Origin of the sequence: Corynebacterium antarcticum (assembly GCF_016595285.2) — a bacterium.
GTDB classification, from domain to species: Bacteria; Actinomycetota; Actinomycetes; order Mycobacteriales; family Mycobacteriaceae; genus Corynebacterium; species Corynebacterium antarcticum.
In genome coordinates this window covers 1-57,671 of sequence record NZ_JAENIP020000001.1, presented here as the reverse complement: position 1 = coordinate 57,671, position 57,671 = coordinate 1, and the positions used below count along the sequence as shown (strand labels likewise).

Genomic DNA, 57,671 nt, shown 5'->3' with positions numbered 1-57,671 from the left:
CCGACCATCCCGGGAAAGCTGCCGCACGCCGCTCCGCGGACGATGCCCGCCACGCAGCGGGAAGGGGCCAGTGCCGTCTACTTCCCCGCCTGCATCAACCGCATCTTCGGTCGCCCCCACGGCGCGCCGGCCGACCAGCTGGAGCTTCCCCGGGCAATCGTCGAACTCGGACGCAGGTCGGGCCGGCCGGTCTGGATCCCCGGGGATGTCGAGGGGAACTGCTGCGGCACGCCCTGGTCGTCCAAGGGCTACACCCGTGGCTTCGAGGACCGCGCCCGGGCCATCGCCGCCGACCTGTGGCGGTGGACCGACGGGGGTGCACTGCCGGTGGTCGTCGACGCCGCGAGCTGCACACACGGCCTCCTGGAGCAGGTGCCCGGCGCCCTGGACGGTGACCTCGCGGAGAACTTCTCCCGGATCCGGATACTCGATGTAGTCGACTGGTTGAGGGATGAGGTCGTCGACGGACTCACGTTCACCGATTCGGCGGGCAGGGTTGCGGTCCACCCGACCTGCTCGACCACCCACATGGGCATCAACGACGACCTCGTGGCCCTCGTGCGGAGGGTTGCCGATGAGGTCGTCGTCCCGGACAAGGCGACCTGTTGCGGAACGGCCGGTGACCGCGGTCTGCTGCACCCCGAGCTGGTCGAGTCCGCGACCCGGGAGGAGCGGGCGGGACTCACCGGGCACTTCGATGCGTTCGTCTCCGACAACCGGACATGCGAGATGGGACTCGAGATGATCGCGGGCAAGCCCTACCAGAGCGTGGCATCCCTCCTGGAGAAGGCGTCCCGTCCCGTGGTGACCCCGTGACACCGTGACACCGGTATTCCCGTGGGAAGCAGGCCCTCTGAGCGCTTTCGCCCGGTTCCGACCACCGGTCGCGGATGGTCCGTGGCGACCCCGGCCGTCACCACGGACCCCACGGAGAAGGCAGGTGGACTCGCCCCCGACGAATGGAGTGCGCCGACGGCCGTTTCCCATGGATTGGAATTCGGGTTCTGTACCGTGAAAAGAAAGGTGTATGATACTACCTGCTTTTGGTGTGGTGACACATCACCGCACCGGTCCCCACCACATCGTTGACTCCACAGGTCAGGGACACCAATCACCGATACACCTCTCCGCACGAAGGAACCCCCACTCCCATGACCGGAACCACCACCCCGGTATCCACCACCCGACCGCGCTTCGATCGACGTACGCGACGCCGGATCGTCATCGCCTCGCTGGTGGGGACAACCGTCGAATTCTACGATTTCTACGCCTACGCGAGTGCAGCCGTCGCGGTCTTCCCGTACCTGTTCTTCCCCGCGAACGAGGACCACACCGTGGCTCTCCTCGCCTCTTTCGCGACCTTCGGGCTCGCATTCCTCGGCCGCCCCCTCGGTTCGGTCGTGTTCGGACATTTCGGTGACAGAATCGGCAGAAAGGCCACTCTCGTGGCGTCGTTGCTCACCATGGGTATCGCGACCTTCCTCATCGGTGTGCTACCGACCTACGCGATGGCGGGGGTCCTCGCGCCCGCACTGCTGGCGCTCATGCGCTTCTGCCAGGGACTCGGTCTGGGCGGGGAGTGGTCCGGCGCGGCACTGCTCGCCACGGAGACAGCCGAAAAAGGCAAGCGCGCCTGGGCGGCGATGTGGCCGCAGCTCGGAGCGCCTTTCGGGTTCCTCGCCGCCAACGGACTCTTCCTGATCCTCGTGAGCACACTCGGGCACACCAACGGTGACACCACCGGAGCCTTCATGACATGGGGCTGGCGTATCCCGTTCCTGCTTTCGGCGGTCATGGTCGTCATCGGGCTCTACGTCCGTTTCAAACTGGAGGAGACCCCGGTGTTCACCAGTGCGGTCCAGAGCGGCAAGAAGGTGAATGCCCCGGTCGCCGAGGTATTCCGCACATCCTTCCGTCCGCTGGTGCTCGGAACATTCATAATGGTCAGCTGCTACACGTTGTTCTATCTGGTCACCACATGGGTCCTCTCCTACGGGATCGGCCCACGGGAGAAGGGGCTCGGACTGGGGATCAACTACACCGATTTCCTGAAGATCCAGCTGATCTCCATCTTCGCCTTCATCCTCGGTATCCTCCTCTCCGGACGGCTCGCTGATTCCCGGGGGCGCCGCCGGACGCTGAGCATCGTCTCACTGATGATGATCGGCTTCGGCCTGGTGTTCCCGCTGTTCCTCAGCCCCGACACCGCCACCACCGGAAGCACTCTCGCGTTCCTGACCATCGGCATGTTCATCATGGGGCTGATCTTCGGCCCCATGTCCGCGGTGCTACCGGAGCTCTTCCCCACCAACGTCCGGTACACCGGCTCCGGAATCGCCTACAACCTGGCCTCAATCCTCGGCGCGGCGATCGCACCCTTCGTCGCCACCGCACTGGTCGCCGCCTTCGGTGTGGCATCCGTGGGTTTCTATCTGGCCGCGGTCTCGGTGATCTCCCTCATCGCGATCCGCTGCATGCACGAGACCCGCTACGTGGACATGACGGAGATCTAGTACCCAGCGCCGGCACACGTCACCGGAACCCGGGACGGGTGTACCCACGACCACGACGGCTCGGTCACTCCGAACCACCGGTCGGCACACGCCCACCCGGGGTCAACGGACTCCACAGGTAACCGCCCGACGCCCCGTGTCGTATCATCGGGAGGCAAGCCACCTGAGAGGTGGATCGATTCCGTAGCGACCCGCGAACGGAACATTCAGATGGAGAGCAGGTGGCCGCCGTTGTTCGACGTGGACACACTAGTCAACTCGTTCGGTCTGTTCGGGATACTCGCCATCGTATTCATGGAGACCGGCCTGCTCATCGGATTCGTCTTCCCCGGAGACACGCTGCTCTTCACGGCGGGCATCATGGCCCACGCGGAGAATCCATTCGCGCCACTGTGGGTCCTCCTCATCGGCATCCCACTCGCCGCGATACTCGGCGATCAACTCGGATTCCTCATCGGCAGACGCTACGGGCCCAGGGCGCTGGATTCGCAGGCGATGCAGTGGATCGGCCCCGAGGCCGTCGAACGCACGAACCACTTCTTCGACCGGTTCGGGCCCGCGACGGTCACCCTGGCCAGATTCGTGGCCGTCGTCCGTACCGTGACGCCCGTTGTCGCCGGGTTCTCGTCCATGCCGCACCGGACATTCACCTTCTATTCGGTGATCGGCAGCGTGCTGTGGGGCGCGGGCATCACCTCGGCCGGCTATCTTCTCGGGGAGGTTCCCGTCGTACAGGAGTACATGCACTGGGTCATCGTCATCGGCGTCTCCCTCGTCCTGTTCCCGATGCTCATCAAGGTGACGACCCTGATCCGGCATTCACGGCGACAGGTCGGAACGGAAGTCCGCGAAACCGACACGCCCGGTACCCGGACACCGGGACGATGACCCCGCACACAGACACACACGAGGAGGAGACAATGACCGGCCGACTGATTCTGGTCCGACACGGAGAAACGACAGCGAACATCCGGCATTCACTGGACACACGTCCACCGGGAGCCCCGTTGACGGAACTCGGTCGAAACCAGGCCGTCGAGGTGGGCCGGCGACTCGCCGAGATGCTCGGAGCGGCGAACGGTGACCCCGGTCGACTCACGGGCGTGCACACCTCCGAGGCTCTCCGCGCGAGGTCCACCGGTGCGCTCCTCGTCGAATCCCTCGAGAAACACGCCGGGCTCGCTTCCGGCACCGTGCCACTGACAACCCGTCCGGGGCTGCACGAATTCTCGGCCGGGGACCTCGAGGACCTGACCGACATCACCTCGCTGGAGACCTTCCGGGCCGCCCATCTCGCGGCACTGAACGGGGACACCACCGGGATGGCCCCCGGAGGTGAGAACATCACCACGTTCCTGGGGCGTTACCGACCGGTACTGGAGGACATCGTACTGCGGGAGATGGCCCGGCGTCCGGACGGCGACGCGGTCGTCGTTGTCCACGCCTCGGCGATGAGGCTGTTCGCGCGCCACGCCACCGGAATCGCCGTTGAGGAGGCTCACCCGATCCCGAACACGGGGCTCGTCATCATGGAACCCGGAGACGCCCCCTTCGGCCGTTGGCGGCTCATCTCCTGGGACCACTGACGGTCTCAGCGGTGCAGCGGACGCCGGGAGGTCGCTGTAACCTGCACCGCGTCCAACCAGCCCAACCGGAACATCGCCTCCATCAGAGCGAGCTGGTAGTCCCACAGCCGCCGGAACACGACGTCGAAACCGTCCGCGGCGGCTCTGCGCTCATTGGCCCTGAAAAGCTCCCGCTGCAGGCGCAGGGTGGATTCGTAGTGGGGCGCGAAATGCACCTCCGCGACTATCCGCAGTTCAGTCGTCCTGTCCACGGCACGGTGCAGATCCTCCATGGTGATGTGCTCGAGGGCGGGCCATATGTAGGCGCGCGCGACCGCGAGGGCGTCACGTCCCGCACGACGCATCCCGTCGGTGGCCACGACGCTCTGGAGGGCCGCATATCCACCGGGGACGAGCATCTGCTCCAGGGCACGGAGATAGGTCGACCTGCCGGAGGCGCCGAGAACCTCCAGCTTCTCCACACTCACGAGCGCGTCGTACGTCCCCATCCATTCCAGACGTGTCGGGATCGGGTTCTCCGTCACGGTCACGTGCACGCGGCCACCGTCCGCATCGCGGTCGAGGAGCTCCCGGACCGTTCCGGCCAGATCCGGATCGGCCGTCAGACAATCGACGGTGGCGCCCCGTCTGGCCGCCGCGAGGGCCACAGTCCCGCCACCGCAGGGGAACTCGACGAGATCCGTCCCCCTGCGCACCCGGGCAGCATCGAGCAGTGCCTCGGCGGCGCGCTGCTGCGCCTGACCGAGATCCGCCCGTTCCACCGCCACCGGAGGTGCGAGAGTCGTGATGTCGACGAAATGGCTGGACGGTTCGCTCCCCCGTCCCGCACCACGGACGAAGCTCGGTACCGAGGTCCGGACCGTCGTCGGCACTCCGGAGGAGAACCGGGCACCGAACGCCGACATACCGTCGCCGGAGAAGTTCCGGACCAGGTCCCCGGGAAGCTCACCGCCGACGTATCCTCCCGCCGTGACCCCCCTCGGCGAGCCCGACCGGAACCTTCCCCGGGGCGCGAATCCGCAGTCCAGCAGGCCGACCAGGCTCGCCACCAGGTCCCGGCTCCGCCACTCCCCGGCCATGTACCCCTCCGCCAGTCCCAGCCAACCGCTGTCGGCCAGCCGCAGGAACAGCTCCTCGTTCTCCACGGTCAGATCGGAACCGCCCGGAGCCTCCGGGTCCAGGACGATGCCCGCGTTGGCGCAGGCTTCCGCGAACCGGGATTCCGCGGCAGCAGCCCGGTGCCGCAGAATCCGGTTGTCCGGCACGATCGCGACACCGGGCCACCTGGAAGCGTCGACGTGGACGAGATGAGCGGGGGTGTATCCCCCGAATGCGGGGCCGGGCATGGGTCTGAATACTTCCGTTTTCGTTGCGTTGGGCTGGTGGATGGTAGACGCCGGGTGGGGCGCGGAGAACGCGTGCGTCGATGTTATCCCGCCGCTGCCTGCGATCCCCGCAGACATCGCTCTGTGAGCCGGGGTGATGTGATTTATCCGACAACGTACTACGATGAAGCACCGTACCGCCGCAGCCCGCTCCTGCGGCTCCAGATCCTTATCCAGGAGACAACACCTACATGACTGACAAGCCTTTCCGTCCCGAGGGCGGCCGCCACCACGTCGTCGTCATCGGCTCGGGCTTCGGTGGCCTGTTCGCCGTCCAGAAACTCGCGGACGCCGACGTCGACGTCACCCTGATCGACCGCACCAACCACCACCTCTTCCAGCCACTGCTCTACCAGGTGGCGACCGGCATCCTCTCCTCCGGCGAGATTGCCCCCTCCACCCGGCAGATCCTCAAGGACCAGGACAACGTCCATGTCGTCAAGGGGGAGGTCACGGACATCGACGTCGACGGGAAGCTGGTCACCGCCCGACTGGGCGACTTCGAGCGTGCCTACGCCTACGATTCCCTGATCGTCGCCGCCGGGTCGAGCCAGTCCTACTTCGGCAACGATCACTTCGCCGAGTACGCCCCCGGCATGAAATCCATCGACGACGCACTCGAGCTCCGCGCCCGGATCATCGGCGCCTTCGAGCGGGCGGAGATCTGCACCGACCCGGTCGAGCGCGAACGCCTGCTCACCTTCGTCATCGTCGGCGCCGGTCCGACGGGTGTCGAGCTCGCCGGCCAGTTGGCGGAGATGGCGCACCGCACGCTCAGCGGCGAGTACTCGAACATCACCACGGAGAGCGCCAAAATCGTTCTCCTCGACGGCGCGCCCCAGGTACTGCCGCCCTTCGGGAAGCGTCTCGGCCGGAACGCGCAGCGCCAGCTGGAGAAGCTCGGCGTCACCGTGAAACTCAACGCCATGGTCACGGATGTCGATGAGAATGCGGTCACCTACAAGTCGATGGTCGACGACTCCGTCGAGACGATCCCCGCCTTCTGCAAGATCTGGTCCGCCGGCGTGCAGGCCTCACCACTGGGTAAGCTCATCGCCGACCAGTGCGGTGTCGAGGCCGACCGCGCCGGTCGCGTACCCGTGAATCCCGACTGCACGGTCGGCGAACACGACGACGTCTTCATCGTGGGCGACATGATGTCCCTCAACAAGCTCCCCGGCGTCGCGCAGGTCGCGATCCAGGCGGGCGAGTACTCGGCTGAACAGATCATCCGCACCGCCGAGGGCGCCCAGGCGTCAGAGCGTGAGCCCTTCGAGTACCACGACAAGGGTTCCATGGCGACGGTCTCCCGCTTCTCCGCCGTGGTGAAGATCGGGAAGGTGGAGTTGACCGGTTTCTTCGCGTGGATCCTGTGGCTCGCCGTGCACCTGATGTTCCTCGTGGGCTTCCGCAACCGTTTCGTCGCCGCCGTGGCCTGGGGTCTGAACGTGCTCTCGCGGAACCGCTGGCAGCTGGCCACCACCCGCCAGCAGATGCACGCCCGGACCGCACTCGCGAAGCTGCGGGATCTCGCGGGCGAGGAAGACGACCTCATCGAGGTCAAGGACACGGACCGGTTCAACGGCAGGACCTCGAAAGCCTGATCCGAGACCACCACCGCTCCCGGGTACCGGGACAGTGACGTCCGACGGCCGGTCGCGCCGGACTCATCCCCGTGCGACCGGCCTTGACGCGTTTCCCCGGGCCAGTCATACCATCGGCCCCCACCGGATGTCCCCGGTGAGCAGGGGAGAGCGTCGCCAGCGCCCCATCGCCTGCATCCCATGAAGGAACGGCCGCCCGGACCGTCGCTAGCTGCTCCGGTGCACGAGTACGGCGACCATGAAATCGGAATCCGCGGTGAGCGGGTCGATTTCCCATGTCCCCCACCGGTGCTGGGGTTCCAGGCCGGCTTCAGCGGCATCGACGATGAACTCGTCGAATCCGTAGCCGCGGCCGGCACCGAACCCGATCACCATCCGGCCGTCGGCCGCCAGAACGCCGGTCAACGCCCGGAGAGCGGCGACCCGGCCGTCCGCGGGCAGGAAGGTCATGACGTTTCCGGCGGAGACGATCAGGTCGTACTCTCCGTCGGGGACTTCGCCGGCGGTGAGATCGCCGACCTCCCACCGGCTTCCGGGGAAGTCCCTCTCGGCGTAGCCGATGAGCACCGGGTCCAGATCCACCCCCGTCACCTCGTGCCCCCGCGCCGCGAGCACACCACCGACCCTCCCGGTGCCACAGCCCGCATCCAGGATCCGGGAGCCCCGGTTCCGGGCGAGGGCATCCACCAGGCGGGCCTCACCGTCGAGGTCGCGCCCCTGTGCGGCGAACGTACGCCACCTGGCCGCGTACTGCTCGGAGTGGTCGGGATTGGCTGCTATGACTTCTTTCCACGTGGGCATGGAGTCCACGCTACCGACCCGAAGCCGAGCCGACCGCACTTCGCCTCAAAACGGCCGAAGAGGGTGTCCTAACCCACACGCGTGGTGACATGTTATCCTCGGCGAAACCGTCCCCGACCCGAACGGCCGGCCAGCGTCCCAGCTGTGCCCCGATCACGAGGAGTTGCGCAGTGACCGCTCTCGCCGAGATCCACTGGGGCCTCTATCTGGCCGTCGATCCGTCGGCCCTGGTCTCCACCGACCGGACCGGGGAAGTGATCACCGGATCCGTCAGAGGTGGAGTCAGCGTGATCCAGCTGCGGGACCGGACCGCGAGCGACGCGGTCTTCGCGGAACAGGCGTTGAGGATCCGGGGCGCGGTGTCCCGGACCATCGCCGATCCCGGTCCGCACACACCGTTCCATGTTCCGGTCTTCGTCCACGATCGTTTCCGCGTCGCCCTCCGGCACGGCTTCCACCTGCATCTCGATCACGCCGACATCGCCTACCCCGAGGCCCGCCGACGGATGCCGGGTCAGCTGATGATCGGTGTGTCCGTCGACGGCACCGAGGAGCTCAGGGCCCTCCTCATCGACTGCGACGATTCCGGTGTCCGCGTTCCCGACGTGATCGGGATCGGCCCCGTCTGGGCGGCCGACACACGCCGCCGCCAGTCACCACTGCTGGGGACGGATGTCGTCGACGATGTCGCGGCGATCGCCGCCGGTGCGGGTGTGATGACGATCGCCTTCGGAGGAATCACCCCCGACAACGTGGATAAGCTTGGCGCCACCGGCGTCGACGGGGTTTGCGTCCCCGCCGCGCTGATGTCCACCGACGACCCGTACACGACCGCGCGCACGCTGCTCAACAGGTTCCGCCCCTCAGAAGTCCACCGCAGCTGACCGACCAGGAGAATTCGACGTGTCCCCAGCTCTACCCCGAGTCCTTTCAATCGCAGGCACCGACCCCAGCGGCGGGGCCGGAATCCACGCGGATCTGAAGTCGATCGCCGCCGCCGGTGGCTACGGCATGGCGGTGACGACATCACTGGTCGCGCAGAACACCCGGGGAGTCCGCGAGGTCCACACACCGCCGCTGGAATTCCTCTCCGCCCAGTTGGACGCGGTCTTCGATGACGTTGACGTCGACGCGGTCAAGATCGGAATGCTCGGAGACGCCGCCACCGTCGATCTGGTCCGCGGATATCTCCTCGACCACCGTCCCCGGTGGATCGTCCTCGATCCGGTGATGGTCGCCACCTCCGGGAACAGGCTGCTGGACGAGGCCGCGGAAGGTGCGCTCCGCGAGTTCGTGCGGGACGTGGACGTGGTGACACCGAACATTCCCGAGCTCGCTGTCCTGTGCGACGCGACTCCGGCCACCGACTTCACCGGGGCGATCGCGCAGGCCCGGGTACTCGCCGCCGAGACCGGCACCTCCGTGGTGGTCAAGGCCGGACACCTGACCACCGACGAGGCGGGGAACGCCCTCGTCGTCCCAGACGGGGACGTGCGCACCGTATCCGCACCACGACACGACACATCCTGCACACACGGGACCGGATGCTCACTGTCCTCCGCGTTGGCCACCCGACTGGCGGCCACCGAAGACCCGGAGGGTGCACTGGACTGGACGACCGGCTGGCTCAATGAATCCATCGAACACGCACACCGGCTCGAGGTCGGCCACGGCCACGGCCCGGTCGATCACGGCCACCGGGCGCGCCGTCTCGCCCGGGCCGCGGACACCACCCCCTGGCGGCACCTGGTCTCCCCCATGCCCTCCGGAGAGACACCCGGGTCGCTGGTGATCGCCGCCGGACGCACCGCCCCCGAACCACGGGTCTCCCCTGCCGGCCCCTGGACCGCCGCACTCTGGGAGGCGACCGGTGACGTCTGGGCGGAGATCATGGATCTCCGCCTGATCAGGGGACTTAGGGCGGGGACACTCCGTGAGGACGCATTCACGTTCTACCTGGACCAGGACGCCCACTACCTCGAGGAGTACGCCCGGGCCCTGGCCGCACTGGCTGTCAGGGCCCGGGACACCGCGGACCGGATCGCCTGGGCCCGGAACGCCGTCGGCTGCATACTCGGCGAGGCCGAGCTGCACCGGGCCTGGCTCGCCGACCGTGAGCGGATCGGCGGCCCCTCCCCGATCACCAACGCCTACACCGATTTCCTCCGTGCGAGCACGATGGGCGAGGACTACGTCGTCGGGGCGGCGGCGGTCCTCCCCTGCTTCTGGCTGTACGTCGAGATCGGCCTCGCGCTGGAGGAACACAACCACCCGGAGCATCCGTACCACGCCTGGCTGACCGGGTACGCGGCCGAGGAGTTCGTCACGGAGACCCGGGCCGCCCTGGAACGGGTCGAGCGGGCGCTGGCCGCAGCGTCCCCGGACCAGCGGGCCCGGGCGGCCCGGGCATACCTCAGCGCCTGCATCCACGAACGGGAGTTCTTCGACCAGGCCGACCGCTTCGGGATGTGACACGGTCCGGATTCCCTATCCGTGCCCTGCGGCTCATGGACGCGAGCCGTTGATACCCAGGGGCGTACGGGGTGTGCTCCGGCGACTGTGACAGTTACGGCCGGCCCCGTGAATCCCGAGGGGGCGCGGCCAGGGGTCGCCGACACCGCCACTGGCCGCCGGATCCGGAGCGACATCGACTCCCACCGGCGGAGCGGCGGTGAGCCCACGAGGAAGCCGCACTCGATCGACCGAGAGAACGAGTGCGAGGACCGCGGTGGGGACGGGTTCGGGAACGACCCGGGGCAGCCCGAGAGTCGAAACGGTCGCCTCCACCCGGACCGGCCGGACCGATCCGCACAAGCGGTGTGGCGCCGAGCGACACCACCGCCTCGCGCTGATCGGCGGGCTCCCACGCGCCGTCGACCCCGTGTCCGGGGTTACCGGCTGATCAGTGAGCACCGGGAGAAGCCCTGTCCGATCTGTCGGACAGGGCTTTGTTCAGGTAGCGGCATGACCCACCGGCCCCTTCCGGTGGCCGGGCGAAGATCAGCTCCGGAGCGACAGGGTGCGGAGTCGACTCCTCGCCGCCACCTGGCCGTTGTTCTTCATCGTGATCTCGATCAGCTGGGTGGTCCCGCCGACGTGGACGGGGACGGCTTCGACCTCGATCACTCCCGAGGTCACCGACTTGATGAAGTCCGTGTTGTTGTTCACGCCGACGGCGACCGCCTTCGCCGCGATGATCGCCATGATCGATCCGGCTGATTCGGCGAGGAGCGCGAGCACACCGCCGTTGACGAGCCCGAAGGGCTGCAGATGCTCGGGACCAACCTTGAGCCGGGCCCGGACACCCTTCGGGCCGATCCGCGTGTAGCGGATGCCCATGTGCGGATCGACCCCGGGGTTGCTGCGGTTGACCTCGGCGATCTCCTCGGTGGTGAGATCACGCTCGGTCGCGTGCATGAGCAGTTCTGTCAGTGTCGGGTCTGCTGGATTCATGCCGCCCAGCATAGTTCGCACCCGACCACGTGGGAATGCCCTCGGGCGCTCCGACCGGTACGGGTCAGTGCGCGGTCGGGATCGCACGCACCGAACGCTGCGTGCTCCGGAGGATGAGATCCCCGCGGTTGGTGACGCTGACGTCGACGAGGGCGACCGAGTCACCGTCGTTGACGAATGTTCCGGTGATCTCGATCACCCCGGCCGCGATGTTGCGGCAGAATTCTCCCGTCACGTGCGCCACGTTGATCCGCTCCCCCCGCGCAGCGACGCCCGCGGTGACGCTGCCGACCGATTCGGCGACGGCGAGGCAAACCGCACGGGAGACGTTGCTCCCACCGCAGTCGAGGTGGTCGGAGGTGATGTGCATCTCCGCCCGGACACCGTCGGGCGTGATCTCCAGGTACCGGAGACCGAGGAGACGGTCGATTCCGTCGTTCAGATCGCCGAAACGGGCGAGTTCACGCATGTGCAGCGGGCGGTCGGCGGCGAGTGCGAGAAGCTGGTTCAGAGTGAGGTTGCTGGCATCCATAGCCACCAACCATAAACCCGTCGGGCTCCACCGGGTGAACCGCGACCGATCACGGGAAGCGTGAGACGCCACAACCCGGGCCCGGTGCCCGCTAAGGGACCCTCGGGTATCCGGTCGGACACAGTGAGCGGGTACGATGTGGAGACATGACTGACCAGAAGCACCTCGCCCAGATCGGCGTTGTCGGACTCGCTGTGATGGGGTCGAACATCGCCCGGAACTTCGCCCACCACGGACACACGGTCGCGGTGTACAACCGCAGCCCCGAACGCACCGACGCCCTCATCGCCGACCACGGTGACGAGGGCGCATTCATCCCCTCGAAGACGATCGAGGAATTCGTCTCCTCGCTTCAGCGTCCCCGCCGCGCCCTCATCATGGTCCAGGCCGGCCGAGCCACCGACGCGGTCATCGGCCAGCTCGCCGATGCGATGGAGGAGGGCGACATCATCATCGACGGCGGCAACAGTCTCTACACGGACACGATCCGTCGTGAAGCGGAGATGCGGGCCCGGGGCCTGCACTTCGTCGGCGCGGGCATCTCCGGTGGTGAGGAAGGCGCCCTCAACGGCCCCGCGATCATGCCCGGCGGTCCCGCGGAATCCTACGAGTCCCTCGGCCCGCTGCTCGAATCCATCGCGGCCGAGGTCGACGGCACCCCCTGCTGCACGCACATCGGCCCCGACGGCGCCGGGCACTTCGTCAAGATGGTGCACAACGGCATCGAGTACGCCGACATGCAGGTCATCGGCGAGGCCTACCACCTGCTCCGCTACGCGGTGGGCATGGAGCCCAAGGAGATCGCCGGGGTGTTCCGCGAATGGAACACCGGTGACCTCAACTCCTACCTGGTGGAGATCACCGCCGAGGTCCTCGACCAGGTCGACGCCGAGACCGGCCGACCGCTGATCGACGTCATCGTCGATGCCGCGGGACAGAAGGGAACGGGCCGGTGGACGGTGAAGGCCGCACTCGATCTCGGGGTCCCCGTGACCGCGATCGGAGAAGCCGTGTTCGCCCGGGCGCTCTCGGGTGCCCGCTCACAGCGTTCCGCGACGGCGGGTGTGCTGCCCTCCGGTACCGTCGCCGGACCGGTGTCCGCCGATGAGCGCGAACGTTTCGTCGAGGACGTGCGCCGTGCGCTCTACGCCTCGAAGCTCGTCGCCTACGCGCAGGGATTCGACGAGATCCGGGCCGGCTCCGAGGAACACGGCTGGCACGTCGACCCCCGGGACCTCGCGACGATCTGGCGCGGCGGCTGCATCATCCGCGCCACCTTCCTGAACCGCATCCGCGACGCGTACGACGCGGATCCCGACATCGAGTCCCTTCTGCTCGACTCCTACTTCACCGGTGAAATGGTCGATCTGGTCGATTCCTGGCGCCGGGTCGTCATCAACGCAACGCGCCAGGGCCTGCCGGTCCCGGTGTTCGCGTCATCACTGTCCTACTATGACAGTCTCCGTGCAGAACGGCTCCCCGCCGCTCTGATCCAGGGGCAACGAGACTACTTCGGTGCCCACACCTATGAAAGAACTGACCGTCCCGGCCACTTCCACACGGAATGGACCGGGGACAGGTCTGAGGTCCAAGCCTAAATGACATCCTTTTCCGATCTCGGTCTGCCCACTCCCGTCGTCCATGAATTGAAACGACAGGGCATCACCGAACCCTTCCCCATCCAGTCCGCCGCCATCCCCGATGCGCTCAGCGGCCGTGACGTGCTGGGCCGCGGCCCCACCGGCTCGGGCAAGACCTTCACCTTCGGTCTCCCCATGCTGACCCGGCTCGCGAAGTCCGGCGCCTCCAAGCCGGGGCGTCCCCGCGGACTGGTCCTCGTTCCCACCCGGGAACTCGCGGCACAGGTCAAGGAGCGCCTGGACGCTCCCGCGCAGGCCCTCGGCCTCCGGGTGCTCGAGGTCGTCGGCGGCGTGAACATCAAGCGCAACATCAGCGCACTCGCCCGACCCGTCGACCTCCTCGTCGCGACCCCGGGTCGCGCCCAGGATCTGGTCAACCAGAAGATCCTGTCCTTCAGTGACATCGAGATCACCGCCCTCGATGAGGCTGACCAGATGGCCGACATGGGTTTCCTCCCGCAGGTGCGCAAGCTGATGGACCTCACCCCGGCGAGCGGCCAACGGCTGCTCTTCTCCGCGACACTGGACGGGGACGTGACCAAACTGGTCAACCGCTACCTCCACGATCCGGTGACCCACTCCACCGCCCCCGTCGGGGCATCGGTGGACACCATGTCCCATCACCGGCTGCTCGTCGGTGACCGCGACAACCGTGGCGAGGTCGCCGCGGAGATCGCAGCCCGTGCCGGCCGGACGATCATGTTCATGCGCACCAAGCACGGCGTGGACAGGCAGGTCAAGAAGTTCCGCCGGGTCGGCATCAACGCCGTCGGACTCCACGGCGACAAGGGACAGAACACCCGCGCCAACGCGCTGGCCGGTTTCTCCGACGGATCGATCCCGGTTCTCGTCGCCACCGACATCGCCGCCCGCGGCATCGACATCAACGACGTCTCTCTCGTCGTCCACATCGATCCGCCGGCGGAGCACAAGGCCTACCTCCACCGCGCCGGGCGTACCGCCCGTGCCGGCGAGAAGGGGACCGTGGTCACACTCGTCACCGACGAGCAGGTCGCCGAGGTCCGTACCCTGTTCAAGAAGGCGGGCGTCACCGCCGATGAGATCAGGGTGACCCCCTCATCCCCCGAGCTCGCGACGATCACCGGCGCCCGGCCACCGTCCGGCGAGCCGCTGACCAACCCCGGGGCGAAACAGCAGCAGTCCCACGGTCAGGGCCGTGGCGGAGCCCGGGGCGTCCCCCCGAAGCGCCGCCGTTCCGCCAGATCCGCGGGTGATCCTGCGACTAGGGGAAACGGACAGGGGCGCGGTAAGGTCTCCCCCAGCGCTGAACGATCCGCCGACCGGAAGCCCCGGCCGGAGCCCGGTTCAGACGGCACCCCGCGTCGTCGCCGCCGACGCCGCTGACCGCGACGTTCCTCCACTCCCACGATTGGTACATGGACATACTCCTCAGCATCCTCGCCCTGGTCGGGTTCATAGCTCTGACCGTCGGGACCGGTTTCTTCGTCGCCATCGAGTTCGCCCTCACCGGTCTGGAACGCTCCAGCATCGAGAACCATGTGGCGAACAGGGGCGACACCCGGGCCCGGAACATCCAGAAGGCGCACAACGATCTCTCCTTCGAGTTGTCGGGTGCGCAGCTCGGTATCACGATCACGACTCTCGCCACGGGTTACCTCGCGGAACCCGTGCTCGCGCGGTTCTTCGACCCGGTGCTCGAACTGCTCGGCCTGAGCGAAGCGGCCGCGCGCCCCATCGCACTGATTCTCGCGATGGTCGCCGCGACGCTGCTCTCCATGGTCTACGGTGAACTCGTCCCGAAGAACATGGCGATAACCGATCCCCTCACCGCGGCACGCATCACCGTCGGTCCCGTCCGCATCTTCAACAAGATCTTCAAGTGGTTCATCAAATCCCTGAACTCGACCGCCAACTGGTTGGTCCGGAAGATGGGCATCGAGCCCGCGGACGAACTCGCCTCGGCTCGCAGCGCCCAGGAACTCGGTGCGCTGGTCCGCAACTCCGCCAAGCACGGTGGTCTCGACCAGTCGAAGGCCGTCATGCTCGATCGGAGTCTCAAGTTCGGTGAAGCCACCGCCGAGGAATTCATGACACCGCGATCCACGATCGAGGACCTCGACGTCGACGACACCGTCGAGGATCTGCTCAACCTCGCGCTGGCGACCGGTCACTCCCGGTTCCCGGTGACCGACGGTGACCTCGACGCGACGGTCGGGGTGGTCCACGTCAAGGAGGCGTTCGCCGTACCCAGGGAGAATCGTGCGAAAACCAGTCTGCGGACCCTCGCCCGCCCGATCCCGGTGGTTCCCGCCAGCCTCGACGGCGACGCGGTGCTCAACGCCGTCCGCTCAGCGGGATCGCAGGTCGTTCTCGTCGCCGACGAGTACGGCGGCACCGCGGGAATAGTGACCATCGAGGACGTCGTCGAGGAGATCCTCGGCGAGGTCTACGACGAGCACGACGACGCCGATGCGGAGCGCGACTACGTGCAGAACGGCGCGAACTGGGACGTCTCCGGCCTCGTCCGCGTCGACGACCTCCCGGAGAAGACCGGATACTTCGCCCCGGACGGCCCCTACGAGACCCTCGGTGGCCTCATCATGGCCACCCTGGGCCGCATTCCCCGTGCCGGCGACATCGTCCTGCTGCCGCAGACCGAGCGTGATTCGATGGACGAGTTCGAGTCCGGCATCACCGGCCGTTGGCTGGCGCGGATCACCGTCATGGATGAGCGCCGCGTCGACAGGGTCTATCTCACCCCCATCTCCGACGAGGAAGCGGGTCAGTACGCATGAGCGACTATTCAGCGGTGCTGTTCGCCGTCCTCCTCCTGTTGATCAACGCCTTCTTCGTCGGCGCCGAGTTCTCGCTGATCTCGTCCCGCCGGGATCGCCTCGATTCCCTCATCGCGCAGGGCAAAAGCCGTGCCCGGAGCGTGCTCCGGGCGTCCGAGCATCTGTCGATGATGCTCGCCGGCGCACAGTTCGGCATCACGATCGCCTCCCTGCTTCTGGGTAAGGTCGCGGAACCCGCGATCGCGCACATCATCGAGGGCCCCGCCCACGCCCTCGGGCTGCCGGACCATCTCCTCCATCCGGTCGCCTTCGCGGTCGCCCTCGGCATCGTCACCTACCTGCACATCGTGCTCGGTGAGATGGTCCCGAAGAACATCGCACTCGCCGGCCCGGAGACCGTGGCGATGATCCTCGTGCCCCCGCACATGCTGTTCGTCAAGCTCACCCGGCCCATCATCGTCGCGATGAACTGGTTCGCCGGCGTCACCCTCCGGATGTTCGGAATCGAGCAACGGGAGGAGATGGACACCTCCGTCGGACCGCAGCAGCTCGCGACGATGATCACCGAATCCCGTTCCGAGGGCCTGCTCGACGCGGAGGAGCACGCCCGCCTCAACAAGGCTCTCCGTTCCGACAACCGGACCATCCGGGAGGTCCTGATCGCCTGCCCGGATGTGCGGACACTCGAATTCGGGGCCAAGGGCCCGACACTGGGAGCGGTGGAGCACGCCGTCAGCGAAACCGGGTACTCCCGTTTCCCGGTGACCGGTGTCGCCGGCAACTATGTCGGGTACATCCACGTCAAGGACATCCTGGACCGGATGGTGTGCCCGGACGCGACGCTCAACGACGTCGTCAAGCAGTCCGAACTCCGCCCACTCATCACGGTCGAGGCCGCCGGGACGCTCGATGACACGATGAGGCTCATGCGCCGCCGGTCGGCCCACATGGCGCAGGTCCGTGACGAGCGCGGCGAACTCATCGGCATCGTCACCCTCGAGGATCTCATCGAGGAGTTCGTCGGTACCGTGCGGGACTGGACCCACGAGGAGGCCTGATCCTTCGTGCGTGTACTGTCCCCGGAGCAGTGGGAACCGCTCGCCGCCGCCCACGCGGCACGGGCCCACGGATTCACCGCGGAACACCTCGACCGACGCAGCCGCGGGGAGAAGCACCCCGTCTGGGACTTCCTCTTCGACTACTACCCGGTCACCCCGGCGCAGCTCGCCCGGTGGCACCCGGGCCCTGACATCAGGCTCCGCGGGGACTGTCCCCACGCCGGATGGAGGTTCTACGACACCGACCCCACGGGCACCACGGGCGTCAACCTCGGAAAGCTGTGGGACACGCGGGGAGAGTCGTTCCGCTACATCAGGAACCTCCTCGAATCCACGGCCACCAACCCCGCCCACTTCGACTGTCTCGGACTCCACGAATGGGCGATGGTCTACCGCACCGACGATCCCCGCCACGATCTGCCGCTCCGGCTGGGGCGCGACGGCACCGACGCCGTGGTGGAGGGACACCAGATCCGGTGCACCCACTACGACGCCTTCCGGTTCTTCACCACTCCCGCGAGGCCGCTGAACATCACGCCGTTGACCCGCGACGACCAGCCGGCGAACGAGCAGCGTGGTTGTGTGCACGCGACGATGGACCTGTACAAGTGGGCCAGCAAACTGGGCCCGCTGGTACCCGGTGACCTCTTCCTGGACTGCTTCGAGCTGGCCAGGGCGGCGCGCGTGCTGGACATGGAGGCGTCCCCGTACGACGTCCGACCGCTGGGGTTCGGGGTCGTTCCCGTCGAGACCACCGGAGGCAAGCGGATGTACGTCAACCGGCAACGGGATCTCGCCGGACGTGCGACACCGCTGCGCCGCAGGTTGATCACGTTGATCGATGAAACAAGTAGAGTTGCACTGTAGGTATTCCGGCCAACGTGCCTGCCGTGTGATCCGGTGACATGGATGGATGTGCGGGCACGAGGAGACAAGGGCAGGTGAATGACGTGGGACGACACGCAGACGGGTACAACAACTGGCGACTGTCCAGGGAGCTGACCATCGGGCTGATCGCCGCCGTCGTGGTCGTCGGTGTCGTCGTCTGGTGGATGACGGCCAGGGATGAGACGAACCGCACCCACGCGACGGCCTCGCCGTGCATCAACGGAACCCTGGCTCTCCCCATCCAGGCGACCGACTCCCCGCAGCTCCGGGATCTGCTCGCCGACTACCGCGGCTCCGACCCGGTTGTCAGGGATTACTGCGTCGAACCACAGCTCGTCTCCTCGGGTGCCGACGCCGCGCTGATGCTGGCGTCCGGCCCCAGGGAAATCACCCGGGCTGCCCTCGGTGCGGTGGACCGGACCCCCGCGTCGGACAACTGGCCCGTCATCTTCACCACCCCCGTGGGAATCGCGCACACCGCCGACACCGAGGTCTCGGGAGCTGACTGGCCCGAGCTCGCGAACCGGGGTGTCGTGATCCCCGCCGGCGGGAACATCTACGCCAGGGCGGTCGCCGCCTCCGCCCTGTCCGACGCGGACGCCGACCGGGGTGTCGATCTCCTCCGTGCCGACCGCACGGTCACCGTCGAGGACGCCGTCGCCGACGGTTCGAAACTCCTCGCGGTGACCGAGGACTCCACACCGGACGGTTACGCGTTCTACTCCCCGGATGACCTCGCGGTGAACACCGTCGCGATCCCACTGACAGCGACGGACCGCGTCAGCGAGGAGCAGACCAGGGCCGCGGCTGATCTCGCCCGCTACGTCTCCGACCACGTCGCGCAGAAGGAACCCGATGATGCTCAACGTCAGGTCCTGAGCACCGCGGACATCATCAGCGAACGCTTCGCCGCCGTCCCGGAGCAGTCGAAGGGCTCGGTGGACGCCGGGACCGACACGCTCGTTCTGCTCGACACGTCGACGAACATGGACACCCTCGTCGACGGCCACCGCATCGCCGGTCATGTCGCGAGGTTGCTCGATCCCCTGATGCTCTCGGTCGGGCGCGCCGGTGGCCGAGTCGCACTCTGGAACTACTCCTCGCCCCTGTCGCCCGGGGTGACCAGGGCCTGGCGTGACAATGTCACGTTCCTCGATAATTCCGCCGGCCGGAATGCGGCGGAAGTCGTGAAGGGATTCGGCACCGGCGGCGATCCGTTGACCCGCTCCGCCGTGCCCGCTGCGCTCGGCGCCGCGTCACAGCATTCCGCTGAAACAGGTCGCCCGGTCCGGCTCGTCATCATTACCTCGGGCACCGCAGATTCCATCGACGACCGTGCATTCAGGAACGCTCTCGACAGCAGTGATTCAGAGCAGATCGTTCCGCAGATCGTGCACGTCGGAACAGCCCCGGTGGATCCGGTGCTCGCGGACTGGGCGACGAGCAAGGGTGGTACCGCTTTCACCGCCGACATGACAGTGCCCTCAATGGCGGACTCCCTGCAGAAAGCCTTCGGAGTGGCACGACCCTAGGTTCCCGGCCCCCGCACCGCCGCATGCACCGGGCAGGACGGGAACGTCAGGAGCCGAGACTCCCTCACGGGGTGTACTGGGCCGGCCAGTCCCCGGACAACGGCCCACCAAGTCGACGCGCTTCCGAAGAAGGCCCGGACACGGGGAACCCGCCCGGGCGGAGAGCGGACCGGGCGGGTTCAGGTGGGGTCGGGAAAACGGACGCTCAGGAGATGTTGCGGCGTCGACGACGTGCGGCGAGTTCGTCCGTTCCCACGATCGTCGCGTTCTCCTCGTCGACCCGCTCGTGCGGGAACGCGGAGATCGTGCCGGTGAGTTCCTTCATGATGCCGGGTACTGCGATGCCGAAGACCCCCTGTCCCCCGCCGAGCAGGTCGATGACCTCCTCGTTGGAGCGGCACTCGTAGACCGTCGTGCCGTCGGAGACCAGGGTGATCGTCGCGAGATCGTCGACGCCGAGGTCGCGGAGCTTCTCCACCGCCTGGCGGATGTTCTGGAGTGAGATTCCCGTGTCGAGCAGTCCCTTGACGATCTTCAGGACGAGGATGTCCTTGAAGGAGTAGAGGCGCTGGGATCCGGACCCTCGCGCGGATCGGATCGAGGGTACGACGAGTTTCGTCCGGGCCCAGTAGTCGAGCTGACGGTAGGTGATGTTGGCGACCTGACAGGCGGTCGGGACCCGGTATCCGACCTCCTCATCGGGGCCCAGGTCGAACAGTGACTCCTGGACGGGACGGTCTGTGTCGCTCATAAATCTCTCCTGTGTGATCTAGCTTCCTGCAGCTCATTCTTCGGTAAGACTAGTTCAACGTCAAGGAGTCGACGGGCGACACGCCCGAAACCTAAACCTCAACTTGAGGTACAGACAGCTCAATTCCCATCATTCACATCGGTAACATCGCCATCACCAGTCACATCGTTGTCATTTTCCCCGGATGGCCCCACGGCTCCCTCTGGCTCCGCCGACTCATCCCCCCGTCCGGAAACACCCCCGTTTCCACCCCCGGAGGTGGTGTCGTCCGGTGTGGCGGTGGACTCCGCGGACCCGAGAAGATCGGCCTCCGAAACGCCAAGAGACTGCATCAGCTGCTCGAAATCCGCGTCGGCCTCGGCATCCCCGGACGCCGAGACCACCTCACGGATCGGCAGCTGCTGCTGCGTCGCCGTCGAATCGAGGGACCCGTCGAACAGGGACTCGACCGGAGCGTCACCCAGATATACCGACTGGGCGACCAGCACGGACCGGTTCACGTAGATCGGGTACCTGGCGGTGAGTGCGAGAAGGACCCCGTCGGATGCACGCGCGTCGATCATCGCGTATTCCCCGTCCTGACCGTCCAGTCCCGTGTGGATCTCGGCGTTGAACACCCCCTGCCAGCAGCTGCTGATGTGGACCGACGGATCACTCCCTCCGAAGCCGGTCAGCAGCGACTCGATGACCTCGTGACTGCCCGGGCGGCGCTGACCTGTTCCGTCCGCCAATGAATTCAGGGCCACGGCCTGCGCGGCGTCGATCCAGACGGGAAGGACCCGACCGGTACCCGGCCAGTCCAGCACCATGCAGGTGAACCCCTCCGGGGCTGCGACGTAGACGCCTCGGTACGTGACCTCCACCGGCTCATCTTCGTTCATCGGTCTACCCGTGTACCTTTCTGCGGTGTGCGGTGCCGCTGACGCCCCGGGGAACCTCGGACACCGTGTGTGCCGCGATATCAGCCCAGTTCGTCGCGCAGCGCGTTCTTGACGAGCGAAGCGTGGAGCGAAACGACGAGCGCGGTCATCTGCTGGGACAGTTCCTCGGCCCGCTGGCGTGCACCGTCACCCTTCGATCTGGCGACGGGGGTCGCGACCTGACCGATGAGGCCGGCCTGGCGGTTCGCCGTCGTACGGAGGCTCTTCAGGTGCCGGATATCGAACCCGAACTCACCGAGCGCACTCGCGGTGTGAACGATCCGGACATCATCAGCGGTGAAGAACCCGGACTCGTCCGTCCGGATCAGAGCGGCCTCCGTGAGCTGTCCGACGAACTCCTCCTCCACGCCCGCCTGGGAGGCCACATCGGCGGCCGTGAGACGCGTGAGCACCGGCGCCCGGAAGTTCTCCGGACTGATCAACGGGGCGGCTTCCGCCGTGGTCAGTATGGCCGCGACGGCACCGGAGTCCATCGCCTCCAGCTGCTCGCGGATGACCTTGAGCGGCAGGTAGTTGTCCCGCTGGGTCACCAGGATGTAGCGGAGCCGCTCGACGTCACTCTCGGTGAAGCGACGGTACCCGGAGGCCGTGCGCTGCGGGGAGATCAGCCCCTCCGACTCGAGGAACCGGATCTTGGACACCGTCACATCGGGAAACTCTGAACGCAGGCGGTCCAGGACGACACCGATGGACATGGTCTTGGCGGGCTTGGTGGCCCGGGTTCCCGTGGCCGGTGCGTTGTCGCCTGCGGTCTTTCTTAGCGCTGTCACGTGCGTGTCTACTCGGATTCGTCGGATGGTCGTAGGTGGGGCTCTTGACTGGCTCCTCGCTCAGTGCCGGCGGGGCGGGGACCCGGCGGCGGTCTGGGGAGCTACTTCGTGGGTCCGGCGAGGAACACGAGACGGAACTTGCCGATCTGTACCTCGTCGCCGCTCGAGAGAACCTCGGCGTTCTTCGGCTCGCGGTTGACGTACGTGCCGTTCAGGCTGCCGACGTCGACAACCTCGAACTGGCCGTCGGACAACCGGAATTCGGCGTGCCGTCGGGACACGGTGACGTCGTCGAGGAAGATGTCGCTCTCGGGGTGCCTTCCCACGGTCGTGGTGGGCTGGTCGAGCAGGAACCTGGACCCCGCGTTGGGACCCCTCTTCACGACGAGCAGTGCCGCACCCGCGGGCAGGTTCTCGGTGCCGGTCGTCCCGGTGGTGTTCGCGGGAGTTCCGGCAGCAGCTCCCGACTCCATCTCTTTGAGCAGGTCAGCGCGGAATACCGAGGTGGTTTCGGCCTGTGCCTCGGAAAAGCCGGTGTTGTCGCTCATGTTAAACCTCCGGATCGACGTTAAACCACAAAATACTGGTGTTCCTTCACATCATAGCGGTTCCCGGCCGGATCCCGTGGTCGCGGCCGACTCCGCCGACCCCAAACCCCCTCTGGGGTGGGACAATCGGATGAACTGCGGCTGGGGGTGGAATCCGCCGGGCGGTGTCGCGCACCACACGACGTCAGAAATCCCGGTTCCCACCCGCCGGAGCCCCGCCCCGGCGGACGCGCGGCGGGACTCAGCGGAACATCGAGGTGATGGATCCGATGACCGAGTTACCCGAACCGGATAGCGGATTGTCGTTGACCATGTAGGTCCACGTGGTCGACGGTCGTGCGAGCCCCTGATCGTCGAGATGCGCACCGTCCCCGTCGATCCGCACCGTGCGGAACGTGTCCACCGACTCCGTCATCGCCCTCTGCGCGAGTTCCCTGAACTCCGCGACGGCGATCCGGTGGAACTCGTCGATGGGGGTCTCCCTGGCGATCGCCCGGAGATGGATCGACTCGCGGACGTCGTCGAGCAGTGCCAGGTGATCGGACCAGGCATTGTCCAGGTGGTAGAGCATGATCTCGCGGGCAGCCACGTCCAGCACCTCCCGCGCCAGCTTCCCCGAGAGTTCCGCGGCGCGGTCCGGTGCGCGCTGCGCGAGCGACTCCCAGGCCGCCGGGGTGTCGAGGATCTCGGCACGTCGGCCGTCGATGATCTCGCGTTGATCGGCGATCAACTTGTTGTACTTCCACGTCTGGGAGTGGATCTCCAGCAGCTGCCCCTCGGTGACCCGCTGGCAGTGCTCGATGAAGTCCCTGACCCGCCTGGAGTCGATCTCCCCGCCCGGGCCGGGGGTCACGGTCACCTCCTCGCCGGAGCCGCCGGCAGTGACGACGTCGTCCTCCAGGGACACGAAGAAGAGACTGAAGCCGGGATCCCCCTGTCGGCCGCCACGGCCGCGGAGCTGGTTGTCCAGGCGGGCGGTGCGGTGCCGGGAGGTCCCGATCACGGCGAGCCCGCCGAGTTCCACGACCCGGTCCCGGTCATCCTCGTCGTTCCCGCCGAGCCGGATGTCGGTACCGCGGCCCGCCATCTGCGTGGACACCGTCACGCGTCCAAGGTCGCCGGCCTCGGCGATGATGCGGGCCTCCTCCGCGTCGTTCTTCGCGTTCAGGACCGACACCTCGATGTCGTACTCCCGGAGCCGTTCCGCCAGCTCCTCCGACTCCGCCACGTCCTGGGTGCCTACGAGCACCGGTTGACCGGTCGCGTGGATCGCCCTGATCTCCTCGACGATGGCGGCGTTCTTCTCCTCGAGGGTGGCGAACACGCGGTCCGCCTGATCGAAGCGCTTCAACTCCCGGTTCCGGTCGATCACCGACACCCGCAGATCGTAGAACTGCCGCAGCTGGTCCGTCGCCTCCACGGCGGTACCGGTCATACCGCAGACCGTGGGATACCGTCCCATCAGCGCCTGGAGGGTGATCGTGTCGAGGATGCGGCCGCCCTCGGTGACGACGAGCCCCTCCTTCGCCTCGACCGCGGCCTGGATCCCGTCGGGCCACCGCTGCAGGTCGGCAACCCGCCCCCGGGAGGCGTCGATCAGCGCGACCCTGCCGTCGCGGACGATGTAGTGCACGTCCCGGATGAGCAGCTCCCGGGCGTGCAGGGCGAGGTTGACCTGCACGAGCGTGGTGCCCACGTGTTCGTCGTCGTAGAGCGATCCGATCCCCAGGGCATGCTCCACCTTCGCCGCGCCCTCGTCGGTGAGGAACACATTGCGGCGTTCATCGTCGGGGCGGTAGTCGGTGCCCGGGTCCAGGGTCCGGACGACCTCGGTGATCCGCCCCCTCGGGGCGCGACCCGGTTCACTGCCGGCGAGGACGAGCGGAACGAGAGCCTCATCGACGAGAACCGAATCCGCCTCATCCACGATGGCCACATCGGCCCCGTGCTGCACGGCCTGTGCCCGGTCGGTGATCAGCTGGTCGCGCAGGACATCGAAGCCGATCTCGTTGACCGGCCCGTAGACGATGTCGCACGCGTAGATCCCGCGCCGCTCCTCCGGGGTCAGCTTCTCCGTGATCGCCCCCGCGGTCAGCCCGAAGAACTCGACCAGGGGCGTCATCCACCCGGCGTCCCGCGTGGCCAGGTAATCGTTGACGGTGATGCAGTGGACGTTCTTGCCCGTCAGAGCGAAACCGGTGGCGGCCATGGCGCCGACCAGCGTCTTTCCCTCACCCGTCGCCATGTGGACGACGTCGCCCTCGAGCAGGCGCAGCGTGGCCTGGGACTGCACGTCGAAGGGCGTCATCCCCAGGGTCCTCTCGGCCGCGACGCCGAGAACCGCGAGCAGTTCCGCCGGGTCACTCACGGACCCTCCGGAGGTGAGGTCCCGGGCACGGTCCGCCAGCTGGGCGTCGTCGAGCGCCTCGAGCTCCCGGTTGATCGTCCTCGCCCTGTCGACGATCGCGCGGCTCCGCTTCTGATTGCGGCCCTGCTGACCGCCCATCGCCTTCCAGAACCAGTTGAATCCGGCCACGTGGGACTTCCTTTGACTCGTCGGTTGGTGCAGAACCCCGCATCCGCAGGGTCACGCTCTGACTGATCTGACATGTCTGTCGCTACAACGACCTTAACCAACGCGCGGTACCCCAGGGCACCGCGCACCTCTGAGCGGGCGACCCGACACTGGCATAGAGTGGCCGTGATGACGGACAGCGGCGGTACCGACCGTCCCCGTCCCAGCGAACCAAGAAGCGAAAGTGAGTGAGGCTCCCGTGCACTCCGTCAGTGTGAAGCTCCCCGGCAGTTCCGGACAGATGATGGCCGGAACCCTCGACATCCCCGATTCCCCGCCGGTCGCGTGGGCGATGTTCTCCCACTGCTTCACCGGCTCCCGATTCACCCCCGCTGCGGCGCGGGTGTGCAAGACGCTGGCTGAACAGGGCATCGCCTGCCTCCGGTTCGACTTTCCCGGGCTCGGGCAGTCGGAGGGCAATTTCGCGGAGACGTCATTCTCCTCGAACGTGGCGGACCTGGTCGCGGCCTACCGGTGGCTCGAGGACAACCACTCGGCGCCGCAGCTGCTCATCGGCCATTCCCTCGGGGGCGCCGCCGCGCTGAAGGCCGGGGCGCAGATGCCGAAGCTGCGTGCCGTCGCGACGATCGGTGCCCCCTTCGATCCGGCGCACTCCGTGCTCCACTTCGCGGACCGGATCAGCGAGGTCGACGCCAACGGTGCGGTCACCCTCACCCTGGGTGGACGGGAGCTGACGATCTCCCGGGACTACCTGGAGGATCTCGCCGAGATCAACCCCGAGGCCTACCTGGGCGGACTCCGCCGCCCGCTCCTCCTCCTGCACGCTCCGACGGATCAGACCGTCGGCATCGACAACGCCCAGAAGATCTTCCAGCTCTCCCGCTACCCGAAATCACTCATCGCGCTCGACAAGGCCGATCATCTCTGCACCCGCCCGGGAGTCGCACAGCGCGCGGCGAACCTCATCCGGACCTGGGTCGAGCCCTACCTCTCCGACGAATCCGGCGCCGATGACACCGACGTGATGCCGGAGGGGGTGGCCGAGGCGCGGTCGATCCCGGCGGGAAAGTTCACGGACCTGGTGCGCATCGAGAGAGAGACGATCACCACCGACCGGGAGCGGTCCCTCGGCGGACGGAACCTCGGGCTCTCCCCCACCTCGCTGCTCATCGCAGCCCTGGCCTCCGCGACCTCACAGAGCATCAGGATCGCGGCGAAGGAGGCCCGCATCCGTGGGCTCGACGACGTGAAGGTGACGGTGTCCCGGGTCGTCGGCTCCGACGACGAGGCCACCGTGCTCCGACGCCGGATCGAGCTGATCGGCGACCTCGACGAGGACGAGCGCTCGGAGCTCCTCGCCGCCGCCGGTACGAGTGTGATCGAGAGGATCATCACCACGTCCTCGACCCTCATCGACGGGGACAGCTGACGTGGCCGGGACCATCAGCGACGCGGACAGGTGTCCCTGCGGTAGCGGCGACCGCTACGGGACATGCTGCGGGCCCGTCCTGGCCGGCACCAGGCGGGCACCGACCGCGGAAGCTCTCATGCGCTCGCGTTACACGGCGTTCTGTGTCGGCGACGTGAACCATCTCCGGGTGTCCTGGCACTCGGACACGAGACCGGACGAACTCACCGTCGATCCCGACATCAGGTTCCTCCGCCTGGTCGTGCACGATACTTCGGGAGGCGGGCCGTTCGACGCCTCCGGACAGGTCGACTTCACCGCCCACTACCGGACGGAATCGGGACACCGCGGCGAGCAGCGGGAGAATTCCTCCTTCACGCGCCTCGACGGACGCTGGGTGTACGTGGCTGCACTGTGACTCCACCGCCCCCCTTTTGACCCGATGGCCTGCGGATTGGCGCAACCGCCCGACACTGTTGTAATCTGTGGCAGTTGCTCCGGTGGAACCGGGCCGACGACGGACTGTGGCGCAGCTTGGTAGCGCACTTGACTGGGGGTCAAGGGGTCGCAGGTTCAAATCCTGTCAGTCCGACCAGAAGAACCCCGGTGGAGATCATCTCCACCGGGTTTTTTGCCGTGCCGTTACAAGGAGATCGGCTTCGGAACACCCCGGTAACAACGTTCTCCCGGTGGAAGAGTCAGACGCACCGGGCACAATGAGGGTTCACCCCATGGAACAGAGACCGCTAAACCTGGGTCGATGATGAGCCCCGCCGATACGTGACCTTAGTATTGTCCACATGAACTCTGTACTGATAGCGGTCATGCTGGTGCTCCTGCTGGCCGTGCTCCGCGTCCACGTCGTCCTCGCCCTCCTCATCGGTGCCGTCGTCGGTGGTGTGATCAGTGGGCTGGGCTTCACCGACACCATGGTCACGTTCCAGGAGGGGCTGGGCGGTGGCGCCACGATCGCGTTGTCGTACGCACTCCTCGGCGCCTTCGCTATGGCGGTCGCCAGCGCCGGACTCCCGAAGCTGCTGGCGGACTGGATGGTGAGGAGGATCGCGGGCGGCAGTACCGCCGCCGGTCTGGACGGTGAGCTGACCCGGGCCCAGAAACGCGCGGCGACGGTCACCGAATACGGTCTGATCGCCGGAATCCTGGTCATGGCGGTGATGAGCCAGAACCTCATCCCTGTCCACATCGCCTTCATCCCGCTCCTCATCCCGCCGCTGCTCCGCGTCATGAACACCCTCCGGATGGACCGCCGTCTGGTCGCCTGTGTCCTGACCTTCGGCCTCGTCACGACCTACATGTTCCTGCCGATCGGGTTCGGCCGCATCTACCTCGAGTCGATCCTGATGGGGAACATCAGCACCGCCGGCCTCGACACCACGGGCATCAACGTCATGAGTGCCATGTGGATCCCCGCCCTCGGCATGGTCGCCGGGCTTCTGACCGCGGTCTTCATCTCATACCGCAGGCCGAGGGTCTACGAGGACATCCCGATCGCCGACGAGGTCCGCGACTCGTCCTCCCGGGACTCGTCGGATGGATCGGGTTCCGGTGAGATCTCCCGGTACAAGATCATCGTGTCGGTCATCGCGATACTGGCCTGCTTCATCATCCAGTTGGTCATCAACGCCATGGAGGTGGACGCGGATTCCCTGCTCACCGGCGCGCTGGTGGGACTGGCCATCTTCATGGCGTCCGGCGCAGTGAAATGGAATGAGGCGGACGACGTCTTCACCGCGGGCATGCGCATGATGGCCCTGATCGGTTTCATCATGATCACCGCGCAGGGCTTCGCCGCCGTCATGACCGAGACCGGCGACATTCCGGCTCTGGTCGAATCCGCCGCGAACCTCTTCGGCGGCAACCGGCCCGCTGCGGCCCTCGCGATCCTCGTCGTCGGGCTGGTGGTGACGATGGGCATCGGTTCGTCGTTCTCCACCCTGCCGATCATCACGGCGATCTACGTCCCGTTGTGCATGTCGATGGGATTCTCCCCTCTGGCGACCATCTCGATCATCGGCACCGCCGGCGCCCTCGGTGACGCCGGTTCCCCCGCCTCGGACTCCACCCTCGGGCCGACTTCCGGCCTGAACGCCGACGGTCAGCACGACCACATCCGGGACACCGTCATCCCGACCTTCATCCACTACAACCTGCCACTCCTCGCGGCCGGATGGATCGCCGCGATGGTCCTCTAGACGTCCCCCACGGTCCGCGACCTCCTTCCCGTCCGCGACAACGCGAAGCCCCTCAGGCGATATCCGCCTGAGGGGCTCTACTGCACGAAGGGGGCCTAGACCGCCACGCACTCGTCCCAGTGGTCCTCGTGGCGGTGGTGACGGTGCCCGTCGTGAATGTAGTCGACGTGGTCGTCGTGCTTGACGGCGTCGTGTCCGCAGTTCTCGCCGTGCTCGTGCTCGTGGTTCTCGTGGATGGTGTGGCTCATGGTGACTCCCTGGTGTCCGGTTGCGGCCTTATTGAAAACAGCGGGCCTGTTCGATTCTGCCATCATCTACCTTAGTTGAAAACGTAGCGAACATTCAAACCGTCAACCTTGAATTATGCTGACAGTTATTGAAAACCCACCTTTCTTCTTCTCCGCGAGGGTGGAACGTTACTGAAAATTTGAGCCGCAGAATCGGAAGAGGACCCGCCCGAACGGGCAGGTCCTCCCACACTCAGGTACGTCTACTTGCGCTTACGCTTCTCCCGGACGCGCACCGCGATACGGACCGGCGAGCCCTCGAATCCGCCGAACGCCTCCCGGAACTTCCGCTCCAGGTAACGGCGGTATCCGGCCTCCAGGAATCCGGTCGTGAACAGCACGATCACCGGCGGGCGGGTCGACGCCTGGGTGGCGAACAGGACCCGCGGGAGACGACCGCCGCGCATCGGCGGCGGATTCTGCGCGATGACAGCACGCAGCCACGTGTTGAGCTGGCCGGTGGACACGCGGGTGTCCCAGGACTCCAGCGCCTCGAGCATCGCGGGCTCCAGCCGCTGCAGGGCACGGCCCGTCTTGGCGGAGATGTTCACGCGCCGGGCCCACGGGATGTGGGCCAGCTGCAGGTCTATCTCACGCTCGAGGAGCGGGCGGCGGTCCTCGTCCATCAGGTCCCACTTGTTGTAGGCGATGACGACTGCCTTGCCGGCGTCCATGATCATCCCCAGGACGCGCTGGTCCTGTTCGGAGATCGGCTCGGACGCGTCGATGAGGAAGATGCAGACCTCGGCGGCCTCAATGGCGCTCTTGGTCCGAAGCGAGGCGTAAAACTCGTGTCCCTGGGCGTTCTTCACCTTGCGGCGCAGGCCGGCCGTGTCGACGAACTTCCACAGCTTCTGGTCCAGCTGCACCAGGGAGTCGACGGGATCGACGGTGGTGCCGGCGACGTTGTCGACGACGCTCCGTTCCTCACCGGTGATCTTGTTGAGCAGCGAGGATTTGCCCACGTTGGGCCGTCCGACGAGTGCGACCCGACGCGGACCCTCGACGATGGACTTCTGCCGCGGCTCATCGGGAAAGGACGCGACGACCTTGTCGAGGACGTCGGCACCGCCGCGACCGTGCTGGGCCGAGACCGGGTACGGATCGCCCAGGCCGAGGGACCAGAACTCGGCCACATCCCCGTACTGGGAGTCCGAGTCGAACTTGTTGGCCACGAGGATGACCGGAACCTCGGCGCGCTGGAGTTTGCGGGCCATGACCGCGTCGGTCTCGGTGACGCCGACCTTGGTGTCGACGACGAGGACGATGACGTCAGCGGTGGCCATGGCCACATCGGCCTGTCGGGCGATGGCACCGTGTATGCCCTTGGCGTCCGGGTCCCAGCCACCGGTGTCCTGGACCCAGAAACGGCGCCCGTTCCAGTCCCCCAGGTAGCTGATGCGGTCACGCGTGACGCCGGGGAAGTCCTCGACGACCGCTTCGCGGCGACCGATGAACCGGTTCACCAGTGTCGACTTGCCGACGTTCGGGCGTCCGACGATCGCCACGGTGCACAGTGACTCCTCGACGTGCTCGGGACGCTCGACGCCGAAGGCCTCCTCCATGCGTTCCCAGTCCTCGTCACCGAAGTCCTCGCCGAAGTCGGCGTCGGCGAACTCCGAGTCGTCGAACTCGGGATCGAGGATGTCTCCGTCCTCGTCGATGTTGCGTTCCCCGAACTCGGCGGGATCGAATTCCTTGGCGGCGTGTCCACCGTGCGGTGCCGCGACGTCCTCGTCGGCGAATACGCCGACGGCGTCCATCTCACCACCCTGGGTGTGGTAGACGAACATCGTCTCCGGTTCGTCGTCGGGGGAGGAATGCTGTCTGTCGCTCATGAGCGCGTCCTTTCTGCGCTGTCCGCGGTGAGCTGGACGAGGCGGTCGATGACCTGCTCCAGCGTCATGTCGGAGGTGTCTACGACCACGGAGTCCGCGGCCGGGGTGAGCGGCGACGCCGCTCGGGTGGAGTCGAGTTCGTCGCGGCGGATCACGTCCGCGAGGACGGTGTCGTAGTCGGTCTCACGTCCCGCTGCGGTGTCCTGGTCGAAGCGTCGCTGCGCCCGCACCTCCGGGGAGGCCGTGAGGAACGCCTTGACGGGCGCGTCGACGAGCACCGCGGTGCCGATGTCACGGCCCTCCACGACGCACCGGTGCGCCCGACGAGCGAGGCTGCGCTGCAGTTCGACGAGGTTGACGCGGACCTCGGGGACCGCGGAGACGGCCGATACGTTCCGGGTGACCTCAGCTCCGCGGATGATCCCGGACACGTCCTCCCCGGCGAGCAGGACCGCGTCCGACGTCGGATCGTCGCTGACCTCGAGGGGGAGGTCGGAGGTCACCCGGATGACCGCATCCGTGTCGGTGGGGTCGATCCCCTGCCGGAGCACGTGCAGCGTTGCGACGCGGTACATCGCACCGGTGTCGAGGTACCGGGCGCCCAGTCGCGAGGCGAGCGCACGGCACGCCGTGGACTTCCCGGTTCCGCTCGGGCCGTCGACGGCGACGATCAGTCCGCCGTCGGGCATGTTCGACAGGTCGGCCGTCACATTCCCACCGCCTTGTACAGGCTGCCGAGTTCCGCACTGTTGAGGGCTCGGATCGCGCCCGGGGTCTGCTCTCCGAGGGACACGGTGTGGATCTTGGTGCGTACGAGCCTCTCCACCGGATAACCGGCGGTCTTGAACATGCGGCGGACGATGTGCTTTCGCCCCTCGTGGATGTCGATGCGGACGATGGACTTGCCCTGGTGGACGTCGACGATCTGGACGTAGTCCGCGCGCGCGACACCGTCGTCCAGCTCGATACCCTCCTTGAGCTCCTTGATGAGTTTGCGGTCGGCTTCGCCGACGAGTGTGGCCATGTAGGTCTTGGACACCTCGTACTTGGGGTGCATGAGGCGGTTCGCCAGCTCGCCGTCGTTGGTGAGCAGCAGCAGGCCCTCGGTGGCGGCGTCGAGGCGCCCGACGTGGAAGAGGCGCTGGCCGGCGTCGAGCTTCTCTCCGACGATGTCGCCGACACACGGCCGACCCATGTCGTCGCTCATCGTGGACTGCACTCCACGTGGCTTGTTCAGCACGAAGTAGACCATGTCCTCGTTGACGCGGATCCTCGCGCCGTCGACGCGGACGATGGCGGTGTTGGGGTTGATGCGCATGCCCTGGGTGGTGACTATGCGGCCGTCGACCTCGACGCGACCTGCGTCGATGAGTTTCTCGGCCATCCGGCGGGAGGCCACGCCCGCCTGAGCGAGGACCTTCTGGAGGCGGACGCCCTCTCCGGCGGCGTCGCCGACGGTGTCGGCGCGGTGGCCGTGATCGGATCGGACATGCTGGTGGCGGGCCGGCTTGGCTTTGGAGACGTAGATGTCGGCGGCGCGCTTCTTCTCCGGTGTGCCGTCTCGGCGAGCGGGTTGGTTCACGGTGATCGTGTCCTTTTCTATGTGGTTGTGCAACGGGGCAACTCTAGCCCGGTCGACGCCCCGGCGCCATTTTCACCTCGAGAAAGGTCCCGCGTCGAGGTTCTCCGCGACGCGCGCGAACTCCTCCGGGGCGAGATTTCCGGATCCCTGCGGGATCCACCCGAGCAGCGGGACACCGGTGACCTCGGGCAGTTCACGGAGGTTCAGACGGGTCGCGAGGTCCGGGTCACGAGGCAGGCACCCGCCGATGAGGCCGGTGACCCCGATGCCCCGGCGCCGCGCGGCCTCGACCGTGAGCTCAGCGGAGTTCAGCGAGCCCAGACCGAGGGAGGTGACCACGGTGACGGGTGCGGCGAGCTCCACGGCGAGATCCGCGATGGTCCAGTCGTCGGCGATCCGAACGAGAAGCCCTCCGGCCCCCTCCACGAGCACGGTGCGGTCCGTGGAGTCGAGTTCCCGGATCTTCGCCGCTGTGTCCGCGAGATCGAGCTGGCGGAGACCGGCGCGCCGGGCGGAGAGATTCGGTGCGAGTGGTTCGGGGTAGCGGGCGAACCCGACGGTCGTCACGGTGTCCCCGACCAGGCGGCGGACCGTGGTCAGGTCACCCTGCCCCTCGGGTTCGCCGGTTTGCGCGGGCTTGACGACGGTGACGGGCCGGCCGACCGAGTGCAGTCGTGCGGCGAGTCCGGCGGTGGCGATGGTTTTTCCGACGTCCGTGTTCGTTCCGGTGATGATGTGCACGGTCATTGCGACACACCCGTTTCCGCGGCGGCGGCCATCGCCGTGCAGATGGCCGCGACGTCCTGCGTCGTGGCGGTGAACGGGGGCATCGTGTAGATCAGCCGTCCGAACGGTCTGAGCCAGACGCCCGCGGCCACAGCTGCGTCCGTGGCGGCACGCATGTCCACCGGGCGTTCCATCTCCACGACTCCGATCGCGCCGAGCACCCGGACATCGGCGACGCCCGGGAGCTCCCGGACCGGTTCGAGCCCGCGGGTGAGTTCCCCTTCGATACGGGGCACGGTCTCACGCCAGTATCCGCCCTCCACCAGGTCGAGGGACGCGGAACCGACCGCGCACGCCAGCGGGTTGGCCATGAAGGTCGGGCCGTGCATGAGGGCCCCGCCCCCCTCCGGCTTCTGGATCACCGCGGCGACCTCATCCGTAGCGAGCACGGCCGCGAGCGACATGAATCCGCCGGTCAGTGCCTTCCCCAGACACAGGATGTCCGCGTGCACCCCCGCCGCCCGGGTCGCCAGCAGGTCGCCGGTTCGGCCGAATCCGGTGGCGATCTCGTCGGCGATGAACAGGATCCCGTGCCGGTCGCACAGCTCCCTGACACCCGCGACGAGTTCATGGTCGTGGAACCTCATTCCACCGGCCCCCTGCACGACGGGCTCGATGATCATGGCCGCGACCGACTCGTCGATGAGTTCCCCGACCCGCCGCAGGTATTCGGCGCGCTCCGGTTCCGACGAGCCCCTGACGGGTGGCGCGGGCGCGAAGATCTGCTCGGTCAGTGTCCCGGTCCACAGGGAGTGCATCCCGCCGTCCGGGTCGCACACGCTCATCGGACCGAAGGTGTCGCCGTGGTAGCCGGAGCGCCAGGTGATCAGGCGGTTTCTCTCAGGGTGACCGTTCCCCCGCTGGTACTGCAGCGCCATCTTGATCGCCACCTCGACGGAGACCGAACCCGAGTCACAGAAGAACACCCGGTTCAGTGGTTCCCCCGCGATCCGGAGCAGGCGTTCAGCAAGGTCGACAGCCGGACGGTGGGTGAGGCCACCGAACATGACGTGGCTCATCGTGTCGATCTGGCGGTGTGCGGCGGCCACCAGTGCCGGGTGGCCGTGTCCGTGGCACGCGGCCCACCAGGAGCTCATTCCGTCGATCAGCGTCCGTCCGTCCTCCAGGGTGATACGCACTCCCGAGGTTGACTCGACCGGCAGCGGATCCATCGCCACCGGGGTGGGACTGTACGGGTGCCAGATGTGCTGCTGGTCGAAGGTGACGGTGTCGGTCATCGCGTCCTCGCGTCAGGGTTGAACGTTGTTCACTGGACACCTGAAACTCTATCCCGTCACTCCGGTCGTGCAGACCTCAGGCCCGGGAGAACGGTGCCGGCGGGACCACCGGTCCGGTGTCGCCTGCCGCCAGGCACCCCCGGGAGCTGCACAGGCCCCGGGCCCCGGAAAACGGGAATTGCCGTGGTTGCACCGCCTGCGGTCTCCGACGACGATCACTTCCTCCCCCGATCGCGCCGGACCCGGATGCTCATGCGACCGCGCGATCCGGTGCACACCGGGAACTCTCCCCGGGGGCGGTGGCGCTCAGCGTCACCGCCCCCGGGCCCACGCTGCCCAGAGATCCGCGTAAGCTCCGCCCTGCTCCACCAGTTCCCGGTGTGTCCCGCGCTCCACGATCCGCCCGGACTCCATGAGCCAGACCTCGTCGGCACGCACCGCCTGGTCGAGGCGGTGCGCGATGATCACCGCGGTCCGCCCCCGGACCACACTCCACGCAGCCTCTTCCAGCGCGGTCGATCCCCCGGCTCCGGCCTCCGCGGTCGCCTCGTCGAGAATCACCACCGGGGGATCGACGAGAAGAACCCGGGCCAGCGCCACCTGCTGCGCCTCAACCGGCCCGAGCACCTGCCCCCGTTCCCCGACGACGGTGTCCAACCCGTCGGGTAGAGCGGCCACCCAGTCGTCGGCACCGACCCGCCGGAGGGCGTCGACCAGCGCCGTGTCATCCGCGTCCGGGCGGGCCAGCAGCAGATCCTCCCTCAGGGTCCCGGCGAAGACGTGTGCCCCCTGCGTGACCAGGCACACCGCCCGGGCACGCTGGCCGGGAGTGAGGGTCGACGCATCAGTCGCGCCGATGAGCACCCGTCCCGAGGACACCGGTCGACACCCCGCGATCAGGGCACCGAGCGTCGATTTCCCGGCCCCGGAGGCCCCGACGAGTGCGGTGACGGAGCCGGGTGCGACCTCGGAGGTGATGTCGTCGAGTACCGTCCGGCCACCCGGGTAGCTGAAGGTGAGGTGCTCCAGACGCAGCCCCGGGGCGGTGCCGGGCGGGATCCCGGGGGCGTCAGCCACCTCCACGGGGCGACTGTCCGGTTCGACGATCACTCCGACCACCCGCCGCAGTGACGCGGCGGCGGAAGCCAGGGGATCGATGAGTACGACGAGCATCCCGATGGGTTGGAACAGCCTGAGGAAGTAGAGCGCCGCCGTGGTGACCACGCCGACGGTGACTTCGCCGCGGTCGACCAGGAACCAGCCGATCACCAGGACACCGGACATGCCGATGTACTCGGCCAGGTTGACCCCGCCGAACAACCGGTTGATCAGGATCCGGATCCACACACCCAGTTCGACCGCACGCCAGGAGTGGTCGCCGATCTCGGACCGGCGGGACGGCTGCAGGTTGAATGCGCGCACCGTACGCAGTCCCCGGAGGCTGGCGAGGATGCCGGAGGCCCGTTGCGCCATCTCCATGCGCTGGCACAGGTACGCGTCCGGGGCGTGCGTCCGGTACCGGTGGACGAACAGCGCGTAGATGGGTAGCAGAAGTACCGCCACACCGAGGAACCGGAGGTCCAGGAGGGCCATTCCGACGACGGTGACGGCAACGGCGAAGCCACCGATCGCGAGCGACGCCAGGGACTGGTTGACGGCCCGGGTCATCTCCGCGACGTCATCGGTCGTCCGGGAAACGAGATCTCCGACCCCGACCTCCTCGATGCGTTCGGCGGGCATTCCGATTCCACCGGCGATGACCCGCTCCCGCAGGGAGGCGATGACGCGTTCCACGGTCCCGGCCATGAGCACGTAGCCGAACCCCGTCAACACCGCCATCACCCCGACCGACGTCGCCATGGCACCCGCCGCGTACCAGACGGCCGTCGTCCCCGTCCGGCCCAGCAGCGGGTGGCCGTCGCGCACCAGATCGACCAACCCGCCCATGAGTCGGGGTGTCACGAGTCCCAGTGCGGATCCAGCGATGAGCAGGACGAGCGACGCACAGAACCGATGGAGATGCGGTCGGAGCTCTGTGTCGAGCACGCGGCGGACCTGAGCCCCGGTGGCGACGTGCAGCGCACCGCCCGCCCCGGAGACGTCCGGCCTCCGCCCTCGGACCCCCGGGGACACTGCGCCCGACCGCATCACGGTGCCACTCCCTTCCCTGCCGGCACCTGTCCGACGACCTCATCGGCCGCGGCCCGCCATGCCGGGGAACCCGTGAACACGACCGTCGTGCGCCCGGAGCGGAGGATGCGGGTGCGCTCGACGATCCTGGCCTCGGTGACCGAGTCGACCGCGGACGTCGGATTGTCCAGGACGAGGATGCCTGCGTCGGCCGCCAGCGCCCGCGCCAGTGCCACACGCTGGCACTGGCCTCCGGAGAGCCTGTCGCCGCAGTCACCGGTCACGGTGTCGAGTCCCTCCGGAGAGGAGATGATGTCATCCAGCCCGGCGGCGAGTGCGGCCGAGTCGACGGACACCACCGGCGCCGCGGCAGCGGCACCTCGGCCGATTCCCTCGGCGATGTTGCGCCCGACGGTTCCGTCGAACACCTGCGCCCGGTGTGGCGCGACGAGCACCCGGGAGCGCACGGCATCGACGTCCAGGTCCGCGAGGTCGGTTCCCCCGACCCGGATGCGCCCGGGTTCCGCGGGCACCGTCATCGCGAGCAGGTCGGTGGTCCGGGCCACCTCGGGGGCGGGCAGATCGAGGACGGTCAGCGCGCCGGGCGCGATCGCCAGTGTGTCACCCTGCACGGAAAGTTCGAGGTCCGTCGCCCTGCCCGGGCGTGACTCCGGACCGGAGTCGGTGTCCGGGAACACCCTGGGAGCCTGGAGTATCCCGAGAACGCGGGCGGCGCTGCCCTTTCCGGTTGCCCAGAGCACCGCCCCGAAGTCACCGACGAAGTTCAGCGGCTCCGTGACAAGCTGGGCGAGGCCGATGACGGTGATCATCTGGCCGAGGGTGATCCGCCCGGTGACCGCGAGCAGCGCACCGGCCACGGCGATCGCGGCGATGAGCAGCCCCCCGGTTATCCTCATCGACCCGGTGAGGATCGCGTTCGAGTCGACGGACCGCAGTGTCGCGGACAGCGCCCGCCGCGACAGCCCGCGGTAGCGTGCCCCGGCGGCCCTGTCGGCGCCGAGTCCCTTGATCACCCGGACCCCCTGCATCATGTCCGCGGCTGTTCCGGCGGCCTCCGCGGCGGCCTGTTGCTGCGCCCGGAACCGTGTCGCCAGGGGTCCCCCGACCTTTTCGGCGACGAACAACACAATGAGCGCCCCGAGAATCGTCGCCACTCCGAGTGGCCAGTGGATGCGCAGCAGGATCACGGCACCGAAGATGAGTCCGACCATCTGCCCCACCGGATAGAGCAGGGCCTGCGTGCTCATGGCGACCTGGCGTACATCGGTCGCGGCGATGGCGAGCAGCTCGCCGGGGAGTCTGCGGTCGCCTCCGAGTCCGCGCGGGTCCAGCATCCGGTCCGTGAGGCGCATGCGGAGCCCGTGTTCGACGTAGTTCATGGAGATCCAGCCGAGCCGCGACGCGAACCTGTAGGCGGTGGACAGCACGAGGAAGTCGAGGGCCAGCAGAACGAGCAGCAGGATGAAGGTCCGGCCGTCCCCTGCGGCGATGCCGTGGTCGATGGCCAGGCCGACGATGACCGGTACGCCCATCTCCCCGATCTGGTGTGTGGCGGACAGCAGCAGCGCCGGAACCATGAGACGCGGATGCGCCGTCATCGAGCGCCACAGAAGCTGCCTGGGGGTCGTCCCGGCATCGACCCGTGGGGCATCCGGTGCCTCCGCGCGGGTTCTGTCGGTGATCCCGCGCGGAATGCCGCCTGTCGCTGTCATGCGTCCTCCTCAGCGGGAACGTGGTCTCAACTGCCCCAGAGTAAGGCGCGGCTCACCTTCCCGTCACATCGGGGTCCACGGCCAGCCCCCGCGCGGGACCTGCGTGCCGGCCGGTCAGGGTCAGATCCCGCTCATGCGTACACGAACTGCGGGGGTACCCGATCGCAGCGGTTTCGTTTGCCCGGACCGAGCGGATCAACTGATAATCCTTCTCATGACGACTTTTGAACAGCGTTCAACGGCGCCTTCGGCGTCGGCCTCGCTCCCCGGTCGGGGGCGGATACTGATCTCCGTGGCCGGGGTGGAGATGTGGGAGCGGTTCTCCTTCTACGGCATGCAGGCGATCATGCTGTACTACCTCTACCACTCGGCCACCGACGGAGGCCTCGGGATCGACCGCGCGGACGCCACCGCCCTGATGGGGGCGTACGGCTCTCTGGTCTACCTCTGCACCCTGGGCGGTGGCTGGGTCGCGGACCGGCTGACCGGAGCGGAGAAGACCCTCCTCGGCGGTGCCCTCATCCTCGTCGCGGGACATCTGATCCTCGCCCTGGTGCCCGGCGCACCGGGCGTCACCGCCGGTCTCCTCGCCGTCGCCGTCGGCTCCGGTGCGTTGAAGGCCTCCGCGATCACCGTCCTCGGCATCGCGTTCGCCGGTGACGAGGGCCGGCGCGACGCCAGTTTCCAGATCTTCTACCTGGGGATCAACATCGGCGCGCTCCTGGGTCCGCTGCTCACCGGTTGGCTGCAGACCTCCCGCGGTTTCCACTACGGGTTCGGCGCCGCCGCCGTCCTGATGCTCGTCGGGCTCGCCAACTACCTGCTCACCCGCCCCCCCGGTATCGCGGCCGGCCCCTCCGACCCCCTGCCCGCGTCCTCCCGTCCCCGTCTCCTCGCGGTTGCTGCCGGATCCGTCGTCATCACCGTCGTCGCGGTCGGTACCGGCTGGCTGAACGCCGGATCCGCGGCAAACGTGTTCCTCGCCCTGACTCTCGGAGCGGCGGTCGTACTGTTCGCCCGCATGCTCCGTGATGATTCGCTCGAGGAGGTCGAACGGCGCAAGGTCACGGCCTTCATCCCCGTGTTTCTCGCCTCGACCGCGTTCTGGTCCGTCCTCAACCAGACCTACGGTGTGTTCGCCGTGTACTCGGACATCCGGCTGAACCGGACCATGGAGCTGTTCGGATCCGTGCACGAGGTTCCGGCCTCGTGGACCCAGTCACTCAACCCGGCGTACATCCTCATCCTGTCCGGACCGGCGGCACTGCTGTGGGCCCGGCTGGGCGACCGGGTCGGCTCCGCGACGAAGATGGCCGTGGGGGTCATCATCTCCGGGTGCGGGCTGCTCGTGCTCCTCCCCTTCGCGGGCGGCGGACCGGGCAGCACACCGTTCCTCGCGCTCGCCGCGGCCGTCCTCGTGATCACCTGCGGGGAACTGCTCGTCGGTCCGGTCGGGATGTCAACCACGACCGCCTTGGCCCCCGCGAGTTACGGGACGCGGTTCTCCGCACTGTACTTCCTGACCATGGCTGCGGGAACCGCCGCGGCGGGTGTCATCTCGAGGCTCTACAACCCCGATGACGCGGCCGCGGAACGGATTTACTTCACCGCCTGCGGACTGGCCGTCATCGTGATCGGCGCCGTGGTGCTCGCCCTCGGTCGACGGATCAACCGGCTGACGCACGCGGATGACCCGACGCGGTGACGCACCGCGGAGACTCCCGTTCCTCCGAATCCGGTGGCGAAGGGGGATAATGGATCCGACAGCCGTCCGTCCACCGGAGACCGGTCGGCTTCCCCACGAAGGAGGGCCCGTGTCACGTCGTCCGATCGGCCGCGCCACCTCGGTGTTCCCGGCGGTCGTCCTCGTCGCGGTCGGCTTCAGTGCCGCGGCGTGCGACTTCGGCCGGGATCCCCTGCTGAAGGCGCTGGAGACGCATCCCGAATCCGTCGCGCCGGCGACCCTCTACGATTCCGGGGCCACGGGGATGACGGTGATCTGTCCCCACCAGCCCCGCGCCGCCGTTGATGAGGTGCTCGGCGACGGCCCGCACAAGGACATCCCGGAGAGCGGCCTGCTCGAGGACTCCAACGCGCTCGGCATCGTGAAACCGTCCGGGCACACGATCATCAAGAAGTTCGCCCGCTCGAAGGTCGATCTCTGCTCCCGGCCGGTCGACCTGGAGCTCTATCCCGGGGGTACCTCAGCCACCTTCGAGGATCACGGGGGGACCTTCACACTCGTCTCCCTCGACCCGGATGGACCGGATCCCGGCGGTCAGTAGTCCTCGTCGATGGAGTCGACGTCGGGGAGCAGCGGCGCCAGGTCGGGCAACCGGTCGAGACTGTCGATGCCGAGCAGCTCCAGCAGGAGTTCCGTGGTGACGTAGCGGTGGGCCCCCGTGGTCTCGTCGTTCCCGACCTCGCGGATCAGTCCGCGCAGCTGCAGCGTCCGCATCACACCGTCGACGTTGACGCCACGGACGGCGGACACCTGCGCGCGGGTCACCGGCTGACGGTAGGCGACGACGGCGAGCGTCTCCAGGGCGGCGCGGCTCAGGCGTGACTGGCTGCCGTCTAGGACCAGTTTCTCGACCACCCCGGCGTTCTCCGGCCGGGTGTAGAGCCGCCAGCCTTCGGCGCTGCGGCGGAGGTCGAAACCACTTCCCCGGGTCTCGAATTCGGTCCGGATCTCCTCGAGGATCCCCGCCACGAGCTCACCTTCCGCCCCGAGCACACGGGACAGGGTGTCCACGTCGACGGGTGTGTCGACGACGAGGAGGATCGACTCGATCTGGGACCGCAGCGCGGTCACCGGTGCCGGGAATCGTGTTTCACTCACCCGGGACACTCTACCGGTCCCGGTCGGGTGTCAGGGCCCCACCGGCTGACAGGCTTGCGGACTGCCCCATTCGGACCACGATCCGTCGTAGACGGTGAGATCGGTGTAGCCGGCGTACTCGGCGGCGAGTGCATCGACGCACGCCGTGACCCCGGAGCCGCAGCTGAAGGTCAGACGCCGGGCGTCGCCCACGACCTGACGGAAGATCTCCGCGAGTTCCCCGGGAGACCGCAGGTGACCGTCATCGAGGACCCTGGTGAAGGGGATATTCACGCTGCCGGGGATGTGGCCGGGCCTGAGTCCCGGCCGGGGTTCCGCCTCGACGCCGGCGAAGCGTCCCGCACTTCGGGCGTCGACGACCTCCCACGCACTCCGCGCCAGCGCCCGGGACACTCCGGGTATGCCGACCAGGAGGTCCGGACGACCGGGCGCCGATATCGTTCCGCGGGTCGTCGGTGACGCGAGGGGCTCGACCTCGTGTCCGGCCGCGGTCCACGCCGGGAGGCCCCCGTCGAGGACGGCGACGTTGTCCAGACCCGCGACCTTCGCGAGCCACCACACCCGCGGGGCGCACATGATGCCGAAACGGTCATACACCACGACCGCCGTACCGTCCGAGATACCCCGGGCCTCGAACACCCCGCGGACATCCGCGGGAACGGTGTGCGGAAGCGGGGAATCGGCGTCGGAGAAGTCGTCCTCCAGATCGGCGAGCAGGGCACCCGGCACCCCCACCGAGCTCTTCGCGGGATTCCCCATGGACGCACACAGGACGACGAGGTCCGCGTCCCGGCTGGTGAGCCGGTCGGACAACCAGTCGACGGAGACAACGGGACCGGAAACTGTGACTGAGGACATGGACTGAGGATACGGGACCGTTTCACCGGTAAAAACACCCGAAAAGGGGTACAGGAGTGAAGCAAAGGGTGACACAACCGGAATCCCCCGGACAGACATCCCGTTCGGCGGACCGGGACCGCCCCGGACCGGACCGGGAAACCTGACCTATCATCGGTGATCACGGAGCATTTTTAACAGATTTAACAAGTTGGAGTGGCGGCACCGCCCGCCCGAGGAGCGAACGTGAAAGACCCGACCGTGAGAAACCCCTTCACCCCGACCTTCGGCAGTTCCCCGGAACTGCTCGTCGGACGGGACGGCATCCTGGACTCCTTCACCCGTGGACTGGACGAGGGGCCCGGGTCACCGACACGCGCACTCCTGCTGTCCGGTCAGCGCGGCGTGGGCAAGACCGCCCTCCTCAACGCGATCGAGGACCGGGCGCAGGCCCTCGGCTGGCTGACCATGGCCGAGACCGCGCTGGAGGGGCTGATCGACAGGCTCGTCACCGATCATCTCCCGACGCTACTCCGGAACCACGATCCCCGGTCGGTGACCAGGCATCTCGACGGCGTGACCGCCCCGGGAGGAATCGGCGGAGCCACCTTCACCGTCCGCGACCGGCACCCGGGGACACCGTCGCTCCGGTCGCAGCTCACGGACCTCACCGGGATTCTCGCGCCCCACCGTACCGGCGTCCTGATAACCGTGGATGAGGTCTGGCCGGGCTCCGCCGGGGAGCTCCGCGAGTTGGCCACGGTGATCCAGCACCTGTTCCGGGAGGCACGTCCCGTCGCCGTCGTGATGGCGGGGCTGCCCGAGAACGTCGACGCACTGCTGAACGCCGAGGCCATCACGTTCCTGCGGCGGGCGCACCACTCGATCCTCGGTGCCGTGACGAGGGCTGAGGCCCGCGCGGCGCTCGAGGTACCGGTGACCGCGGCGGGGCGGCGCTTCGACGACGACGCCCTCGATGCCGCGGTCGACGCCACCCGCGGCTACCCCTACATGATCCAGCTGATCGGCTACCACTCCTTCGCGGTGGACGGGGAGGGCACCATCGCCCACGATGCGGTGGCGACGGCCCGGCAGAGGGCCCTGGGTGAGGTCGGGCGCATGGTGCACCGCCCCGCGCTCCGACTGTTGTCGGCGAAGGAACTCGAGTTCGTCCGTGCGATGGCCGTGGATGACGGCCCCAGCCACACGAGCGACATCGCCGCGCGGATGGACCGCTCCCCCGCCTACGTCGGCCAGTACAGGCGGCGGCTGCTGGCCAAGCACATCATCTCAGCGCCCGCCTACGGACTCGTCGATCTGCCGATGCCGGGGATGCGCGACTACCTGCGACTCGACCCGGACGCCACCGAGGCGGCGTACACCGGCTTCTGGTGAACCTCCGCCGGGCCACTCACTCCCAGTTGCCGGCCGCGACCACACGGGGATCGACCTCGCGTCCGGTCCACGCGATCCTCAGCTCCCCCAGGGCGTCCTCCTGTTCCACACCGATGGCCTGCGCCTTGTACAGCTCCAGGAGCGCCAGAAACCGGCCGACCACCTCCATGGAGACGGTGCAGTCGCGGGTCAGCGCAGCGAACGTGAGCCACGTCTCGGCTCCGGCGAGCCGTAGGGTGTCCAGTATCCTTCCGGCCTGCTCCGGAACGGAGACGGCGACCTTGTGGATGTGATCGGTACCGACGAGCTCCGGAACCCTGGGACGGAACACACCCGCCGCCAGCTCGGCGAAACTCGCCGGGGTGTGTCCGAGAGTCACCGGTGGGAGCAGTTCGGCGAACCTCTCCTCGAGACTGACCGCACGGGGATAGCGCCTGGGGGCGCCCCGCTGCCAGGTCGCGAAGAGTTCCGCGACCTGTTTGTAGGCCCGGTACTGGAGCAGACGCGCGAACAGGAGGTCACGGGACTCGAGGAGGGCGAGATCCTCCTCGCTGTCCACCTCACCCCGGGGCAGCAGCCGCGCGGTCTTCAGATCCAGGAGGGTCGCGGCCACGACGAGGAACTCGGTGATCTCATCCAGCTCGGCGGTCTCTCCGAGTGCCCGGGTGTAGGCGATGAACTCGTCGGTCACCCGCGAGAGACTCACCTCCGTGACATCGAGCTTCTTCTGGCCGATGAGCTGCAGCAGCAGATCGAAGGGGCCGGTGAAGTTCGCGAGCGCCACCCGGAATCCGGTGATCTCCGGCTGCTCCCCGAGCGTCGCGGAGGAGGCGTGGATCCCTCGGCTCACGGTCAGTCGACGGTCCGCTCGATGACCTCGCGGGCGAGGTTCCGGTACTGGTCCGCCCCCTGCGAGTTGGGTGCCCAGGTGATGATCGGTTCACCGGCGACGGATGTCTCCGGGAAACGCACCGTCCGGGTTATCACCGTGTCGAACACCTGGTCACCGAACACCTCGACGACCCGGGACATGACCTCGCGGGCGTGGCTCGTACGCCGATCGAACATGGTGACCAGGATCCCGATGATCTCGAGGTCGAAGTTGAGCCGGTCACGGACCTTCTCGACGGTGTCGGTGAGCAGCGCGAGCCCCCGGAGGGAGAAGTAGGCGCACTCCATCGGGATGATGACCCCGTGGGAACAGGCCAGTGCGTTGACGGTCAACAGCCCGAGGGAGGGCTGACAGTCGATGATGATGTAGTCGTAGTCCCTCATGACGGGCCGTAGCGCGCGGGCGAGGGTCTGCTCGCGACCGACCTCGTTGACCAGCTGGATCTCCGCGGCCGAGAGGTCGATGTTGGCGGGGACGAGATCCAGGCCGGGGACGTTGGTGCGGTGGATGGCGTTGAGCACGGAGGTGGAGCTGTCGACCATCAGGTTGTAGACGGTCAGATCGAGTTCGTCGTGCGGGATGCCGAGACCGGCTGACAGGGCGCCCTGCGGGTCCAGGTCGACCAGGAGGACCTTCCGCCCCTCCGCGGCGAGGCAGGCGCCGAGGTTGATGGTGGACGTGGTCTTGCCCACGCCGCCCTTCTGGTTGCACATCGAGAGGATCGTCGCGGGTCCGTGCCTGTCCAACGGCGCGGGTTCTGCGGGCTCGCGGAGGGGGCGCCCGGTCAGACCTACCTCGGGTCCCGGTGAATCGAACAACGCCGAATCACTCACAGTCAATCCCTCTTCCTTGTCATTCGCACCTACACACGCTCTCACACACGGGGCCGCGTGAAACACCCGTGACTCCGGTGACGGACCGCGGTGGCGCGGCTCGGAGGCCAGCCCCTTACACCGGTGTGGTTCCAGATTACATGGTCAGCGGCGAACGCCCCGCCGACACCACCGAACAGCGGATTCACCACCAGGAACAAGCTTGAGCACTTGACCAGGAACTCATGCCCGCGGGTGGGCTCCGGCCCACACCTGACGGAGGTTCTCCGGTGTGACGTGGGTGTAGATCTGTGTGGTCGTCACAGAGGCGTGCCCGAGCAGCTCCTGGACGACACGGATGTTCGCCCCACCCTGCAGCAGGTGGGTGGCGTAGGAGTGGCGGAGCGTGTGCGGCGAGATCCTGGCGTCGATCCCGGCACGCTCGGCGGTGTCCCGGATGATGCGCCAGGCGCTCTGCCTGCTGAGCGGACCACCACGGCGGTTGAGCAGAAGCGCGTGGGTCCGTCCCCGGGACATCGCGGGCCTGCCGCGGACGAGCCAGTCCTCGACCGCGCGGATCGCCGGGGTTCCCACCGGCACCATTCTCTGGATGTCGCCCTTGCCGGTGAGCACGAGCATCGTCACGGAACCGTCCGTGGTCGGCCGGGGTGCAGAGTCGACCGGCAGCGACGTGATCTCGGAGATCCGGGCCCCCGTACCGTAGAGCAGTTCCAGAAGCGCCCTGTCGCGGAGATCCGCGGGCGTGGCTTGTTCGCCGGTGGGCACGGCATCCAGGAGTGCAGCCACCTGATCGACGGTGAGGGTCTCGGGAAGTCGTTCACCGACGGACGGGGGCTGGACCTGACCGGATACGTCCAGTTCGAGCTTCCCCTCGGATACCCCGAACCTGTGGAGTCCGCGCGCCACCACCAGGGCCCGAGCCGCGGAGGAGGCGGCCAGTGCCCTGCGGCCGGTGTCCGGGTCACCCGTGCGCAGGTGGACGAGATAGCGCTCGATGTCCGTTTCACGGACCGCCCGCAGGTCCTCCAGTCCCGCCGCATCGAGCCAGTCGAGGTAGCGCCGCAGATCGCGGCGGTAGTTCGACTCGGTGTTGGACGACACCCCCCGCTCCACAACGAGGTGGTCGAGCCAGGTCCGTGCGAGTTCCCGGGGATCCGTCACAACCCCTTGAGATCCTCACCCGGTGCATGGCCCGCACCGCGGCGTCGGGCAAGAGACGTCGGCCGGAGGCGGAACGGTTCGTCGACACTCCTGGGCGTGCTGCGCCCCGCGAGGACGTCGAGCCCCACCATGATGCCGGCGACGGCGATCGAGTTGACGATCTCCCCCGACACCACCATCCGGAGGACCTCTCCGGGATCGAACCAGGTGAGGACCATGTCCGATTCCTCGTCGTCGGCCGCCTCCGGACGCTCGACCCCGGAGAGGTCGCGGGCGAGGTAGACCCGCACCGCTTCCTCACAGAATCCCGGGGAGCTGACAACGTCGGTCAGCAGATCCCACCGACCGGCGCGGAGACCGGCCTCCTCGGCCAACTCCCGGACGGCGCAGTCCAGCGGGTCTTCACCAGCGAGATCGAGGAGACCCGCCGGGAGCTCCCAGAGCCGGTCCCGGACACAGTGCCGGTACTGGTGGACCAGTGCGATCCGCTCCCCGTCGAAGGCGAGAACGGCGACCGCACCGAAGTGCTCGACGATCTCCCGCGCGGCGACGCTCCCTCCCGGCATGGTCACCCGGTCCCGGCGGACCGCGAGGATCGGGGCGTCGAGGAGCAGCTCCGACTCGGTGACGGTGAACTCATGCGAACCGGGTGCGGTCACGGGCGTGATCTCCTATCGGTTGGAGCGGCGGTCCACCGCCGCTGCCACGAGTGCGGCGAACAGCGGGTGCGGACGGGTCGGGCGGGACTTGTACTCCGGGTGCGCCTGCGTCGCCACGAGGAACGGGTGCACGTCGCGCGGGTACTCGACGAACTCGACGAGCCTGCCGTCGGGCGACGTGCCGGAGAACACGAGCCCCGAGCCTTCGGCGATCCGGTCCCGGTAGGCGTTGTTCACTTCGTAACGGTGGCGGTGGCGTTCGGACACCTCGGTCGTTCCGTAGGTCTCCGCGACGACCGACCCCTCATCGAGGACGGCCGGGTAGGCCCCGAGACGCATGGTTCCACCCAGATCGGCCTTGCCGGAGACCGCGTCGTGCTGATCCGCCATGGTCGCGATGACGGGGGCGGGGGTCTCCGGATCGAATTCCGCGGAGGATGCGTCCTCGATCCCGGCGGCCCGGGCCGCCTCGATGACGGTGCACTGCAGTCCGAGGCACAGCCCGAGGAGCGGTATGCCGTTCTCGCGGCAGTACCGCACGGCACCGATCTTGCCCTCGATGCCGCGGATCCCGAAGCCCCCGGGCACCACGACGCCGTCGACACCGTCGAGTGCCTTCGCGGCGCCCTCGGTCGTCTCGCAGTCGTCGCTCGGCACCCAACGGATCACGGTCCGGACGTTGTTCCCGAATCCGCCGGCCCGGATCGCCTCGGTGACGGAGAGATACGCGTCGGGGAGGTCGATGTACTTGCCGACCAGCGCGATGGTGACTTCGCCGGAGGGGTTGTGGACCCGCTCCAGCAGACCGCCCCACACCGTCCAGTCGACGTCGCGGAAGGGCAGTCCCAGGCGACGGATGAGGAAGGAGTCGAGATGCTCCCGGTGCAGGACCTTCGGGATGTTGTAGATGGAGGGCGCGTCCGCGCAGGAGATGACTCCCTCCTCGTCCACGTCGCACATCAGCGCGATCTTCGACTTCAGCGCGTCGGGGACCTCGCGGTCGCAGCGGAGCACCAGCGCGTCGGGGACGATACCGATGGAGCGGAGCGCGGCGACGGAGTGCTGGGTCGGTTTGGTCTTCAGCTCGCCGGAGGGTGCGAGGTAGGGGACGAGAGAGACGTGGATGAAGAAGATGTTCTCCCTGCCGACGTCGTGGCGGGCCTGTCGGGCGGCCTCGAGGAAGGGCTGCGACTCGATGTCGCCGACGGTTCCACCGATCTCGGTGATGACGATGTCGGGGCGGACGCCGTCGGCGTCGGGCTCCCCCATCTCGAGGACACGGCGCTTGATCTCGTCGGTGATGTGGGGAATGACCTGGACCGTGTGGCCGAGGAACTCACCGCGCCGCTCGCGGGCGATGACCGTGGAGTACACCTGTCCGGTGGTGACGTTCGCGTTCGAACCGAGGTTGCGATCGAGGAAACGCTCGTAGTGGCCGAGATCGAGGTCGGTCTCTGCACCGTCGTCGGTGACGAAGACCTCACCGTGTTCGAAGGGGTTCATGGTGCCCGGATCGACGTTGAGGTACGGATCCAGCTTCTGCATGGTCACCTTCAGGCCACGTGCGGTGAGCAGCTGCCCGAGGCTGGAGGCCGTCAGGCCCTTACCCAGCGAAGACGCGACACCGCCGGTGACGAAGATGTACTTGGTATCAATGCCACGCGTATGCGACAAAAGGGGGCTCCCGGGGTTCTAGGTCGATCCCGGGCGCACTGCCGGGCGGGATCGAGGTGTACGGACTGCCCCACCCGAAGCATCGGCATCAACCGGTTGATCCGCCTGCCCCACGGACGTGGAGCGGGCCCGGAAAACGAGGAAACCGCAGGTGGTGCTGAAGGTTAACGGCAACGTAACCCACGGGTCTCCAGTCTAACACAGCCCCCGTCCCCGCCCGAGGCCGCTATCCGGCCTCGGGAGCGGGCGCAGCCTGCTCCTCAACGGGTTGTTCCTCGACCGGGGCCTCCGGTGCCGGTGCCTCGTCCGTCACGGGCTCCGGATCCCGGACCGGACCGGTGGGCCTGGCGGGTGCGGCGGCTTCCGCGGAGGCCGCCGAACCGTAGGAACCGGAATCACCCTCGCGCTCGTAGCGTGCCGCGAGAACCGTCGCCATGCGCCCGTAGGCGCGATCGATGGAGTCGACGGTGGAGACGTGCCGGTTCGCGTCCGGATTCGCTCTGAGGAAACCAATGGCGCCGGTGTCCGCGGCGGCGTGCACCCGGCCGGCGAGAACCACACCACGGCCCCGCGTGTCCAGCGCCGTCGCGAAGGTGGCGAGATTCTTGGCCGCGAACCGGTCACCGGAGCCGTCGTCGTCACCGGTGATGATCACGATGATGTCGGCGGGTCGGATGGTCCCGTGCTCGAACGTGATGAAGCCGGCCTCGGAGAGGGCGTTCAGCAGTAGGTCCCGTTCCCCCGCGTCCGCCTGCGGATCGCCGGTCGCCGGATCCTTGAACAGGGCGGACCCGAGGGCCTCACCGGAGTGGGTGCCTGGGTCGAGCCGGTCGAGCGAGAGCTGCGCCCCGGCCGGAAGCGTCGAGGTGACGATCGTCTTCAACCCGTCGGCGCCCTCCTGATCCAGGAATTTGTCCGTCAACGTGATGGTGCCCGCGTCGACCGCATCCGCTTTCCCCAGGAGCCAGGCGATGTTGTCGATGTCCTCCTGATCTGCGCCGGGGGTCGTGATGAGCAGGACCGACTGGTCGGTGAGAGTGCCGGCCACGGTCTCCTCCGCGACGCTCGCGACGACCGCGTCCGCGGTATCCGCCTGAGCCGCTCCGATCTCGGCGTCGAGACGCGCCTCACTGAGCTGCGCGGGCGTGATCGTCTCGGCTCCGGACTCCCTCTCCGGGAGGATCGGGGCCAGGACACAGGCACCCAGGGCTACGCCGCCCGCGATGCCGAAGAAGATGCCCGCCAGCGGTCCGAATCGACGCCGTGATGTGTGGGCCATGGGTGAGAACTCCTGATCAGGTGTGGTGAGAGGTTGGTGGCGAAGACGCCGCTAGCGGAACCAACCCTGGACGGTCAGCGCGAGATTGTTCCAGGTGTCGATGAGGTTTTCGGCGAAACCACCGTCCCCGGAGGTGCCCGCGATGACAATGATCACGGCGACCGCGACGAGGAAGCCGAGCAGGGTCCAGAGCCACGCGAGGTTGACCGGACCGCCGACGTTGTAGAGCTCCGCCACCGTGTCACCGTCGATCAACCGGGCCCCGAGCTTCGCCCTCGTGAGCAGCGCCGAGGGCGTCGCCTCGGGTCCGTCGACGAAGATCGTGTGGAGATCCAGGGGCGCACCGGCATTCACGATGAGGGAAGCGCCGTGGTAGTCGGCCAGGAGGAGCGCGAGGTCCGTGGCCGACTTGCTGGCGGCGGGGAACGTCATCGCACCGATGCCGAGGTCCTGGATACGCTCCAGTCCGACGGCGTGCCCGTCGGGGTCCGCGGGAAGCACGACGCGGGCGCCGCTGCGGAGCGCCTCCGAACCGATGCCGGACGGATCTCCGACGACGAGGTCCGGGGTGTACTTGGCGTCGACGAGGGCGTCCGCACCGGAATCGACACCGATGAGGACCGGATCGTACTCGCGGATGAAGTTGTGCAGCCGTTTCAGCTGCTCCCGATGGTCGGGACCGGGTGAGAGGACCAGGACCTTCCGGTTGGCGATCACGACCCCGGTCTCGGGGACTCCGAGGCCGTCGATCAGCAGCGGAGCCTCCGAGTGGATGAACTGGATCGTGTTCCCGAAGAACGCCTCCATGTGGTCCACGAGCGAACCCTGTGCCTCGGTGAATGCGACCTCCGCGGAACGGGAGTCGAGGATCCGTCCCGCGCAGATCAGCGTCGATCCCTGGTAGAGCTCGCCGTCTTCGGTGAGCACGCCCTTGCGGCCGTCCCTGAGGTGGCGCCACACTTCCGCACCGACGCTGTCCACGAGGGTGATACCGGCGTCGAGCATCATCTGGGGACCGAAGTTCGGCACCGCACCCGTGGTGAACCCGGCGACGTTGACGACGGCGGCGGGCCGGGCGTCGATCAGCCGCTGGGCGAACGCACGGTTGATGTCCGGGGCATCGATCACGGCGATGTCGCCCTCGGAAAGACGCTTCAGGCCCTTCCCTCGGCGGGTGCACTCGCGGAGAGTGCCACGCAGGCCGGGGAGATCTACGGTGCGGGAGAACAGACTCATGCCGCTATTGTGCAACCGGGCGGGCCCCACGTGGTGGAGACTCGCGGAACAGCGGTTGAGGATGTCCGTCCGTCCCTCTCTCCGTCAACGGAACTCTGCGCGGACCTTCGCGGCGGTGTCGAGAAGTTCCCGTGCGTGTGCCCGGCCCGTCGCGGTGTCGTCGAGACCGGCGAGCATGCGGGAGATCTCCTCGACCCGCCGGTCCTCGTCCAGTACCTCGACCCCGGAGGTCACGGAGGAGTCCCCGACCTGCTTCGCGACGTGGAGGTGGGTGTCCGCGAACGCCGCGACCTGCGGCAGGTGGGTGACCACGATGACCTGGTTGTCCACGGCCAATCTCGCGAGCCGACGTCCGATCTCGACCGCAGCCCGACCTCCGACTCCGGCATCGACCTCGTCGAACACGAGCGTCGCACCGCTGGTCCCGGCCGCGAGGATGACCTCGAGCGCGAGCATGACGCGGGACAGCTCACCGCCGGATGCGGTCGTGGCCAGGGCCCGGGCCTCGGTGTCGGGCGTCGCGGCGAGGAGGAACTCGATGTCGTCCGCGCCGTCCGCTCCCGGGGCCACCTGCCGGAGAGCGACCTCGAAGCGGGATTTGGCCATCGCGAGTCCGTGCAGTTCCCCGGTCACCTGGGCACCCAACCTCTCCGCGGCGGCGGCCCGGACCGCGGTCAGTTTCGCCGCGGTGGAACGCATCGTCTTCTCCGCCTCCGTCGTCTCGGCCCGGAGCTTCTCGACGGCGTCGCTGGAGACGTCGATGGCGGCGAGCTTGCGGCGTGCTTTGTCCCGCCACGCGAGAACCCCGTCGATGTCGGCGGCGTATTTCCTGGTCAGCTGTTTGAGCTGCTGTTGGCGCTGCAGCATCTGTTCGAGGGCGTCGGGGTCGGCGGGAAGACCGGACAGGAATCCGCCGAGTTCCGCGGAGATCTCCCCCAGCTGCGAGGTCATCTCGCCCAGTCGCGCCGCGACCGCGGCGAGAACGGGATCATCCGACCCCGCCAGCGCCGACTGGGCCGCACCGAGGAGGTCGGAGGCTCCCGAGGTGTCGACCGCCCCGTCGAAACCACCCAGCGCCTCGGGTCCGTCGACCGCGACGACGGCCGCGGTCGCCTGTTCCCGCAGTCCGTCGACGTCCTGGAGCCGACGGATCTGATCCTTGAGATCGGTGTCCTCGCCGGGCCCGGGATCCACGTCATCGATCTCCCCGATCGCGAACTGGAGGCGGTCGACCTCCTGCGCGAGCTCGCGCCGCCGCGTCGTCCGTTCCTTGAGGTTCCTGGACTTGTCCCGCCAGGACCGCCACGCCCGCCGATAGTCCGAGAGCAGCGGCGCGATCCGCGGATCGAATCTGTCGAGGGCTGCCAACTGGCGTTCCGGCGACAACAACCGCAGCTGGTCGTTCTGCCCGTGGATCGTGAGCAGGTCCGCGGTGAAGTCCGCGAGGGTGGCGGCGGGAACCGAGCGACCACCGAGATGAGCCCGACTGCGTCCGGTCGCGTTGACGGTGCGCGACGCTATGAATTCGCCGTTCTCGTCGGCGGTGCCGCCGGCGGCGTCCACGAGCTCGGTGACCGCACGCGCAGTCTCCGCGGGCAGCTGATCGACGAGGAACCTGCCCTCGACCACCGCTTGTGCGGCGCCGTTCCGGACCCTCGAGGCATCGGCCCGGCCCCCGCACAACAGCCGGAGTCCGGAGACCACCATGGTTTTACCTGCACCGGTCTCCCCGGTCAGCACCGTGAGCCCGGCGTCGAGTTCGGTGGTGGCTACGGGAATGACACCGAGGTTCTCGATCGTGATCTCTGCAAGCATGCCACCACGATACAGCACCGTTTAGAACAGGCGTGCTAGAACGGCGCCCGGTTATGGAGCGCTCAGCAACCGGCGGGGCGGTGGTGCTTCACCGGACCGGGCCCCCGCCATCCCTCCACCGGAAGACGGAACTTGGTCACGAGTCGGTCCGTGAACGTCGACTCGTCCAGCCGGACCCAACGCACGGGCCGCTGACCGCGCTCCACCTCTATCCGTGATCCGGGCGGCATGGACAGCTCCCGGAAGCCGTCCATGATCGCGACCGCCGCGGAGGTGTCCGAGTTCGACTCCACCGCGACGATCGAGGAGGGGCTGACCACAAGAGGCTTGGCGAACAGCGCGTGAGCGTTGTTCGGGACGACGAGGATGGCGTCGAGCTCCGGCCAGAGCACCGGCCCACCGGCGGAGAACGCGTAGGCCGTGGACCCGGTCGGGGTCGAGATGAGCATGCCGTCGCACCCGAAGGTTGTGACCGGACGGCCGTCCACCTCGAGGGTCGCGTCGAGGACCCCGGAGCGGTTGAGGTTCTCCACACTGACCTCGTTCAGCGCCCACGCGGTACCGACCGGCTCCTGATCCGGCCCCAGGACGGTGACGTCGAGGGTCATCCGGTCCTCGATCCGGTAGTCCTGCTCGATGACCCGCGTGATCGCCAGTTCCAGTGAGTCCGACTCCCATTCGGCGAGAAATCCGACGTGCCCGAGGTTGATCCCCAGGACAGGCAGGTCATTCATGTGCGCGATGTCCGCGGCGCGCAGGAATGTGCCGTCGCCGCCCAGAACCAGGACGAGCTCGACCCCGTCCGCGGCCTCCGCACAGTGCGCGTAGCGGGGGAAACGGCCGAGCACGGGATGCTCGACCAGCACCGTCGGGTCACTGGGCGTCAGTACCCGCACCCGGAGGCCGGCGGCATCGAGCAGCTCCGCCGCGTCAGCGGTTGCCTCCAGATTGGCCCGGCGCCCCACGTGCGGAACAAGTAGTACCTCGCGGTCGGTCATTTCGGCCCTTCCTCCACTGCTCGTTCCACCATCTTCCGGATGTCGTCGTCCCCGTCGGACCGGGTCCCGTCCCCGTCGGTGGCGGGACCGTTGACGAGCCACAGGAAGTACTCTACGTTGCCGGATGGTCCGGGAAGCGGAGAGGCGACGACACCCCGGACCGTCATCCCGAGGTCCCGGGCGAAACGGGCGATATCGCAGGTGACCTCCGTCCTGAGTTCGGGACTGCGCACGACGCCACCGGACCCGAGCCGTTCCTTGCCCACCTCGAACTGCGGTTTCACCATGGGCAGCAGATCGGCGCCGGGGACCATGCAGTCCCGGATCGCAGGGAGGACCAGTCGCAGGGAGATGAACGACAGGTCCCCGACCATGGCGTCGCACCGCCCGCCGAGCGTCTCCGGGGTGATTCCGCGGATGTTGGTCCGGTCGAGGACACGCACCCGGGGATCGTTCTGGAGACGCCAGATCAGCTGGCCGTAACCGACGTCGACGGCGACGACCTCCGAGGCTCCCCGGCGGAGACAGACGTCCGTGAAGCCACCGGTCGACGCACCCGCGTCGAGGACGCGTCGACCGGACAGGCTGAGTCCGTCCCCGCCGAACGCGTCGAGGGCCCCGAGCAGCTTGTGCGCACCCCTGGAGGCGTACGTGTCCTCCTCGGCTTCAGAGACCCGGATCGAGACATCGGGGTTGACCACGGTGGCCGGTTTGACCGCGAGAATTCCCCCCACCTCCACCCTTTTGCCGCGGATCATCTCCACCGCGTGCTCACGGGACCGCGCGATCTTGCGGCGGACGAGTTCGGCGTCGAGACGCCGGCGGGCGACCATCAGGAGACTCCTCGGTGTTCGGTGGCGTGCGTGGCGGGTGACGGGGTCGCGGGACAGGCCCCACCGGAACTACTGCAGCGCATCATGCAGGATCTGGTGTGCTCTGGCGAGTTGTCCGGCTTCCTCGGCGAGCGTTGCCGTCGCCTCGCCCAGAACAGCGTCCAGACTGGCCCGGAGTTGTTCCGGGGTGGTCCGCGATGTCCCGGGATCACCGGGCACCGGTGCGCCGGCCCTAGGTCCCGGTTTCGGGTGTCCGGGCATCATCACCACCACTGCTCGAGCACGCGCCGCGCGTCGACGCTGTCGCCGGTGACCTCGTCGACCGTGGCTTCCGTGGACCACGCGACGGCGGCTGCGGTCCGGAGTGCCTGCACGGCGGTGGAATCGGGGGAACCGCCGCTGATTCGGAGTACGCCGGCGTCGAGGGTCGCTGTGAAGCCGCCCTGTGCACCCGGGCGCAGGGTATCGGTGTCTTCGTCGAAGACGTCGAGGGTGTCCGAGATGAGTGTCGGCCGGTGGGGCACGGGTGCTCCGAGTACGTCGTGGTGGCCACTGACCCCGGTGAGGACGCAGAGGGTGTCCATTCCGGCGGCGACCCCGCCCGCGATGTCGGTGTCCAGTCGGTCGCCGATCGCGAGCGGCGCGCTGCAACCGAGTGCCCGGGCCGCGGAATGGAACATCGCCGGTCCAGGCTTTCCCGCGGAGACCGGGGAGACACCGGTCGCCGAGACCACGGCCGCGACCATCGAACCGTTGCCGACGTGGAGTCCGCGCTCCTTCGGGAGCGTGGTGTCCAGGTTGCTCGCCAGATACAGGGCCCCCTTCCGGATGGCGAGTGCGGCCTCGGAGAGCTGCCTCCACCCGGTGTCAGGGTTGTGGCCGTGCAGGACGGCCACCGGATCGTCGTCCGCGGTGTCCGTGACGGTGAACCCGGCGTCGGCGGCGAGCGCCCGGAACGAGTCGGTTCCGAGTACGAGGACGGTCGACCCCGCGGGTATCCGGTCGGCGGCGAGCTGGATAGCCGCCAGGGCGGAGGTCATGACGTCCTCCGGGCGGGTGTCCAGGCCGAGGGAATTGAGTTGCTCAGCCACATCACGGGGAGCGCGTGAGGCGTTGTTGGTCACGTAGATGGCGGGCAGCCCGGATCCGCTGACGGCCGGCACGGCGCCGGGTACAGCGGCCCCGCCCTGGTATATGGTTCCGTCGAGGTCCAACAGAAGTGCGTCGTAGTCTGAGGCCACAGTCATGGTCCATCAGTCTACCGAGGGGGTACCGGACCGAATCCGGTGCCCCGGTCAACGGTGCGCGTCGGGACCGGCGTCAGCCGAGTTCGGCGAGCCGCTCGTCGGTGTCGAGCAGTTCGTCGGTGTCGGCCTTCTTGGCGTTGGTGAACCAGTCCCGGGCCTCCTCGGTGCGCCCCGCGGCGGCCAGTGCGTCCGCGTAGGCGTAGAACAGCCTGGCTGCCGAGGCGCCGGTGCGGGCGGGGTTGAGGTCCTCGCGCTGCAGCTCGATCACAGCGGCATCGGCGTCGCCCATGTCCTTGCGTGCCCCGGCGATGACGATGGCGAATTCGGTCCTCGACTCCGGGTCGAGGGCTTCGACGTCCTCGTTCCTGGACATCTCGATGGCACGTTCCGGGCGACCGAGGCCCCGTTCACAGTCCGCCATCACCGCGAGGAGGCCCGGCCCACCACTCATCCGCCGCGCGGCACGGAGTTCCGCCAACGCTTCCTTCCATTCGCCCGCGTGATAGGCGGCGATGCCGCACGTCTCCCGGACCACCGCGACCCGGCCCGCCCGGTCCTTCGCGGCCCGGGCGTGGCGCAGGGCGAGCTCCGGGTCATCCGCCATCAGGGTGGCGGACATGACCATGTGTCGACCGACGGCCTCGGCGTTGTCCTTCGACAGAGATCGGAGGTCCTGACGGACCGACGGGTCCAGGTCCTGTGCGGTGATGTCATCGGGGAGATCGGGCTCGGACATCCGGGCCTTGATCCGTTCCTCACGGAAGCCGGACCGCTGCGGTCCCGCGCGGAAACCGTCGTCGCGCCGGCCGGCCCCCGCCCGCTGTGCGTGACCCCGGCCACCGTTGTTGTTTCGACCGCCGCGACGCTGGTCGTCGTCGCGGTTCCCCGCGGAACGTCGTTCTCCGCCGCTGCCGGGACGATTGTCCCGGTCGTAGCCGCCCGCACGCCGATCGCCGATGTCCCGACTCCCGTAACCGCGGCCACCGGCCCCTTCGTTACGCCGACCGGTGCCCCGGCGCCCGCCTTCGTCGGAGGACGGACGGCCGCGGTATCCCTCGCGCTTCCGGCGATCTTCGTCGGTGGTGAACTCTCCGGTCCTGCGGTCGTAGGTGGCCTTCGGCCGGTCGCCTGAGTCGGAGCGCCCCCCGCGGGATCCACGGGGACTCTGCGACCGGCCGGAGGACGGACGGTTGTCGCCCCGACCCCGGCCAGAGTGACGGTTGTCGTTGGAATTGTGTTCAGCCATGACACATGCCCTTCCGGGATCATCGGGTTTGAAACGGTGTACGGACGGTGACCACCCGTGGGAACACGGATAGCCGGAGAGATTCATGCTACCGCGCCACATTTGCAGGGCAGTGGAAACACGAAAAAGCGTGGACCATGATCGTGACCGTGACCCCCTGGGGGCATCATGGTCGGATCATGGTCCACGCTTCG

At 67.8% G+C, this 57,671-nt stretch carries 49 protein-coding genes, 1 tRNA gene and 1 pseudogene (1 of these 51 running past the window's edge); 19 read left to right on the top strand and 32 right to left on the bottom strand.

The genetic code is table 11. The features are described from left to right. From JIM95_RS00260 to JIM95_RS00245, 4 genes are all read left to right on the top strand, one after another. A protein-coding gene (locus tag JIM95_RS00260) for an FAD-binding and (Fe-S)-binding domain-containing protein (protein ID WP_200257448.1) crosses the window boundary here: on the top strand, positions 1–816 show its end. Its footprint begins 2,127 nt before the window's first position; only the last 816 of its 2,943 coding nucleotides appear in the window; its start codon lies beyond the left edge, outside the window; its stop codon occupies positions 814–816. Positions 817–1,151: 335 nt separating this feature from the next. Then, the gene (locus JIM95_RS00255; RefSeq protein ID WP_200257447.1) at positions 1,152–2,513 is read left to right on the top strand and encodes an MFS transporter; all 1,362 of its coding nucleotides are present in this window, start codon (positions 1,152–1,154) and stop codon (positions 2,511–2,513) included. 210 nt (positions 2,514–2,723) lie between these two features. Continuing rightward, on the top strand, positions 2,724–3,401 hold the full coding sequence (locus JIM95_RS00250) for a DedA family protein (RefSeq protein ID WP_234034521.1): 678 nt from the start codon (positions 2,724–2,726) through the stop codon (positions 3,399–3,401). Between the two features lie 32 nt (positions 3,402–3,433). Beyond that, entirely contained in the window at positions 3,434–4,099 is a 666-nt protein-coding gene (locus JIM95_RS00245; protein ID WP_200257446.1) for a histidine phosphatase family protein, read from the top strand. 5 nt (positions 4,100–4,104) lie between these two features. Here the strand turns inward: JIM95_RS00245 and JIM95_RS00240 are convergent, their stop codons facing one another. After that, the gene (locus JIM95_RS00240) at positions 4,105–5,445 is read right to left on the bottom strand and encodes a class I SAM-dependent methyltransferase (protein ID WP_200257445.1); all 1,341 of its coding nucleotides are present in this window, start codon (positions 5,443–5,445) and stop codon (positions 4,105–4,107) included. A 230-nt stretch (positions 5,446–5,675) separates the two neighbouring features. On the opposite strand from JIM95_RS00240, the gene JIM95_RS00235 reads away from it, so the two are divergent. Continuing rightward, the gene (locus JIM95_RS00235; RefSeq protein ID WP_200257443.1) at positions 5,676–7,088 is read left to right on the top strand and encodes an NAD(P)/FAD-dependent oxidoreductase; all 1,413 of its coding nucleotides are present in this window, start codon (positions 5,676–5,678) and stop codon (positions 7,086–7,088) included. Between the two features lie 207 nt (positions 7,089–7,295). On the opposite strand, the gene JIM95_RS00230 is transcribed toward JIM95_RS00235, so the two are convergent. Continuing rightward, the gene (locus JIM95_RS00230; RefSeq protein ID WP_200257441.1) at positions 7,296–7,889 is read right to left on the bottom strand and encodes a class I SAM-dependent DNA methyltransferase; all 594 of its coding nucleotides are present in this window, start codon (positions 7,887–7,889) and stop codon (positions 7,296–7,298) included. A 188-nt stretch (positions 7,890–8,077) separates the two neighbouring features. Here JIM95_RS00230 and JIM95_RS00220 point away from each other — a divergent pair. Continuing rightward, positions 8,078–10,361 (top strand): annotated as a pseudogene (locus JIM95_RS00220) (bifunctional hydroxymethylpyrimidine kinase/phosphomethylpyrimidine kinase). A gap of 528 nt (positions 10,362–10,889) precedes the next feature. On the opposite strand, the gene JIM95_RS00215 reads toward JIM95_RS00220, so the two are convergent. Further along, a complete protein-coding gene (locus JIM95_RS00215; protein WP_200257429.1) occupies positions 10,890–11,342 on the bottom strand; it encodes a PaaI family thioesterase in 453 nt (150 codons plus the stop codon). Positions 11,343–11,406: 64 nt separating this feature from the next. Then, a complete protein-coding gene (locus JIM95_RS00210) occupies positions 11,407–11,874 on the bottom strand; it encodes a hotdog family protein (protein WP_200257427.1) in 468 nt (155 codons plus the stop codon). Between the two features lie 146 nt (positions 11,875–12,020). Here JIM95_RS00210 and gndA point away from each other — a divergent pair, with 146 nt between their 5' ends. The 6 genes from gndA (at position 12,021) to JIM95_RS00180 (ending at position 19,769) form a co-directional block, all read left to right on the top strand. After that, entirely contained in the window at positions 12,021–13,472 is a 1,452-nt protein-coding gene (gene gndA, locus JIM95_RS00205) for an NADP-dependent phosphogluconate dehydrogenase (protein ID WP_200257426.1), read from the top strand. Beyond that, on the top strand, positions 13,473–14,879 hold the full coding sequence (locus JIM95_RS00200) for a DEAD/DEAH box helicase (protein ID WP_200257425.1): 1,407 nt from the start codon (positions 13,473–13,475) through the stop codon (positions 14,877–14,879). Between the two features lie 32 nt (positions 14,880–14,911). Continuing rightward, complete coding sequence (locus tag JIM95_RS00195) at positions 14,912–16,291, top strand: hemolysin family protein (RefSeq protein ID WP_200257424.1); 1,380 nt, start codon at positions 14,912–14,914, stop codon at positions 16,289–16,291. After that, positions 16,288–17,349: a hemolysin family protein gene (locus JIM95_RS00190; RefSeq protein WP_200257423.1), complete on the top strand. Its 1,062-nt coding sequence runs from the start codon at positions 16,288–16,290 to the stop codon at positions 17,347–17,349. The genes JIM95_RS00195 and JIM95_RS00190 overlap by 4 nt, the downstream gene beginning before the upstream one ends. 6 nt (positions 17,350–17,355) lie before the next feature. Further along, positions 17,356–18,216, top strand: a complete 861-nt coding sequence (locus JIM95_RS00185) for a 3-methyladenine DNA glycosylase (RefSeq protein WP_200257422.1) — start codon at positions 17,356–17,358, stop codon at positions 18,214–18,216. 83 nt (positions 18,217–18,299) lie between these two features. After that, positions 18,300–19,769, top strand: a complete 1,470-nt coding sequence (locus JIM95_RS00180) for a hypothetical protein (protein WP_200257421.1) — start codon at positions 18,300–18,302, stop codon at positions 19,767–19,769. A gap of 205 nt (positions 19,770–19,974) precedes the next feature. Here JIM95_RS00180 and JIM95_RS00175 read toward each other — a convergent pair whose 3' ends face one another. From JIM95_RS00175 to secA2, 5 genes are all read right to left on the bottom strand, one after another. Continuing rightward, complete coding sequence (locus JIM95_RS00175; protein WP_200257420.1) at positions 19,975–20,520, bottom strand: MerR family transcriptional regulator; 546 nt, start codon at positions 20,518–20,520, stop codon at positions 19,975–19,977. Positions 20,521–20,639: 119 nt separating this feature from the next. Then, positions 20,640–21,401, bottom strand: a complete 762-nt coding sequence (locus tag JIM95_RS00170) for a bifunctional nuclease family protein (protein ID WP_200257419.1) — start codon at positions 21,399–21,401, stop codon at positions 20,640–20,642. Between the two features lie 80 nt (positions 21,402–21,481). Then, the gene (gene ftsR / locus JIM95_RS00165; RefSeq protein WP_200257412.1) at positions 21,482–22,231 is read right to left on the bottom strand and encodes a transcriptional regulator FtsR; all 750 of its coding nucleotides are present in this window, start codon (positions 22,229–22,231) and stop codon (positions 21,482–21,484) included. Between the two features lie 101 nt (positions 22,232–22,332). Continuing rightward, positions 22,333–22,779 carry an oxoglutarate dehydrogenase inhibitor Odhl gene (odhI, locus tag JIM95_RS00160; RefSeq protein WP_200257410.1) on the bottom strand — a complete coding sequence of 149 codons (447 nt, stop codon included), beginning with the start codon at positions 22,777–22,779 and terminating at the stop codon, positions 22,333–22,335. Between the two features lie 241 nt (positions 22,780–23,020). Further along, positions 23,021–25,315 carry an accessory Sec system translocase SecA2 gene (secA2, locus tag JIM95_RS00155; protein ID WP_200257409.1) on the bottom strand — a complete coding sequence of 765 codons (2,295 nt, stop codon included), beginning with the start codon at positions 25,313–25,315 and terminating at the stop codon, positions 23,021–23,023. 238 nt (positions 25,316–25,553) lie between these two features. On the opposite strand from secA2, the gene JIM95_RS00150 reads away from it, so the two are divergent. The 4 genes from JIM95_RS00150 to JIM95_RS00135 all read left to right on the top strand — a co-directional run bounded on the left by JIM95_RS00150 (position 25,554) and on the right by JIM95_RS00135 (position 28,936). After that, positions 25,554–26,744 carry a bifunctional alpha/beta hydrolase/OsmC family protein gene (locus JIM95_RS00150; RefSeq protein ID WP_200257766.1) on the top strand — a complete coding sequence of 397 codons (1,191 nt, stop codon included), beginning with the start codon at positions 25,554–25,556 and terminating at the stop codon, positions 26,742–26,744. Between the two features lies 1 nt (position 26,745). After that, positions 26,746–27,141, top strand: a complete 396-nt coding sequence (locus JIM95_RS00145) for a YchJ family protein (protein ID WP_200257407.1) — start codon at positions 26,746–26,748, stop codon at positions 27,139–27,141. 100 nt (positions 27,142–27,241) lie between these two features. Continuing rightward, positions 27,242–27,318: transfer RNA gene (locus JIM95_RS00140), tRNA-Pro, on the top strand. Between the two features lie 205 nt (positions 27,319–27,523). Further along, positions 27,524–28,936, top strand: a complete 1,413-nt coding sequence (locus JIM95_RS00135; RefSeq protein WP_200257405.1) for a Na+/H+ antiporter family protein — start codon at positions 27,524–27,526, stop codon at positions 28,934–28,936. A 95-nt stretch (positions 28,937–29,031) separates the two neighbouring features. Here JIM95_RS00135 and JIM95_RS00130 read toward each other — a convergent pair whose 3' ends face one another. From JIM95_RS00130 to JIM95_RS00095, 8 genes are all read right to left on the bottom strand, one after another. Beyond that, on the bottom strand, positions 29,032–29,184 hold the full coding sequence (locus JIM95_RS00130) for a zinc transporter permease (RefSeq protein WP_200257402.1): 153 nt from the start codon (positions 29,182–29,184) through the stop codon (positions 29,032–29,034). Between the two features lie 242 nt (positions 29,185–29,426). Beyond that, positions 29,427–31,061 (bottom strand): ribosome biogenesis GTPase Der, encoded by a 1,635-nt coding sequence (gene der, locus JIM95_RS00125; RefSeq protein WP_200257399.1) that lies wholly within the window; start codon positions 31,059–31,061, stop codon positions 29,427–29,429. After that, positions 31,058–31,750 (bottom strand): (d)CMP kinase, encoded by a 693-nt coding sequence (gene cmk / locus JIM95_RS00120; RefSeq protein WP_200257764.1) that lies wholly within the window; start codon positions 31,748–31,750, stop codon positions 31,058–31,060. The genes der and cmk overlap by 4 nt, the downstream gene beginning before the upstream one ends. Positions 31,751–31,767: 17 nt before the next feature. Further along, positions 31,768–32,589, bottom strand: a complete 822-nt coding sequence (locus tag JIM95_RS00115; protein ID WP_410170744.1) for a pseudouridine synthase — start codon at positions 32,587–32,589, stop codon at positions 31,768–31,770. Positions 32,590–32,715: 126 nt separating this feature from the next. After that, on the bottom strand, positions 32,716–33,390 hold the full coding sequence (gene bioD, locus JIM95_RS00110; protein ID WP_200257394.1) for a dethiobiotin synthase: 675 nt from the start codon (positions 33,388–33,390) through the stop codon (positions 32,716–32,718). Then, positions 33,387–34,667 carry an adenosylmethionine--8-amino-7-oxononanoate transaminase gene (locus tag JIM95_RS00105; RefSeq protein WP_200257392.1) on the bottom strand — a complete coding sequence of 427 codons (1,281 nt, stop codon included), beginning with the start codon at positions 34,665–34,667 and terminating at the stop codon, positions 33,387–33,389. Before JIM95_RS00105 ends, bioD begins: the two co-directional genes overlap by 4 nt. Positions 34,668–34,979: 312 nt before the next feature. Continuing rightward, positions 34,980–36,713: an ABC transporter ATP-binding protein gene (locus tag JIM95_RS00100; RefSeq protein ID WP_200257389.1), complete on the bottom strand. Its 1,734-nt coding sequence runs from the start codon at positions 36,711–36,713 to the stop codon at positions 34,980–34,982. 101 nt (positions 36,714–36,814) lie between these two features. Further along, positions 36,815–38,530 carry an ABC transporter transmembrane domain-containing protein gene (locus JIM95_RS00095; RefSeq protein WP_200257386.1) on the bottom strand — a complete coding sequence of 572 codons (1,716 nt, stop codon included), beginning with the start codon at positions 38,528–38,530 and terminating at the stop codon, positions 36,815–36,817. 214 nt (positions 38,531–38,744) lie between these two features. Between JIM95_RS00095 and JIM95_RS00090 the strand changes: the two genes are divergently transcribed. Both JIM95_RS00090 and JIM95_RS00085 read left to right on the top strand, forming a co-directional pair. Beyond that, complete coding sequence (locus tag JIM95_RS00090) at positions 38,745–40,235, top strand: peptide MFS transporter (protein ID WP_200257384.1); 1,491 nt, start codon at positions 38,745–38,747, stop codon at positions 40,233–40,235. Positions 40,236–40,344: 109 nt separating this feature from the next. Further along, positions 40,345–40,815: a hypothetical protein gene (locus tag JIM95_RS00085; RefSeq protein ID WP_200257382.1), complete on the top strand. Its 471-nt coding sequence runs from the start codon at positions 40,345–40,347 to the stop codon at positions 40,813–40,815. Here the strand turns inward: JIM95_RS00085 and scpB are convergent. Further along, positions 40,809–41,372 (bottom strand): SMC-Scp complex subunit ScpB, encoded by a 564-nt coding sequence (scpB, locus tag JIM95_RS00080; protein ID WP_248112971.1) that lies wholly within the window; start codon positions 41,370–41,372, stop codon positions 40,809–40,811. The genes JIM95_RS00085 and scpB overlap by 7 nt on opposite strands. A 30-nt stretch (positions 41,373–41,402) precedes the next feature. Continuing rightward, positions 41,403–42,230 (bottom strand): sulfurtransferase, encoded by an 828-nt coding sequence (locus tag JIM95_RS00075; RefSeq protein WP_200257379.1) that lies wholly within the window; start codon positions 42,228–42,230, stop codon positions 41,403–41,405. A 225-nt stretch (positions 42,231–42,455) separates the two neighbouring features. On the opposite strand from JIM95_RS00075, the gene JIM95_RS00070 reads away from it, so the two are divergent. Further along, entirely contained in the window at positions 42,456–43,604 is a 1,149-nt protein-coding gene (locus tag JIM95_RS00070; protein ID WP_200257376.1) for an ATP-binding protein, read from the top strand. A gap of 16 nt (positions 43,605–43,620) precedes the next feature. On the opposite strand, the gene JIM95_RS00065 is transcribed toward JIM95_RS00070, so the two are convergent. The 13 genes from JIM95_RS00065 to JIM95_RS00005 all read right to left on the bottom strand — a co-directional run bounded on the left by JIM95_RS00065 (position 43,621) and on the right by JIM95_RS00005 (position 57,477). Next, on the bottom strand, positions 43,621–44,454 hold the full coding sequence (locus JIM95_RS00065; protein WP_248112972.1) for a segregation and condensation protein A: 834 nt from the start codon (positions 44,452–44,454) through the stop codon (positions 43,621–43,623). Between the two features lie 2 nt (positions 44,455–44,456). Next, positions 44,457–45,329, bottom strand: a complete 873-nt coding sequence (locus JIM95_RS00060) for a ParA family protein (protein WP_200257757.1) — start codon at positions 45,327–45,329, stop codon at positions 44,457–44,459. Between the two features lie 222 nt (positions 45,330–45,551). After that, positions 45,552–46,490: a site-specific tyrosine recombinase XerD gene (locus JIM95_RS00055; protein WP_200257373.1), complete on the bottom strand. Its 939-nt coding sequence runs from the start codon at positions 46,488–46,490 to the stop codon at positions 45,552–45,554. Then, positions 46,487–47,149, bottom strand: a complete 663-nt coding sequence (locus JIM95_RS00050; RefSeq protein WP_323373207.1) for an NUDIX hydrolase — start codon at positions 47,147–47,149, stop codon at positions 46,487–46,489. Before JIM95_RS00050 ends, JIM95_RS00055 begins: the two co-directional genes overlap by 4 nt. A gap of 12 nt (positions 47,150–47,161) precedes the next feature. Further along, positions 47,162–48,823 carry a CTP synthase gene (locus JIM95_RS00045; RefSeq protein WP_200257371.1) on the bottom strand — a complete coding sequence of 554 codons (1,662 nt, stop codon included), beginning with the start codon at positions 48,821–48,823 and terminating at the stop codon, positions 47,162–47,164. 226 nt (positions 48,824–49,049) lie between these two features. Beyond that, entirely contained in the window at positions 49,050–50,102 is a 1,053-nt protein-coding gene (locus JIM95_RS00040) for a copper transporter (RefSeq protein ID WP_200257368.1), read from the bottom strand. Positions 50,103–50,153: 51 nt separating this feature from the next. Next, on the bottom strand, positions 50,154–51,338 hold the full coding sequence (gene steA / locus JIM95_RS00035; protein ID WP_200257365.1) for a putative cytokinetic ring protein SteA: 1,185 nt from the start codon (positions 51,336–51,338) through the stop codon (positions 50,154–50,156). An 84-nt stretch (positions 51,339–51,422) separates the two neighbouring features. Continuing rightward, positions 51,423–53,153 (bottom strand): DNA repair protein RecN, encoded by a 1,731-nt coding sequence (gene recN, locus JIM95_RS00030; RefSeq protein WP_200257363.1) that lies wholly within the window; start codon positions 53,151–53,153, stop codon positions 51,423–51,425. 62 nt (positions 53,154–53,215) lie between these two features. Beyond that, positions 53,216–54,151 (bottom strand): NAD kinase, encoded by a 936-nt coding sequence (locus tag JIM95_RS00025; RefSeq protein WP_200257361.1) that lies wholly within the window; start codon positions 54,149–54,151, stop codon positions 53,216–53,218. Next, the gene (locus JIM95_RS00020; protein WP_200257353.1) at positions 54,148–54,984 is read right to left on the bottom strand and encodes a TlyA family RNA methyltransferase; all 837 of its coding nucleotides are present in this window, start codon (positions 54,982–54,984) and stop codon (positions 54,148–54,150) included. Before JIM95_RS00020 ends, JIM95_RS00025 begins: the two co-directional genes overlap by 4 nt. A gap of 69 nt (positions 54,985–55,053) precedes the next feature. Beyond that, positions 55,054–55,203, bottom strand: coding sequence for a hypothetical protein (locus tag JIM95_RS00015; RefSeq protein ID WP_200257351.1), 150 nt, complete (start codon positions 55,201–55,203; stop codon positions 55,054–55,056). A 44-nt stretch (positions 55,204–55,247) separates the two neighbouring features. Then, positions 55,248–56,231, bottom strand: a complete 984-nt coding sequence (locus JIM95_RS00010; RefSeq protein ID WP_200257349.1) for an HAD-IIA family hydrolase — start codon at positions 56,229–56,231, stop codon at positions 55,248–55,250. A 73-nt stretch (positions 56,232–56,304) separates the two neighbouring features. Beyond that, positions 56,305–57,477 carry a hypothetical protein gene (locus JIM95_RS00005; RefSeq protein ID WP_200257336.1) on the bottom strand — a complete coding sequence of 391 codons (1,173 nt, stop codon included), beginning with the start codon at positions 57,475–57,477 and terminating at the stop codon, positions 56,305–56,307. Between the last annotated feature and the right edge of the window lie 194 nt (positions 57,478–57,671).

Coding starts and splice junctions, on each gene's coding strand:
- JIM95_RS00255 (WP_200257447.1), top strand. CDS start 1,152: ATGACCGGAACCACCACCCCGGTATCCACCACCCGACCGCGCTTCGAT.
- JIM95_RS00250 (WP_234034521.1), top strand. CDS start 2,724: ATGGAGAGCAGGTGGCCGCCGTTGTTCGACGTGGACACACTAGTCAAC.
- JIM95_RS00245 (WP_200257446.1), top strand. CDS start 3,434: ATGACCGGCCGACTGATTCTGGTCCGACACGGAGAAACGACAGCGAAC.
- JIM95_RS00240 (WP_200257445.1), bottom strand. CDS start 5,445: ATGCCCGGCCCCGCATTCGGGGGATACACCCCCGCTCATCTCGTCCAC.
- JIM95_RS00235 (WP_200257443.1), top strand. CDS start 5,676: ATGACTGACAAGCCTTTCCGTCCCGAGGGCGGCCGCCACCACGTCGTC.
- JIM95_RS00230 (WP_200257441.1), bottom strand. CDS start 7,889: ATGCCCACGTGGAAAGAAGTCATAGCAGCCAATCCCGACCACTCCGAG.
- JIM95_RS00215 (WP_200257429.1), bottom strand. CDS start 11,342: ATGAATCCAGCAGACCCGACACTGACAGAACTGCTCATGCACGCGACC.
- JIM95_RS00210 (WP_200257427.1), bottom strand. CDS start 11,874: ATGGATGCCAGCAACCTCACTCTGAACCAGCTTCTCGCACTCGCCGCC.
- gndA (WP_200257426.1), top strand. CDS start 12,021: ATGACTGACCAGAAGCACCTCGCCCAGATCGGCGTTGTCGGACTCGCT.
- JIM95_RS00200 (WP_200257425.1), top strand. CDS start 13,473: ATGACATCCTTTTCCGATCTCGGTCTGCCCACTCCCGTCGTCCATGAA.
- JIM95_RS00195 (WP_200257424.1), top strand. CDS start 14,912: ATGGACATACTCCTCAGCATCCTCGCCCTGGTCGGGTTCATAGCTCTG.
- JIM95_RS00190 (WP_200257423.1), top strand. CDS start 16,288: ATGAGCGACTATTCAGCGGTGCTGTTCGCCGTCCTCCTCCTGTTGATC.
- JIM95_RS00175 (WP_200257420.1), bottom strand. CDS start 20,520: ATGAGCGACACAGACCGTCCCGTCCAGGAGTCACTGTTCGACCTGGGC.
- JIM95_RS00170 (WP_200257419.1), bottom strand. CDS start 21,401: ATGAACGAAGATGAGCCGGTGGAGGTCACGTACCGAGGCGTCTACGTC.
- odhI (WP_200257410.1), bottom strand. CDS start 22,779: ATGAGCGACAACACCGGCTTTTCCGAGGCACAGGCCGAAACCACCTCG.
- JIM95_RS00135 (WP_200257405.1), top strand. CDS start 27,524: ATGAACTCTGTACTGATAGCGGTCATGCTGGTGCTCCTGCTGGCCGTG.
- JIM95_RS00130 (WP_200257402.1), bottom strand. CDS start 29,184: ATGAGCCACACCATCCACGAGAACCACGAGCACGAGCACGGCGAGAAC.
- der (WP_200257399.1), bottom strand. CDS start 31,061: ATGAGCGACAGACAGCATTCCTCCCCCGACGACGAACCGGAGACGATG.
- cmk (WP_200257764.1), bottom strand. CDS start 31,750: ATGCCCGACGGCGGACTGATCGTCGCCGTCGACGGCCCGAGCGGAACC.
- bioD (WP_200257394.1), bottom strand. CDS start 33,390: ATGACCGTGCACATCATCACCGGAACGAACACGGACGTCGGAAAAACC.
- JIM95_RS00105 (WP_200257392.1), bottom strand. CDS start 34,667: ATGACCGACACCGTCACCTTCGACCAGCAGCACATCTGGCACCCGTAC.
- JIM95_RS00095 (WP_200257386.1), bottom strand. CDS start 38,530: ATGACAGCGACAGGCGGCATTCCGCGCGGGATCACCGACAGAACCCGC.
- JIM95_RS00090 (WP_200257384.1), top strand. CDS start 38,745: ATGACGACTTTTGAACAGCGTTCAACGGCGCCTTCGGCGTCGGCCTCG.
- JIM95_RS00075 (WP_200257379.1), bottom strand. CDS start 42,230: ATGTCCTCAGTCACAGTTTCCGGTCCCGTTGTCTCCGTCGACTGGTTG.
- JIM95_RS00040 (WP_200257368.1), bottom strand. CDS start 50,102: ATGGCCCACACATCACGGCGTCGATTCGGACCGCTGGCGGGCATCTTC.
- steA (WP_200257365.1), bottom strand. CDS start 51,338: ATGAGTCTGTTCTCCCGCACCGTAGATCTCCCCGGCCTGCGTGGCACT.
- recN (WP_200257363.1), bottom strand. CDS start 53,153: ATGCTTGCAGAGATCACGATCGAGAACCTCGGTGTCATTCCCGTAGCC.
- JIM95_RS00025 (WP_200257361.1), bottom strand. CDS start 54,151: ATGACCGACCGCGAGGTACTACTTGTTCCGCACGTGGGGCGCCGGGCC.
- JIM95_RS00020 (WP_200257353.1), bottom strand. CDS start 54,984: ATGGTCGCCCGCCGGCGTCTCGACGCCGAACTCGTCCGCCGCAAGATC.
- JIM95_RS00010 (WP_200257349.1), bottom strand. CDS start 56,231: ATGACTGTGGCCTCAGACTACGACGCACTTCTGTTGGACCTCGACGGA.
- JIM95_RS00005 (WP_200257336.1), bottom strand. CDS start 57,477: ATGGCTGAACACAATTCCAACGACAACCGTCACTCTGGCCGGGGTCGG.